This window comes from Belliella calami, assembly GCF_022549695.1.
GTDB classification, from domain to species: domain Bacteria; phylum Bacteroidota; class Bacteroidia; order Cytophagales; family Cyclobacteriaceae; genus Belliella; species Belliella calami.
The window spans coordinates 57,672-115,342 of sequence record NZ_JAKZGS010000008.1 but is presented as its reverse complement, the minus strand read 5'-3'; the positions used below and the strand labels follow the sequence as shown (position 1 = coordinate 115,342).

The 57,671-nt window shown below is 37.7% G+C and carries 52 protein-coding genes and 1 riboswitch (2 of these 53 cut by a window edge); of the genes, 24 read left to right on the top strand and 28 right to left on the bottom strand.

Annotation, left to right across the window (positions count from 1 at the left end):
• On the bottom strand, positions 1 to 1,222 hold the 5' portion of the coding sequence (locus MM236_RS11280) for a SusD/RagB family nutrient-binding outer membrane lipoprotein (RefSeq protein ID WP_241275089.1). Its footprint begins 422 nt before the window's first position; the window shows 1,222 of its 1,644 coding nt (coding positions 1–1,222); the start codon lies at positions 1,220 to 1,222; the stop codon falls past the left edge of the window.
• Positions 1,223 to 1,241: 19 nt separating this feature from the next.
• Positions 1,242 to 4,463, bottom strand: coding sequence for a SusC/RagA family TonB-linked outer membrane protein (locus MM236_RS11275; RefSeq protein WP_241275088.1), 3,222 nt, complete (start codon positions 4,461 to 4,463; stop codon positions 1,242 to 1,244).
• Between the two features lie 542 nt (positions 4,464 to 5,005).
• On the opposite strand from MM236_RS11275, the gene MM236_RS11270 reads away from it, so the two are divergent.
• Positions 5,006 to 5,431: a DUF4372 domain-containing protein gene (locus MM236_RS11270; RefSeq protein WP_241275087.1), complete on the top strand. Its 426-nt coding sequence runs from the start codon at positions 5,006 to 5,008 to the stop codon at positions 5,429 to 5,431.
• 101 nt (positions 5,432 to 5,532) lie between these two features.
• Here the strand turns inward: MM236_RS11270 and MM236_RS11265 are convergent, their stop codons facing one another.
• The 8 genes from MM236_RS11265 to MM236_RS11230 form a co-directional block, all read right to left on the bottom strand.
• Positions 5,533 to 6,984: a RagB/SusD family nutrient uptake outer membrane protein gene (locus tag MM236_RS11265; protein ID WP_241275086.1), complete on the bottom strand. Its 1,452-nt coding sequence runs from the start codon at positions 6,982 to 6,984 to the stop codon at positions 5,533 to 5,535.
• Positions 6,985 to 6,997: 13 nt separating this feature from the next.
• On the bottom strand, positions 6,998 to 9,937 hold the full coding sequence (locus MM236_RS11260; RefSeq protein ID WP_241275085.1) for a SusC/RagA family TonB-linked outer membrane protein: 2,940 nt from the start codon (positions 9,935 to 9,937) through the stop codon (positions 6,998 to 7,000).
• Positions 9,938 to 10,184: 247 nt separating this feature from the next.
• Positions 10,185 to 10,658, bottom strand: a complete 474-nt coding sequence (locus tag MM236_RS11255; RefSeq protein ID WP_241275084.1) for a hypothetical protein — start codon at positions 10,656 to 10,658, stop codon at positions 10,185 to 10,187.
• A 36-nt stretch (positions 10,659 to 10,694) separates the two neighbouring features.
• Positions 10,695 to 11,261: a 5-formyltetrahydrofolate cyclo-ligase gene (locus tag MM236_RS11250; RefSeq protein WP_241275083.1), complete on the bottom strand. Its 567-nt coding sequence runs from the start codon at positions 11,259 to 11,261 to the stop codon at positions 10,695 to 10,697.
• Positions 11,230 to 12,822, bottom strand: a complete 1,593-nt coding sequence (gene bshC, locus MM236_RS11245; protein ID WP_241275082.1) for a bacillithiol biosynthesis cysteine-adding enzyme BshC — start codon at positions 12,820 to 12,822, stop codon at positions 11,230 to 11,232. Before bshC ends, MM236_RS11250 begins: the two co-directional genes overlap by 32 nt.
• Positions 12,823 to 13,194: 372 nt before the next feature.
• A complete protein-coding gene (locus MM236_RS11240; protein ID WP_241275081.1) occupies positions 13,195 to 13,755 on the bottom strand; it encodes an anthranilate synthase component II in 561 nt (186 codons plus the stop codon).
• Positions 13,739 to 14,284, bottom strand: a complete 546-nt coding sequence (locus MM236_RS11235) for a CvpA family protein (RefSeq protein WP_241275080.1) — start codon at positions 14,282 to 14,284, stop codon at positions 13,739 to 13,741. The genes MM236_RS11240 and MM236_RS11235 overlap by 17 nt, the downstream gene beginning before the upstream one ends.
• Positions 14,285 to 14,289: 5 nt before the next feature.
• Complete coding sequence (locus tag MM236_RS11230) at positions 14,290 to 14,739, bottom strand: GatB/YqeY domain-containing protein (RefSeq protein WP_241275079.1); 450 nt, start codon at positions 14,737 to 14,739, stop codon at positions 14,290 to 14,292.
• Between the two features lie 61 nt (positions 14,740 to 14,800).
• Between MM236_RS11230 and MM236_RS11225 the strand changes: the two genes are divergently transcribed.
• The 6 genes from MM236_RS11225 to MM236_RS11200 all read left to right on the top strand — a co-directional run bounded on the left by MM236_RS11225 (position 14,801) and on the right by MM236_RS11200 (position 18,909).
• On the top strand, positions 14,801 to 15,517 hold the full coding sequence (locus MM236_RS11225) for a pyridoxine 5'-phosphate synthase (protein ID WP_241275078.1): 717 nt from the start codon (positions 14,801 to 14,803) through the stop codon (positions 15,515 to 15,517).
• Positions 15,518 to 15,617: 100 nt separating this feature from the next.
• Complete coding sequence (locus tag MM236_RS11220; RefSeq protein ID WP_241275077.1) at positions 15,618 to 16,379, top strand: alpha/beta fold hydrolase; 762 nt, start codon at positions 15,618 to 15,620, stop codon at positions 16,377 to 16,379.
• A gap of 185 nt (positions 16,380 to 16,564) precedes the next feature.
• Positions 16,565 to 16,957: a hypothetical protein gene (locus tag MM236_RS11215; protein ID WP_241275076.1), complete on the top strand. Its 393-nt coding sequence runs from the start codon at positions 16,565 to 16,567 to the stop codon at positions 16,955 to 16,957.
• 59 nt (positions 16,958 to 17,016) lie between these two features.
• A complete protein-coding gene (locus MM236_RS11210) occupies positions 17,017 to 17,775 on the top strand; it encodes an SDR family NAD(P)-dependent oxidoreductase (RefSeq protein WP_241275075.1) in 759 nt (252 codons plus the stop codon).
• 81 nt (positions 17,776 to 17,856) lie between these two features.
• Positions 17,857 to 18,441 carry a hypothetical protein gene (locus MM236_RS11205; protein ID WP_241275074.1) on the top strand — a complete coding sequence of 195 codons (585 nt, stop codon included), beginning with the start codon at positions 17,857 to 17,859 and terminating at the stop codon, positions 18,439 to 18,441.
• Between the two features lie 3 nt (positions 18,442 to 18,444).
• On the top strand, positions 18,445 to 18,909 hold the full coding sequence (locus tag MM236_RS11200; RefSeq protein WP_241275073.1) for a hypothetical protein: 465 nt from the start codon (positions 18,445 to 18,447) through the stop codon (positions 18,907 to 18,909).
• A gap of 656 nt (positions 18,910 to 19,565) precedes the next feature.
• On the opposite strand, the gene MM236_RS11195 is transcribed toward MM236_RS11200, so the two are convergent.
• The 7 genes from MM236_RS11195 to ileS all read right to left on the bottom strand — a co-directional run bounded on the left by MM236_RS11195 (position 19,566) and on the right by ileS (position 30,562).
• Positions 19,566 to 21,965, bottom strand: coding sequence for a TonB-dependent receptor (locus tag MM236_RS11195; protein ID WP_241275151.1), 2,400 nt, complete (start codon positions 21,963 to 21,965; stop codon positions 19,566 to 19,568).
• A gap of 181 nt (positions 21,966 to 22,146) precedes the next feature.
• Positions 22,147 to 22,243, bottom strand: a riboswitch (TPP riboswitch).
• A gap of 95 nt (positions 22,244 to 22,338) precedes the next feature.
• The gene (locus MM236_RS11190; protein WP_241275072.1) at positions 22,339 to 23,403 is read right to left on the bottom strand and encodes a fatty acid desaturase family protein; all 1,065 of its coding nucleotides are present in this window, start codon (positions 23,401 to 23,403) and stop codon (positions 22,339 to 22,341) included.
• Between the two features lie 170 nt (positions 23,404 to 23,573).
• Positions 23,574 to 24,101, bottom strand: coding sequence for an AAA family ATPase (locus MM236_RS11185; RefSeq protein WP_241275071.1), 528 nt, complete (start codon positions 24,099 to 24,101; stop codon positions 23,574 to 23,576).
• On the bottom strand, positions 24,091 to 24,711 hold the full coding sequence (pnuC, locus tag MM236_RS11180; protein WP_241275070.1) for a nicotinamide riboside transporter PnuC: 621 nt from the start codon (positions 24,709 to 24,711) through the stop codon (positions 24,091 to 24,093). The genes MM236_RS11185 and pnuC overlap by 11 nt, the downstream gene beginning before the upstream one ends.
• A gap of 211 nt (positions 24,712 to 24,922) precedes the next feature.
• The gene (locus MM236_RS11175; RefSeq protein WP_241275069.1) at positions 24,923 to 26,227 is read right to left on the bottom strand and encodes an ATP-binding protein; all 1,305 of its coding nucleotides are present in this window, start codon (positions 26,225 to 26,227) and stop codon (positions 24,923 to 24,925) included.
• Between the two features lie 245 nt (positions 26,228 to 26,472).
• Entirely contained in the window at positions 26,473 to 27,108 is a 636-nt protein-coding gene (locus tag MM236_RS11170; RefSeq protein ID WP_241275068.1) for a lipoprotein signal peptidase, read from the bottom strand.
• A 70-nt stretch (positions 27,109 to 27,178) separates the two neighbouring features.
• Positions 27,179 to 30,562, bottom strand: coding sequence for an isoleucine--tRNA ligase (gene ileS / locus MM236_RS11165; RefSeq protein ID WP_241275067.1), 3,384 nt, complete (start codon positions 30,560 to 30,562; stop codon positions 27,179 to 27,181).
• A 478-nt stretch (positions 30,563 to 31,040) separates the two neighbouring features.
• Here ileS and MM236_RS11160 point away from each other — a divergent pair, with 478 nt between their 5' ends.
• The gene (locus MM236_RS11160) at positions 31,041 to 31,493 is read left to right on the top strand and encodes a DUF1569 domain-containing protein (protein ID WP_241275066.1); all 453 of its coding nucleotides are present in this window, start codon (positions 31,041 to 31,043) and stop codon (positions 31,491 to 31,493) included.
• A gap of 154 nt (positions 31,494 to 31,647) precedes the next feature.
• Here the strand turns inward: MM236_RS11160 and MM236_RS11155 are convergent, their stop codons facing one another.
• From MM236_RS11155 to dgt, 3 genes are all read right to left on the bottom strand, one after another.
• Positions 31,648 to 31,875, bottom strand: coding sequence for a UPF0175 family protein (locus MM236_RS11155; RefSeq protein ID WP_241275065.1), 228 nt, complete (start codon positions 31,873 to 31,875; stop codon positions 31,648 to 31,650).
• A gap of 178 nt (positions 31,876 to 32,053) precedes the next feature.
• A complete protein-coding gene (locus tag MM236_RS11150) occupies positions 32,054 to 33,187 on the bottom strand; it encodes a DUF4221 family protein (protein ID WP_241275064.1) in 1,134 nt (377 codons plus the stop codon).
• 415 nt (positions 33,188 to 33,602) lie between these two features.
• Positions 33,603 to 34,955, bottom strand: coding sequence for a dGTP triphosphohydrolase (gene dgt / locus MM236_RS11145; protein WP_241275063.1), 1,353 nt, complete (start codon positions 34,953 to 34,955; stop codon positions 33,603 to 33,605).
• A gap of 64 nt (positions 34,956 to 35,019) precedes the next feature.
• Between dgt and MM236_RS11140 the strand changes: the two genes are divergently transcribed.
• The 3 genes from MM236_RS11140 to MM236_RS11130 are packed head-to-tail and all read left to right on the top strand — an operon-like array spanning position 35,020 to position 37,347.
• Entirely contained in the window at positions 35,020 to 35,817 is a 798-nt protein-coding gene (locus MM236_RS11140) for a DUF4382 domain-containing protein (protein ID WP_241275062.1), read from the top strand.
• Between the two features lie 12 nt (positions 35,818 to 35,829).
• Entirely contained in the window at positions 35,830 to 36,858 is a 1,029-nt protein-coding gene (gene ribD, locus MM236_RS11135) for a bifunctional diaminohydroxyphosphoribosylaminopyrimidine deaminase/5-amino-6-(5-phosphoribosylamino)uracil reductase RibD (RefSeq protein ID WP_241275061.1), read from the top strand.
• A gap of 6 nt (positions 36,859 to 36,864) precedes the next feature.
• Positions 36,865 to 37,347, top strand: coding sequence for a free L-methionine (R)-S-oxide reductase MsrC (locus tag MM236_RS11130; protein ID WP_241275060.1), 483 nt, complete (start codon positions 36,865 to 36,867; stop codon positions 37,345 to 37,347).
• 58 nt (positions 37,348 to 37,405) lie between these two features.
• Here MM236_RS11130 and MM236_RS11125 read toward each other — a convergent pair whose 3' ends face one another.
• Positions 37,406 to 38,533 carry an ATP-binding protein gene (locus MM236_RS11125; RefSeq protein ID WP_241275059.1) on the bottom strand — a complete coding sequence of 376 codons (1,128 nt, stop codon included), beginning with the start codon at positions 38,531 to 38,533 and terminating at the stop codon, positions 37,406 to 37,408.
• 65 nt (positions 38,534 to 38,598) lie between these two features.
• Entirely contained in the window at positions 38,599 to 39,171 is a 573-nt protein-coding gene (locus tag MM236_RS11120; RefSeq protein ID WP_241275058.1) for an LOG family protein, read from the bottom strand.
• A gap of 335 nt (positions 39,172 to 39,506) precedes the next feature.
• On the opposite strand from MM236_RS11120, the gene MM236_RS11115 reads away from it, so the two are divergent.
• The 4 genes from MM236_RS11115 (at position 39,507) to secDF (ending at position 44,246) form a co-directional block, all read left to right on the top strand.
• Entirely contained in the window at positions 39,507 to 40,076 is a 570-nt protein-coding gene (locus tag MM236_RS11115; protein ID WP_241275057.1) for a non-canonical purine NTP diphosphatase, read from the top strand.
• Between the two features lie 18 nt (positions 40,077 to 40,094).
• Positions 40,095 to 40,709: a uridine kinase gene (gene udk, locus MM236_RS11110; RefSeq protein WP_241275056.1), complete on the top strand. Its 615-nt coding sequence runs from the start codon at positions 40,095 to 40,097 to the stop codon at positions 40,707 to 40,709.
• A 104-nt stretch (positions 40,710 to 40,813) separates the two neighbouring features.
• Positions 40,814 to 41,179 (top strand): hypothetical protein, encoded by a 366-nt coding sequence (locus MM236_RS11105; protein ID WP_241275055.1) that lies wholly within the window; start codon positions 40,814 to 40,816, stop codon positions 41,177 to 41,179.
• A gap of 88 nt (positions 41,180 to 41,267) precedes the next feature.
• Positions 41,268 to 44,246 carry a protein translocase subunit SecDF gene (gene secDF / locus MM236_RS11100; RefSeq protein ID WP_241275054.1) on the top strand — a complete coding sequence of 993 codons (2,979 nt, stop codon included), beginning with the start codon at positions 41,268 to 41,270 and terminating at the stop codon, positions 44,244 to 44,246.
• A 240-nt stretch (positions 44,247 to 44,486) separates the two neighbouring features.
• On the opposite strand, the gene tnpA is transcribed toward secDF, so the two are convergent.
• Complete coding sequence (tnpA, locus tag MM236_RS11095; protein WP_241275053.1) at positions 44,487 to 44,933, bottom strand: IS200/IS605 family transposase; 447 nt, start codon at positions 44,931 to 44,933, stop codon at positions 44,487 to 44,489.
• A gap of 1,891 nt (positions 44,934 to 46,824) precedes the next feature.
• Here tnpA and MM236_RS11090 point away from each other — a divergent pair.
• The 6 genes from MM236_RS11090 (at position 46,825) to MM236_RS11065 (ending at position 51,753) form a co-directional block, all read left to right on the top strand.
• Entirely contained in the window at positions 46,825 to 47,502 is a 678-nt protein-coding gene (locus MM236_RS11090) for a hypothetical protein (RefSeq protein ID WP_241275052.1), read from the top strand.
• Positions 47,503 to 47,521: 19 nt separating this feature from the next.
• Positions 47,522 to 47,938, top strand: a complete 417-nt coding sequence (locus tag MM236_RS11085; protein ID WP_241275051.1) for a hypothetical protein — start codon at positions 47,522 to 47,524, stop codon at positions 47,936 to 47,938.
• Between the two features lie 695 nt (positions 47,939 to 48,633).
• A complete protein-coding gene (locus tag MM236_RS11080; protein WP_241275050.1) occupies positions 48,634 to 49,398 on the top strand; it encodes a sensor histidine kinase in 765 nt (254 codons plus the stop codon).
• A gap of 186 nt (positions 49,399 to 49,584) precedes the next feature.
• Positions 49,585 to 50,211 (top strand): response regulator, encoded by a 627-nt coding sequence (locus MM236_RS11075; protein ID WP_241275049.1) that lies wholly within the window; start codon positions 49,585 to 49,587, stop codon positions 50,209 to 50,211.
• Between the two features lie 17 nt (positions 50,212 to 50,228).
• Complete coding sequence (locus MM236_RS11070; protein WP_241275048.1) at positions 50,229 to 51,257, top strand: oxidoreductase; 1,029 nt, start codon at positions 50,229 to 50,231, stop codon at positions 51,255 to 51,257.
• Between the two features lie 76 nt (positions 51,258 to 51,333).
• On the top strand, positions 51,334 to 51,753 hold the full coding sequence (locus MM236_RS11065) for an outer membrane insertion C- signal (protein ID WP_241275047.1): 420 nt from the start codon (positions 51,334 to 51,336) through the stop codon (positions 51,751 to 51,753).
• Positions 51,754 to 51,877: 124 nt separating this feature from the next.
• Here the strand turns inward: MM236_RS11065 and MM236_RS11060 are convergent, their stop codons facing one another.
• Entirely contained in the window at positions 51,878 to 52,165 is a 288-nt protein-coding gene (locus MM236_RS11060; RefSeq protein WP_241275046.1) for a helix-turn-helix domain-containing protein, read from the bottom strand.
• Positions 52,162 to 52,503 carry a type II toxin-antitoxin system RelE/ParE family toxin gene (locus MM236_RS11055; protein WP_241275045.1) on the bottom strand — a complete coding sequence of 114 codons (342 nt, stop codon included), beginning with the start codon at positions 52,501 to 52,503 and terminating at the stop codon, positions 52,162 to 52,164. The genes MM236_RS11060 and MM236_RS11055 overlap by 4 nt, the downstream gene beginning before the upstream one ends.
• Positions 52,504 to 52,630: 127 nt before the next feature.
• Here MM236_RS11055 and MM236_RS11050 point away from each other — a divergent pair, with 127 nt between their 5' ends.
• Positions 52,631 to 53,341, top strand: coding sequence for an SAM-dependent methyltransferase (locus MM236_RS11050; RefSeq protein ID WP_241275044.1), 711 nt, complete (start codon positions 52,631 to 52,633; stop codon positions 53,339 to 53,341).
• Positions 53,342 to 53,477: 136 nt separating this feature from the next.
• On the opposite strand, the gene MM236_RS11045 is transcribed toward MM236_RS11050, so the two are convergent.
• The 3 genes from MM236_RS11045 to MM236_RS11035 form a co-directional block, all read right to left on the bottom strand.
• On the bottom strand, positions 53,478 to 54,620 hold the full coding sequence (locus MM236_RS11045; RefSeq protein ID WP_241275043.1) for a cysteine desulfurase family protein: 1,143 nt from the start codon (positions 54,618 to 54,620) through the stop codon (positions 53,478 to 53,480).
• 78 nt (positions 54,621 to 54,698) lie between these two features.
• Complete coding sequence (gene glmM, locus MM236_RS11040) at positions 54,699 to 56,087, bottom strand: phosphoglucosamine mutase (RefSeq protein ID WP_241275042.1); 1,389 nt, start codon at positions 56,085 to 56,087, stop codon at positions 54,699 to 54,701.
• A 61-nt stretch (positions 56,088 to 56,148) separates the two neighbouring features.
• The gene (locus tag MM236_RS11035) at positions 56,149 to 56,379 is read right to left on the bottom strand and encodes a hypothetical protein (protein ID WP_241275041.1); all 231 of its coding nucleotides are present in this window, start codon (positions 56,377 to 56,379) and stop codon (positions 56,149 to 56,151) included.
• 70 nt (positions 56,380 to 56,449) lie between these two features.
• Between MM236_RS11035 and mazG the strand changes: the two genes are divergently transcribed.
• The gene (mazG, locus tag MM236_RS11030; RefSeq protein WP_241275040.1) at positions 56,450 to 57,250 is read left to right on the top strand and encodes a nucleoside triphosphate pyrophosphohydrolase; all 801 of its coding nucleotides are present in this window, start codon (positions 56,450 to 56,452) and stop codon (positions 57,248 to 57,250) included.
• Positions 57,251 to 57,370: 120 nt separating this feature from the next.
• Positions 57,371 to 57,671: the 5' portion of a YceI family protein gene (locus tag MM236_RS11025; protein ID WP_241275039.1), read on the top strand. Its footprint extends 293 nt past the window's final position; 301 of the gene's 594 nt are visible here — the first part of the coding sequence; its start codon is at positions 57,371 to 57,373; the stop codon falls past the right edge of the window.

The window sequence follows — 57,671 nt, the reverse complement described above, 5'->3', positions numbered from 1 at the left end:
TACCATTTGCATCACCTTCCTGAACGGCTTCTGCAAGCATAAAATCGACAAATGAAGACAAAAGGATTGGTTGAATCCCGGCTCCTTGATTACCCAAACTAGGGTTATTTACAGGAGTTCCAGAATCATTATCATATCTGCCTCCAGCTGGATAAAGCCCCCAAACGGTTCTTTCCAAGCCATCAGGCGGAATACCCTCATTGTTCAAGTGGTCTCTTCCCCAATATCCCCTACTTCCAGGCAAACAAAAAGGATATCCTCCTGCCAAATAATGTCCTGGGGCAATCTCTCCCAGACATCTTAGCTTATCGGGATCAGTAGGATTAGCTGTTACTTGTCTATATAAGTAATACCTAACCCTAGGATCATCAAATGGCTTAGGTCCTTCTTCGATCAAATTATACATATACCAAGTGGACTGATAGTCACCACCCCCAGCTGTATAAGTAGCAGCGAACCTTGGATGTCTCGAATCCGGGTCATTTAGACTTGTTCCATATCTGAAAACAAAATCTTCTCCTTCTCCAATAAAGTTATCAGCCCCAATCAAGGAATTGATAGCAATTCTGCTTCCAGAAGGGTCTATTAACCTTCTATTCAAGTAATATTTCAATTCCAAAGTGCTGATTAATTTAAGCCATTTCTCCTCATCATTACCATAAAAAAGGTCAACAGGCCGTACAATAGGTCTTTCACCACTAAAACTTTCCTTTGCCTGCTGTAATGAAACCATAGCTGCTTGGTAAACATCTTCACCTGAATCCACTCTAGGACTTCTTGTTGTCAGAGGATCCAAAGCTTCTGACCAAGGGACTTCACCAAAAACATCTGTCAAGGTCATCAATACATATGCTCGTAATGTCCTCGCAATGCCTAAATGATAATCATAATTAATATCACTATCCTGTGCTAACTGCTCAAGCAACTTGATGTCATTTAAGATATCCTGATAGGCTCTTGCCCAAATAGGATCGAACGTCACTGCTACATAAGCTGACTGATAGTTGTTTTGGTTTTGATTGATCATCCTAGTCAATCTCATGCCATGAAAACCAGTAGATTCAAAGAATCTTGCAAAATCTACTTGAACTCTTGTAGTGATAAAGGTAGGATTTGCTGTATTTATCGAAGGCACATTTGGATCTTCCAACAAATCAAGATCACATGAACTTACTATGATAAGCATCATTGCAAGCAAAAGGCTATATATTTTAATTTTCATAATCTTCAAATTTTGAGGTTTAGAATGTTAGGGTTATTGTACCACCAAATCTTCGGGAACTTGGTCCCGTTACAAAATCAAAACCAAGTCCATTACCCACACCAAGACCCAAAACATCAGGATCAAAATTCATGTTTGGAGGAAAATTCAAGGCTCTAAACCATAGGTTTGTCCCGCTTATTGCGACTGAAGCTCTTTTGAAAGGAGTTCTAGACACAAGTGTCTGCGGAACTTCATATCCAAGTGACAATTCTCTCAATCTGATTGTACTTCCATCAAATACATTTGGTTCCCTTGGGTCTCCATGGTAGTTGTTGAAGAAATAATTTGAAGCAGTCACCTGAATATCATTTGGTGTTCCATCTTGCTTTACCCCTGGAAGAATAAAAGTCATTTCTCTATCAGCTACTGGATCTTTTGTCACCCCCCTAGCAAGTGTAGCTGTCACAGTATTACTGTAGATATCCCCACCATGTCTATATTCCAACATGACATTCAAGCTAAACCCTTTGTATCTAAAAGTATTGATCCATGAACCAACCCAATCTGGGTTTGGATCACCAACGATAACTGGACCTGGAGTAGTGGCATAATCACCAGTTGGCAATACAATTGGCTGTCCAGACTGCTCATCCCTGAGCAAACCTGTCATCTTCATAACATTAAAGGGTTCGCCAGGTATGGCGAAATTTCCCAAATCATTAAATCCGGCAACCAATACTTCTTCTAAACCCTCTCCTAACTCCATGGTAATTGATCTATAAAGACCCCAGTTCACAGTAGATTCCCATGTAAAACCATTTGATGATTTTAACGGCGAGCCAGTTGCTTGAAACTCCACCCCTCTAGTCCTTATTCTACCGATATTCAAAGCTGTTCTACTAAAGCCAGATGCAGGGTCTATTGGAGCAAATGTAATTAGGTCATTTGTGTTTTTTTCATAAAGTGAGAGATCAAACCTCAACCTATTGTTAAACATTACAGCCTCTGTACCGAATTCAACTTCCTGAATCAACTCAGGTTTCAAGTCAGGATTACCCAAAAACACGCCACCACCAGCTACACCTCCTAATGATTGTGTAGGATAAATCGTGCCTCCTCTTTCGAATCCTCTCGCGTTTTGGTTTATTAATGTTCTTGTTCTGTATGGATCTGGAAAACCAGCTGATGTACCATATCCCAATCTTAGCTTCAAGTCATTCAAAGTAGAAGAGTTCATATTGAATGCTTCTGTTGGTATAAAAGACACTGATGCACCTGGATATAAAATTCTTCTGTTTTGAGGCTCAACGGTGGATGTCCAATCATTTCTAGCAGAAAGGTTCAAAAACAAATAATCATCATAATCTAGAGTTATTTGCGAGTAAATCCCCATTCTTCTTTGCTCCTCAGTCTCATTTAAAGGTAGTCCACTAAATGCATCTCGAGAAGAAGAAGCTTCAAAATTAGTATGTCTGAATAATCCAAAAGCCAATTGGCCCGAAGAAGCTATACCTGTCTGCTGATAGCTATCATATCTATAATTTCCTCCGACCAGGGCTGTTAAACTAAGTTTTTCAGACAGCTGCTCATTAAAACTTAACACTAAATCTTGATTCCAGATTGTGTTTCTAATATCCACAGACCTAAAATAACCATTTTGAACATTGACATTTGAACTTGGTCCGCCTTTATTCAATCTTTGCTCCTGTGTCTCAGTATAAGTATCCAAACCAAGTCTGTAAGTCAAAGCAAACTTATCTGAAAAATCATAATTCAATGAAGTAGAATTAAAGAACCTGTTTACCTTACTCACATTGGAATAATACTTAACCGCCCAAAGTGGATTAACGATGTCATTTCCTGACCTGAAGTACACAGAACTGTTATCTATAGGGTTTTCATAAGGTAAACCACCCAAATCTACAGACCTTGGAGTGTAAAGAACGTGTGCAAGTACAGAAGGAATTCCTCCGTCAGGCCCTGATCCAAATGCTGCATTGATAGGAGGTGCAGAAAGATCTGTAATTGCAAAAGTGAAATTCGATTTTGCTGTCAACTTATCTGATACCGCGGCGGTAATTCCCAAGCCAAAATTGAATTTCTCCATGTCATTGTTTGGGATGAAGCCTTGTTCATTGGTATATCCAAAACTCGCATTATAAGAAACAGTCTCAGCTCCTCCAGAAACTTGTAAGGAAGTATTATGGATATTACCTGTTCTAAAAAACACTTTGCTAGGGTCATCATAGGCTCTGTAATCATATCTTATCGGATTTCCATCAGGATCAAAAAATTGAGGAAAGGCATCCCTGATATTTGCTACAGAAGAGCTTGCTATTGGATGTGCTACAGTTCTCCCTTCATCCATTCTTGGCCCAAAGTTAGAAAAGAAGAATCCAGGCTCTTGTTGAAAACCATTCCCATACTCTTGTCCATAAGTCGGTAACGAAGCCGCCTGATTTGCAAAATAAGACTGGTTCAATGTAACTTCAGCAGCTTTTCTTTTTCCACCAGTTTTGGTAGTTATCAACATTACACCGTTTCTTCCTTGATCCCCATACAAAACCGTTGCAGAAAGCCCCTTCAAGACATTGACACTTTCAATGTTGTTTGGATCAATATCCAAAAATCTACTAGAAGTAGCAGCACCACCTTGATTAAAGGCGTTTTGTGCATTGGTTCCTGAGTTGAAGGGCACGCCATCTACTATGAACAAAGGCTGATTGGAACCTGTAGCAGAGGAATAACCCCTGATGACAATGTTCGTTCCTGCACCAGTTGTACCATTGGTAGCTGTAATATTTACACCAGCTACTTTTCCTTGAAGAACACGTGATACATCGGCCTCAGGTCGATTGGAGATCAGCTCTTCCCCAACAGAAGTCACTGCATATCCAAGTGCCTTTTTTTCTCTTTCAATACCGATAGCTGTCACAACAACTTCTGATAATTGTTCCGCATCAGTCATCAATGTAACATTTATGTTTGACTGATTACCAATGACTATCTCTTGAGTAGCCAAACCTACAAAGGAAAAAACCAGTACATTGCCCCCCTCCGGTACTGAAATAGAATAATTTCCATCCAAGTCAGTTGTAGTCCCAATGGTGGTACCTTTTACAAGAACAGTTGCTCCTGGCAAACCAAGACCATCTTCCTCCGAAATCACCTTTCCGGTGACTGTTTTTTGCTGAGCCATTACCTCGGAATTTATTCCAAAAGCAAAGACAGCAAACAATAAAAGTAACGCTTTTCTCATAAGGTATTAGTTTTGTTAATTAGTAAATATTGCTCTAATCAATCAAATCACAAAACCATACTCTTAAATAGGAATTTCTTGGTTTTTTAAAATTTTATAAATTTATAATCACATATTAAAAAATAATTAATAACCATTCGTTATTTAAAAATCAAAAAAGATTATTTTATTTTATGAAGTAAAACATACAAACACAGACACTTCATTTAGGTTATCCATATATTATTTGGAATAAAACAAAATATTAATATATTTTCAATCAGATAATTGGTTATTTTTTTGTTTCAATTGTTATTATTTTAAATCATGAAGTTATAAAATATATTTTCACTCACATATACGCATCTTTACCCTAAGTGGGTATGATTTTATTTTTCATAAAAAATTCACACAAAATTTAATGTTGAAATCTACTTTCATTCGAGAACTACTATAAGATAAAAACCAAAATTCTAGAATATACAAAAATCAAAGATGGGAAGCCCTTTTGGAGCTTACCAATCTTTTTTATACTGTTGTTTCGACCAAGAAACAACAACATAATGCAAGTTCTTAACAAATTATTGTTTGAGCATCAGATAATCCCACTACTCCTATCTCTTATTCTCAAAGAGCTATTTACTTTTATTGTTAAGCAGGAATGCGCGGATAGGTATTACAAGAAACTCAAAAAAGATGATCACTTTATCTGTATGTTTTATAACGTAATGACCAAGAACAGCAGTCTTAGAAAGGTATTCAAAAACATCGGCGTGATCATAACCAAGCTTATTCCCTTTGGGATGAAGCTACTACCTGCCAGAAGCCCCCTTTCTGATGCAAACCGTAAGCGCATCTATCGTCTTTTTGAGCAACTATACAAAGAATTGTATTCATACTACAAGACATCTTTGGTAGGAAATTGGCTCGATATCAGTGGAGAGGTAGACCCCAACCGTGTTGACGTTTTTGATTCCATATTAAAATAGGAAGGTGGGTTTCCAAAAAGCTTTTGAAACACTCTCCTAGACAACCAAAAAGGCTGATAGTTTCCTATCAGCCTTTCCAAAATCCTTAAATCTTATTTGAATCAATTGTACCCAGGGTTCTGATCACTTTCGCTTATCAGGTCATTGGCGATAATTTCTCCGATTGGAATTGGCCAAGCCCAAGCCCTATTATCTGGAGCAAGCGTACATGTCGTGAAGTTAGTACCACAATCTGACCTTACCAAGTTTCTTGTAGTCCTCTTTATATCGAAGAATCTGTGCCCTTCGACAAATAATTCTTTTCTTCGCTCAAGCTCGATCGCGTCAACAAGTGCCTCTCCAGCCAATACTGCAGGCACATAACCTTCAATTCTAGAAGCTCGAAGGGTATTCAAATCTGTCAAAGCATTCAATTCGTTGCCTGGAATATTGGTGTAAGCCTCTGCTCTTATTAGATACATCTCACTAACTCTTATAACTTTCCAGTTTACTATTCCATCATTCAAACTTCCTTTTCCAAGAAACTTGCTTACAACTGTCCTATTTCCTATAGTTCTAAAGTAGGCGTTGTATCTGATATCATTCTGCTGATCAAATTGACCAATCACTTCTTCTGAAGGCCTAAAAGAGGATCTATTTCCACTTGGGAAGTACACATTTGTAGCAGGAGTTCCTTCTCCTGAATTAAAGGGTAAGCTCCAAATCACCTCTGTACTACCAACATTCTCATCTCTCCAAATTGCAGCAAAACTAGTTCTTGAAACCAATGGAACTTGGTCGATTACATCAGTAGCTGCATCTGCAGCCTGCTGATACTGCCCTGAGTACAGATAAGCTCTTGCCATGATGGCATCTACTGTGATTTCGTCAATATTGGCTCTCAAAGTGAAGTTTCCAGAAGAATTGATAGCTCTATCAGTGTCAGAAAGCAATGTTTTTGCTTCAGCCAAATCAGCAAAAATGTTTTGCCAAGACTCAGCGACTGTTGGTCTAGCAATATTATCTTGATTGAATTCTGTCTTGTAAGGCACTCCCAAAGAAGTTGAATTTACTGAAAGATCATCACCAAAATACCTCAAAAGATCGAAATGAACATATGCTCTGATCGCCAAAGCTTGTCCTTTCACTCTATTATATTGACCAGGATTTTCTGAAGCAAATTCATCTATTCCCCTAAGTGTAATGTTGGCTTGAGCAATGATTCTATAAGCGGCCGTCCATAGACCTTCTATTGCTGTATTGTCTGCAGCATAATCAAAATTCACAAGCTGTCTAAAGTTGGCTAAAGACTCACCAGTTTCTGTAAGGTTGTCAGACATCATGTCTGGCATGGTCGAAAAACCACCCGCAGGACCAGATGCATTGCCATAATAAGCTGTAGATCTGAATTGTGCATAAGTACCTATCAGTGCAAATTCATAATCATCAAGATTGTTGAATCTTTGACTCCCATCAAGCACAAATTCAGGTTCGATGTCGATGACGCTGTTACAGGCTGCAAACATTGAAGCACCCGTAATAGCCATTCCAAATATTATATATTTCAATTTCATAAATTCCAATTATTTAAAACCCAACATTAACTCCCAAAGTAACTGTTCTTAGTGCCGGATACTGAGATCCGATAAGATTTCCGGAAAGCTCAGGGTCAAAACCTCTAAAATCCGTGAAAGTCAACAGGTTCTGACCTTGTACAAATACTCTAAGCGATGCTATCTTCAGTGACTCTGTCAAAGTGGATGGCAGAGAATAAGACAAGTTTACATTTCGAAGCCTTACAAAATTCCCTGATTCAACAAATCTACTTGTACCAGAGAAGAACGGATTGTCTGCAGATGGAATATTTGTAATTTGTCCAGGTGTCCTCCATTCATTGATCATCACTTTTGATAAGTTATCGAACAAATAAGCAGGGTTTTCGATATTATTTCTGTCGTTATTATAAAGATTATTACCAGATACGTAACTAAACAACGCATCAAATCTAAAGCCTTTGATTGTCAAAGAAGTACCAAACCCACCAAAAACAGGAGCGTCCGTTGTACCCAGCACAACTCTGTCTGCTGGATTATACACATTCGTCACTTCATTATTTGCATTAAGGTAAAGTGCATCACCATTTGCGGGATCTACTCCTGCAAATCTAACCAAATATAAGCTATTGATTGGCTCTCCTATCCTTGTGATAAAATCCCCATCTATAAACTCATTCTGATCTCCAACCAATGAAAGAACCTCGTTTTGGTTATATGTCAAATTTGCATTCAATTCCCATTTGAAATCTGGCTTGTCGATTACAGTACCGATGAAGGACACTTCGTAACCCCTATTTCTCATACTACCGATATTGGTGTTTTGTGAATTAAAGCCTGAAGTTCTTGAAAGCTGTCTATTTAGGAATAAGTCATCAGTCTGATTATTGTAATATTCGAAAATACCATTAATCCTGCCATTTGCCAATGCAAACTCCAGCCCAATGTTGAACATTTTTTGCTTTTCCCATCTCAAAGCTGGGTTTGGAAGTCCTGTTAAGCCGATACCACCAATACCATTGTAAATTGATCTTCCAAATAGCTCTCTTGAATCAAAGTTACCAATACCCTCTTGGTTACCTACAGTACCATAACTCGCCTTCAATTTCATTTCGTTGAAGAAATTGCCCTGTAAGCTTTGCATAAACTCCTCATCACTGATGATCCAGCTAGCACCAATAGAACCAAAAGTCGCATATTTATTGTCTGCACCGAATCGAGAAGAACCATCCCTTCTAATACCTGCATTCAGGAAGTATCTTCCTTTATAACCATAAGTACCATCAGCAAAGTAAGAAATCAATGCATTTTGACCGCCATTTCCTCTTACAACAGGGATATAGCCATTCAACGGGTTTCCTGGTGTGATACCTGCCTCATTGGAAAAGGGACCAACAAGACCAAAACCTGTGAAACCAAACTGAGTAGAGTCATTTTCGATTATTTCATTGTAAAGTGAAATACTGAACTCATTGTCTTCATTAATTTGCTTTCTGTAGGAAATTGATGTAGTACCTGTATATCTGAAATTTCTTGCTAACCCTCTTTCCAAACTACCATTATTTCCTTGAGCAATAGAGCCTCTGTAGGTTGATCTATCAAGAAATTGCTGAATCTCATTTTGGGTATAATCAATCCCCCAGTTTGTACGAACAGAAAGTCCTTCCAAGAAAGGTGCGTCATATTGAACAAAGCCAATAGCTACACCTTTTATTTGACTTCTCAAAGTCTGATTTTCTAGCAGTTCTTGAAGAGCGTTTGGTTGTCCCGAAACCAATTGTGTATATCCACCATCTTGTTGATAAGGTGTTTCATATGGGTTTGACCATCTGATTGCATTCAATGGCGACCCAATAAAAGAGTCACCTTCCAATGTATTGTTGAACTTAGAGTATCCTCCAGAAATATTCATCCCAAAAGTAAAATTGCTAACTTTTGTTTCTACATTCATCCTTGCGGTATATCTTCTCAAATCAGTGTTTGGAACGGTACCTGTCTGATCAAAAACAGATCCTGATAAGAAGAATGTGGTATTTTCACTTCCTCCAGCTGCTGAGATTTGATGGTTTTGGGTATAACCAGTCCTTAACAATACATCTTCCCAATTCGTATTGGTCTGTCTCAATTCCGCCAACTCTGCATCAGTCCAACCATATGGATTCCCATTTGCCAACTCGTAATCCAATTTTTCATCGGTGTTCATCACACCTTCAGGATGAGTTGGTGCTTGTGAAACTCCAAACTGAAAATCATAATTAACTCTTGTCTTTCCACTTTTACCTTTCTTTGTTGTAATTACGATAACACCATTTGCCCCTCTAGAACCATATATTGAAGTAGATGCTGCATCTTTCAATATTGAAAATGATTCAAAATCATTTGGGTTCAGTGTAGCAAAATCTGCTGCAGAAATCTGGATACCATCCAAGATATACAAGGGGTTATTGGAGCCATTGATGGTTCCTCTACCTCTGATCGTTACATTTGCGGCAGCTCCTGGTTGACCGGAATTCGCCTGAATCAAAACACCTGGTGCACGACCTTGTAGGGCTTGATCAAAAGATGCAATTGGAACTTCTCTAATCTGCTCTCCTGACACGACATTGATAGAACCAGATATCTCTCTGGCATTCTGCGTCTTGTACCCAGTCACTACCACCTCACCTAGGATTTTGTCATCCATTTCCAATGTGACATTTACAATATTATTGTTCCCTAGCGCTCTTTCAATTGTAGTAAAACCTACAAAAGAAAAAACCAAAACTTCATTTGCAGAAGCTTGAATTGAATATTGTCCATCTATATCAGATATCGCTCCCCGTGATGTTCCTTTCACACGGACATTGACTCCCGGGAGCGGCAAATTGTCATCAGCTGACAAGATTGTCCCTGTAACTTGTTGCTGTTGCGCTATAACATTCCCATTAAAAGTGAATGCAAAAAGCGTAAAAACAATGAGTAAAACTTTTTTCATAAATAATTAATTTTTGATTTTGTTCGTAATTTATGTTAAAAAATGCTAACTACAATATAATTCATGTTTTAAAAACTGAGATGTAAATTGTATGTAACTTTAAATTATAGAAAAAAAGTAATTTTAAATATAAATAGTTAAAAAAACACCTAATTGAAATCATAACAAAACACTATATTCTGTTAAGAAAAATAAAAAAATCCATAGAAATGATTCTATGGATTCTATAAATCAAAAGAAAGTTAGCTTAGAATGTAAATCTAATCGACAAAGCCACTTCATCTCCCCAAAAGCCGGTATGACCAACGATATTAAATGCAGGTTTATAATCCAATGACAAATTGATCGGGGCTCCATCAAACTTGTAATCAAGCCCTATAATACCTAGTATACCCAGAACTGTATTTGACTCTCCCCAAAGGTTATTGTTGCTAGTAGAATTCCTAGTCCCTAGCTGCGCTCCACCACCATAAAACCATTGTAAGCCTTTTGCTTCCCTAATATCATTGTGGACTTCATAAAGTCCAGCAATCAACAAGCCGTTTCTCCTTGTATAAAGAATACCTTCCAAGGCAGCCTTATCACTGATAAAGTGCTTTACTGTAAGTCCATTCCCTACACCAGCTCTCAAACCTATGCCAGTGTTATAGCCTTGAGCTAAGGTTTCATTTCCGATTGCCATGAAGGCAAATAGCACCAAAGTGTAAAGTATCTTTTTCATTTTTAATAATTTTAATTGTTTTAGTAAATAAAATAGTCAGAATAAAAACACCTCTCTAGGCGTGATACAAATATCCAAGGGAATATCGTGCCATTCTGTTGGAATCAGGTCTTCTGGAGGAAAAAAACTTACTCCAATTTTCAAAACTTCTGAGTTCAAACCCTTTAAAAATCGATCATAATAGCCTTTCCCATATCCAAGACGATTGCCATTTTTGTCATAAGCCAATAAGGGAATCAAAACTGCTTGAATATTCTCTTCTGAAACTTTTTCCCTAATTAGAGGAACAGGAATAGCATATCTATCAATTTCAAACTTACTTGAATCTCGCAATATTACTGTTTCCATCAATTCCGTAGAGCTGTTGAGTACTGATGTATATAGTATATAACCACTTTTATCCAACTTTTCAAGAAACGGAAAAGTATTGACTTCTTTCAGGTGCTTAATGGGGAGAAAGATATGAATGTGTTGGATTTCTTCCCGACTATTTAGATAATGGATGAAATTTTCCCCAATCTTAAAAGAAAGCAATTCCAATTCATCTTCTGAAAGCTGTTGCCTCTTGGATTTATGAAGTTTTCTGATTTCCTCTTTTGTCATCTTTGGGCTTTAAGATCATAAATGAAAAATCCAATGGATCAAATGCCTCTATCAGCATCTCAATAAAGCTTTCATCTTCAAGGTAAAATTTCATGAAATTTTCCACGCGCTCTTGTGGACTCCCTCCAGGCAAGATAAAATCCCTGATCGTGTCCATTCTCTTGATTTGGATTTCAAGCCTTTTTTCCTCAGCTTTTCTAACTTTCCCCGAAAGGTGATCCATGATTTTCGAAATCCTGACTTTGGCAGACGCATAAGCACTTTCTAATGTATCATCAACTTCTTTGGCTTTCAAAGCCGATCTGTCTATTACTTCTTCAAGCTTCTCCTTTTCTTGATTTAAGAAAATATCCAAACTGGAATGCTTCGCTACAAACTCTTTCTTCCATGCGATGTAATCCACAAAAAGCTCTGAATCTTTCAATTCCAATTGATCTTGCTTTTGGGCTGTCAAACTATCCAGAATCAAGGCGAAATTTCTAGGCATCACCGCTGGAAACTGAACCCCAAAATAATCAAAGACTCCTTTGAGTTGCAGCCAATACACCACTTCTGCAGGACCACCGATATATGCAATATTTGGCAATATCATCTCTTGATACAACGGCCTCAACACCACATTGGGACTAAAACGCTCTGGATTTGACTGAATCAAAGCTTTGATTTCCGATGTTTCGAACTTCAGCTCAGACTCTAAAACATGGTAAAAGTCTCCAGATTTTTCGATTCTTTCCCTAAGACCATTTTCCATATAGAAAAAATTAATCTCACGGGGAAAAATCTGACTTTTGTAACCTAATGCTTCCAACTTATCAGTCTGCTCTTGAGCTTTTTTATTTGGAATATTGTCAAGTATATCCTTTTCAATCACTGGAATAAAAATCTTCTTGAACGCAGGATCATTCGCATCCACTACGACTAAGCCCTTTTCTCCAAACAAATGATGAACATATTTCCTTACAGCCTCAGAAAGTGTCTTGGATTTGGAATAAGCCTCCACAAAAAATTCTGGCGCAAACTCAACTGATTTCAGGAATTCTTTAAAAGAATCATCCAAGAAAAAATCACCAACCGCTCCTTCTTGATTTGTATTCCATTGGTATTTTTTTCCTTCAAGCTTAAAGTAATTGATCTCTTCAAAATCATGATCCTCAGTTGCCATCCAGTACACAGGCACAAAGTTGTTTTCAGGATATTGTTTTGCCAGTTTTTTGGCCAAATTGATCGTAGAGACGATTTTATAGATAAAATAAAGTGGGCCAGTGAATAAATTCAACTGATGACCGGTGGTAACTGTAAAGGTATTTTTCTCTCCCAAGAGCTTAAGTTGTTGCTCAAAATCTTCGCTAAGAGAAAAATCAGCGTATTGTTTTTGAAGTGTAGTGACCAAAACATCCCTGTTTTCTTGGGGGATTTTTTTTTCTTCAATGAGCCTTCCAAAATTTTCCAATCTTGGGAAATGACTGTAAAATTCAGCCAGAGCTGGTTTTTCGTCAAGGTAATCTAAAAATAACTGAGAAAATTGGCCTGTACAGGCGGGGTCCACTTTTGACTTGATCATGGAAATATCGGGTTCAATAAGATGATTACGGATACAAGATCAATAAACTTGTTAACAAAGTATAAAGTTCGCATTTTTTTTTCTATTACAAGAACGGCGCAATGATGTTGTAGAAAAGGGAGTTTGTAAATAGTGTTTAATTCTGAAAAGAATGGCAGCACATTCAGCAATTTAAATTAAAGATTAGAATTTAGATATTTAGGGTTTCGGAATTTAATTGATATCGATAGTAAACAATTCTAAGTTCTTCCTAAAAAATACCATTGCGACATCTTCCTCAACACCAAGGAACAGGCACCATTAGTAAAAGTAACAAGGCAGCGTAAGTCTAACCTCTAACTCAATTGGTCCACTTACAAACTAATTCACTATCTAAAGACTCTCCGTCCAATTTTTGATGATTTCTAAGCCAAATTCCGTGAGGTGTGCTTCTGGATGATATTGAATCCCTATGATTGGTAATTCTCTATGGCTCAATGCCATTATTTCACCTTGGAAAGTTGCGAGGAGAATTTGAAAACTTGGTGGAAGATCTTCCAAAACCAAAGAATGGTATCTCGTGACATCAAACTCATCAGGCAAATTATTCAAAACCGAATGGTTGGCTACCTTTTTCACTTTATGAACTTTGCCATGAACCGGGAATTTGCCTTTTACTAGCTTTGCTCCAAAAAACTGTCCTATCGCTTGATGCCCCAAACAAACACCCAAAACTGGCAGCTTATCATGGTAGTATTCCAAAATTCCCATCAAATTTCCTGCACGGGAAGGAGTTTCAGGCCCAGGGGAAAGGATTACTCCTTCAAAAACCTCAGACTTCAAGCTTTCGATATCCACATCATTTCTGACGATTTTCAATTCTTTGCCTGTTTGACGAAGATAGTCAGCCAAAATATGTGAAAAAGAATCGAAGTTATCAATCAATAGCAGCATCCCTAGCGGTATTTACCAGTGTCTGAATCGATTCTACTGCTTGGTTGATGATAGGCGTATAAGCGTCCACCAAATTGATCATAAATGGAGCTATTGGTTGCAAATAGGGATACATGCTTGATTCATTGATCATCGTCTGTGAAACTTCAAACTCAAAGGAATTGGCAACCCAAAGTAAAAGGCTCAAAAGAAATCCCGTCTTCAAAATTCCCAAAACAGATCCTGCCACATTATCCATAGACCCCAAAATTGTAAGATCCATTGTTTTTTTCACTAAAAACGCCAAACTCCTGATTCCAATAATAACAATCAAAAAAATTATCAAGAATGAAACGAAAGGCAACATAAAAGTCAAATTCTCAACTCTGCTCGCCAATATCTCAGCACCCCAATCCATCAGGTGAAATGCCATAACGATGGCTACAAAAAAAGCCACTATAGATATCACACCGATAAACAATCCCTGCCTGTACCCACTGTAGGCACCTATGGCTAAGATTATAAAAATGATAACATCTAAAGTGGCCAAATTATTTAAGCTAATAATGATTTGACTTTCATAGAAATAGCCTTACCGTCAGCTTTTCCTGCCAAAGCCTTGGAAGCCAATCCCATTACTTTTCCCATGTCTTTCGGACCTTCGGCACCAGCTTCTGCTATTAATTTTTTGAGCTCAACCTCAAGTTCCTCTTCTGTGAGTTGCTTTGGAAGAAACTCAGAGATGATTTCCAATTCGGCCAATTCTACTGCCAAAAGGTCTTCTCTTCCTTGCTCTTTGTAAATATCGGCCGAATCCCTACGCTGCTTTGCTGCTTTGGTCAACAACTTCATTTCGTCGTCTTCAGAGAGGCTCTCTGCTGCCCCACCTTTGGTTTCTTCTAACATGATCAAGGATTTGATCGCCCTCAAAGCGCGTAATCTGTCCTTGTCTTTAGCCAACATGGCTTTTTTTATTTCACTTTCTACACTTAGCTTTAAACTCATTCCCTTGTTGTTTGTGTTATACGTGTAAATTTGTCACAAAATTATCTTTTAATTTAGGAAAATGACCAAGTTAAGCGTAAATATTAATAAAATCGCCACTTTGAGAAATGCAAGAGGGGCAAATAATCCGAATGTGGTTCAAGTTGCCCTCGATGCAGAAAGATTTGGAGCACAAGGGATAACAGTCCATCCTAGACCCGATGAAAGGCATATTCGGTATCAAGATGTCTTGGATCTAAGCGAAGTGGTCACCACTGAGTTCAATATTGAAGGTTATCCTGATAACCGATTTATGGAACTGATCAAAATGGTAAAACCTGCCCAAGCGACTTTGGTTCCTGATCCACCTAACGCTATCACTTCCAATTCTGGTTGGGATACAATCACTCATCTTGAGTATTTAAAAGACATTGTAGCAGAGCTTCATGCTTCAGGCACTAGGGTTTCCATTTTTATCAATCCAGAAAGTAAATTTTTCGAACCTGCAAAAGAAACAGGTACTGATCGGGTAGAATTATATACAGAACCCTTTGCTGTAAATTTCTCTAAGGACAAACATGCCGCAGTAAAACCGTATATTGAGGTATCCGAACTTGCCCGCCAACTTGGACTAGGTCTGAATGCAGGACACGATTTGGATTTGCACAACCTGAAGTTTCTGAAAGAAAGCATTCCTTACCTTGACGAAGTCTCTATTGGACATGCTTTGGTTTGTGATGCTTTGTATTATGGCTTGGAAAATACCATTCAAATGTATAGAAGGCAATTGGAGGTTTAAATGATATCAGTAGCTATTTGGTATTGGGACATTATAAAAGTTGATTAAAAAAAATTACCTTTTAGCCTAAAAATCTTTAAGAAAAAAACATAAAATTTATATGAAACTCAATTTTAAAAAAAGTGGTTCGGGAGAGCCTTTGATTATACTACATGGACTTTTTGGTTCAGCTGATAACTGGTTTAGCATTGCCAAAGAGTTGGAAAAATACTATACGCTCTACCTTGTAGATCAGCGAAACCACGGCGAATCTCCTCATAGCGATGAATGGAATTACAAAGTCATGGCTAAAGACCTAAACGAGCTGATGGAAAATGAAAAAATCGAATCGGCCAACTTGATGGGGCATTCCATGGGAGGGAAGACCGTGATGAACTTTGCGCTTCAATATCCAGAAAAAGTCAAAAAATTGATCGTGGCAGATATTGCCCCTCGGCACTACCCGGTTCACCATCAGAGTATTTTGGAGGGATTGACATCAGTGAAACTGCAAGAAATCAAATCTAGGAAAGAAGCAGATGATCAACTTGCAAAGCATATATCAGAGGCCGGCATCAGACAGTTTTTGCTGAAGAGTCTTGGGAGAGATAAGGATGGCAATTTTATTTGGAAAATAAACCTTCCGGTAATCAATGATCAAATTGAGAATGTAGGTGAGGCTTTGGATTATGACGCCAATTTTGAAAATCCCACATTATTTATGGGAGGTGCTAATTCTAAATACATCCAAGAGAAAGACAAGGAGGACATTGACAAGTATTTCCCTAACAACCATTTGATCTACATCAAAAATGCTGGACACTGGCTCCATGCAGAGCAACCTCAGGCTGTGGTAGAAACGGTCAAAGCTTTCCTGAAATAATCCAAAGAGTATTTGATCAAAAGAAGCGCATATTTACTTTGAGTTTTAAAAACTAAACCTGGTTGTTTACAGAAAGAGACAAAGTTCCTTTTGTAAGACAGCTGGATATTTTAAACATTTAATTTGTCTTAATCTTTTCAAAAAAGACATCTCACTGTTTTTTGTATAACCTTATCTTTTAATATATGTCTAAATTTACACTATTGATGTTATTATTCATGTTCTTAATTTTTGATTTAGCAAAAGCTCAAAATGAAAAATTGAACATGTCACTTGCTGAAGGAGTTTTGATCGTTGGTTATGTTGATGAAGGGGCTTATCTTAATTTCACTGGCCCAAATGTCAGTTATGAAATAAATCAATCAAGATTGGCATTGGGAATGTTGCCATCTCTCAGGTTCAAAAAAGACACTTCAACACCAAGAAATTCTTTTGTGACGCCAAACTTAGGAGTAGGTTTGACCTATTCATACAAAAATCTAGCAATGCAAATCCCATTCTATTACAATTCAAAAACCAGTACCCAAAATGGCAAATGGAATATTGGCTTCGGAATAGGTTTGAAATTAGATAAATAATCAATCGTCAAAATGGTGCATTTATAGAGACATCACTAAATTCACGTCAAAAGAAAATTATGAATATCAATCTAAGCAATCAAAGAATTCTTGTAACAGGAGCTTCCAGAGGTATTGGAAGAGCTATTGCAGAGCAACTGTCAGCCTCGGGAGCAGAAGTGTTGATCCATTTCAACAAAAACCTTGAGGAGGCAAAATCTCTACAGGTTAGTTTGGCGAACACATCACACCTTGTACCCTGCGACCTTTCAGACCTAAATTCAGTCAAAGGCTGGGTTCCTGATTTGATAAAAGCTTATGGACCAATAGACGCTATAGTCAACAATGCAGGCATAGCCATTTCTATAGCTGATGATAAAGAAATCGATGAATGGACGAATGCTTGGCTTAAAACTATGGATGTAAACATCAATGCACTTGCAATCATCAGCAAGGAGTTTTTAGAACACGCCCGACGAAGAAAAAATGGCAGGTTAATAAACATTTCTTCTCGTGCAGCTTTTAGAGGTGACACACCCGATTACTTGGCTTATGCAGCTTCGAAGGCGGCAATCGTCAGCTACACAAAATCCATCGCAAGGTATTATGGTAAAGAAGGAATCAAAGCCTTTGTGATCGCTCCAGGGTTTACAAGAACAGATATGGCTCAGGACTTTATGGATCAATATGGAGAATCATATGCGCTCGATGACATCGCCCTTACAGAGCTTACAGAACCAAAAGATATCGCACCTATGGTCACTTTGCTTTGCTCCGGCTTAGCAGACCACGCCACAGGCTGCACCATTGACATCAATGCAGCCTCTTATGTACACTGACAGAAAATTTCGGGAAAACACACGAATACCTTAACTATACTTCGCCTCAGTGGTTAATTAGTCTAGAAGCAATCCATTGATATGTCCAAAAGTGATTCTCTTTCTCCAGAAATGATCAAAATCCTGAAAATTTTCGGATTGGGATCTATTCTGTTCGTATTGATTCTTTCATTTTTCAATGAAAAGAGAGCAAATAACTCTGGTAAAGAAGATTCCATTCTAAGTATTACGGATGCAGAAAGAATATATTTTAAGAATGTCAGGGGATTATATTATGATATCGAAGGTAGGGAAGATGCAAAAATGACTGTTTACAGATATGGAAAAAGGCTAACCGAAGCTGCTTCTCCGCTGATTAACCTAGCTATCCTTATCAACCGGGTCAAAGACGAAGCCTACATATACGTAGAGCCATCTTGGGATACAAGTCATTTTAAATTGAGAGTCACCCATGAAAAAGTAGTAAACACTTTTGATTTTGAAAGTGGTGATAAGCTTACACATTTTGAGTTTGTAAACAAAATCTATCCATTTTTGAATGAAAATGTATATTTTGAAGTCTTGAAAGACGACAAATGGATTCCTATTCTTGAAAACGAAAAAGAAATAGATGCACTAAAAATCCCCATATCGGACTTCTACAGATTAATCAACAACCCAAAATAATCAATGGATCTTAAAAAAACCGATAATTTATGGAGGTTTTTGGTTATCAAAAACAACCTGAAATTAGAACAACAAGTCTCCCAAAATGTAAGCTATCGCATTCAAAAAGGAGAACAAGCACTGACGCATACATTCAATCCTAAATTAGTGCTAAATTCTTCCTTGTCTATTCGAGACAAAGGTTATCAAGAAAACCTCCTCCACAAACATCACCAAACAGCAAAAAAAAGATTTGGGATCAATCAAAAGGTTATTTCACCAGTCTCTTCAAATGTGTTTTTTCCCAGGGAACTCCTCAAGCTAAGTTTGAAATATGACCTAGAAATACTACAAGATCGACTTGGACATTACAATGTCACTATCAGCCCCTTCTATCCAAAAAACATTTACGACATCCTCAATACCGTCAACTTGATAAGTAGAACACTTTGGGTGAAAAACTTTTTTGCTGAGGGGATTAGGAATTGAGGGGATGGAGTTGGAAAGGTTGGAAAGTTGTAAGGTTGGGGAGCTGAGCTTCTTTAATTTCTAAACAGTTTTGGGATTAGGTGATTAAGTGGTTAGAAGGTTAGAAAGTTGGAAGGTTGGAAGGTTGTAAGGTTAGGGTGTTGAGTTTCTTTAACTTCTAAACAGTTTTGGGATTAGGTTATTGGTGGATTAGGTGATTAAGTGGTTAGAAAGTTAGAAAGTTGGAATGTTGTAAGGTATTCTATCGGTACTCGGACAGGCTTTTCTAACCGTCCTCGGGACATTTCAGAGCATATTCTCATTTCTTGTGATGTCTTGTTCCTTAAGTCTTGTGTCTCTTGGTTCTCGCCCCTGTCGCGTCCTAAAATCACTTGACACTTTTTTATTTGATTTTTCTTTATTTTCGATTGCTATTCAATTGCCTCCCAATAAGGATGCGGGACAGGCTTTTCAGGGCAGAGATGAATATATCTTTTTATCCAAGCATAGTGTTACAACCCTATGTTAATGTCAAAAGCCCTTTCAGGGCTGTTCTTGGTTCTTAGTTCTTAAATCCCTGACTCTTTCCTGACTTCTCGCTTCTAAAATCTTCTGTCAAAAAAAAAACACCCCTGATGCCAAGGGTGCCTTTATGCTCAACTAAACTTAAACTTTATTTAAAATCTTATCTTTACTCCTGCTAAGAAATTGGTTCCTGCCATTGGGTAATAAAAATTCTCTGTGGCAAGTACTCTCCCTGCACCTCCTTCTCCTGGAAGGAAATAAGAAAAAGTATAACCATTTGGCTCGTAGAGCCTATTGAAAACATTGTACACCATCAATGTGAAATCTATATTTTTGACAAACCTAGGCTCCAAAGCATAATTCAGCCTTAAATCTGTAGTCCAAAAAGCATCGAGTTTTCTGTTATCATTCATGGTATTGTCCATGTACTGACTGCCTACATATTTATTGAGTAAACTAATCTCAAAATTCTTGAATAGCTTATAATCTAATATTGCTGAACCTACTATATTGGGAGAAAATGCAATGTCAGTATTCGTATAATTGATTTCTTCTTGGAAGAACTCATCTGTTGAATAATCATCTATAAATTCTGTAAATTCAGCGATTTTGTTCCTGCTGATTGCCAGATTGCCTCCCAGTGTAAATTTTGGGGTGATTTTATAAGCTCCATCTATTTCTATTCCTGCACGATAAGAATCGGCTACATTATCTCTTACATATGCACCTACATCATTCAGCTGGCCCGTAAGAACCAGTTGATTGTTGTAATTCATGAAGTAAAAATTCACATTGTATGAATATTTACCATGGTTTGCTTTGATCCCTGCTTCTATATTTTGGAGATTTTCTGCTTGTGGCGCTCGGTCGATAATAGGAGAATCCGTAAAATCCCTTCTTACTGGTTCTCTGTTGGCTACGGCATAAGATGCGTACCAAGATTTTCCTGTGCGAGTCTGATAAGTGAGTCCAAATTTGGGGTTGAAGAAATTGTAGCTTACTTGACCAGAGATATCTCTTAAATCATTATTGATTCCATCAAACCTGTAATCCACACCTCTATATTGCAAGTCACCGTAAAGAAAGAGACCTTCGGTGGCTTCAAAAGTACCTTTTAAGTAAATATTTCTATCATCTTTGACAGCTACATTATCATAATATCTATCTCGTATGTTCACGTCAGCTGCATACTGCATCCAGATGATTTCACCAAAATGATCTCCGTCATATCTATTTGCTCCTCCACCAAGTACGACATCCCATTTTGCATCATCAGAGACATAATTAAACGAGAAAACTCCTCCATAGAAATCATTATCCAACCATCTTCTTCGGATAATATCCATCCCATCAAACGTCGCACCGCCGATCACAACATTTGGAAGATTATAATCTTCTAAACTATCATTCTCTCGAAACTGCTCATAATAACCCCGTCCATATGTATAATGCAAAGCAGCATTCGCCTTCCAATTTCGATTGATTTTACCTGTGTAGATAAACTGATAATGATCTTGTTGATAATTGTCAGTTTGGTTGTCATAAGTGTAAAGGTTAAATGTCCTATTCGTCTCCAACAATGCCTCAGGTACACCTTCCCAAGCTTGGTAAGTTTTTTCAGCACCTGAGAATACATTCAATTTGAAAACATGGTTTTCACCGTGATAACCTCCCGTAAGAAAATAAGACCTCAAATTTGAAGAAGCCCTATCCATATAACCATCGGAGGTTATTTGTGACAATCTTGCGTCTATTGTCCATCGGTTATTCAACAATCCAGAACCAGCCTTGACAGTATGTCTTCTTGTATTGAAAGACCCAAAAGAATTATCTACTTCACCATAAGCTTCTTCTTTCCTAGTATCTGTTTGGATATTGATACTTGCCCCAAAAGTAGCTGCACCATTTGTAGAAGTGCCTACTCCTCTTTGGATCTGCATATTATCCACTGAAGATGCAAAATCAGGCATGTTTACCCAAAATACCCCATGAGATTCAGCATCATTCATCGGAATTCCATTTACGGTGACGTTGATTCTTGATTGATCTGATCCACGGATTCTCAACCCTGTATAGCCCACACCTGCACCTGCATCAGAAAAACTGACTACAGATGGTGTATAATTCAAAAGCATAGGAACATCCTGACCAAGGTTAAGCTTGGCTATATCTTCTTTTTTGATATTTTGAAAAGTAGTTGGAGTGACGTCAGTAGCTCTAGTTGCATAAACCACGAATTCTTCCGTGAACAAACTGCTTTCCTCCAAGGAAATCATGAGTTTAGTCCTTAGAGGAACTTGAACTTGTACTCTTTGGGTTTCAAATCCTAGAAATGAAATTATCAAATCATATGCTCCAGAACGGATATTGTTAAACTCAAAATTCCCCTCAAAGTCTGTGATAGTACCTCGACCTGTCCCTTCCAGAATGAGGTTCGCCCCTACCAAAAGTTCTCCTGAAGCAGCATCTTTTACTTGCCCGTTGATTTTATTTTGAGCTTGAGCCGCAAAACACATCAGTAAAAACACCAATGCAAATCCTAAGTATTTCATTTTAATTGTTGACATACTGCCAAGGCAGTTTGGTTGAATATCCGAAAATCAAGGGGATGATTTTCTTTCATTTATTCACCCTTTCACCTACTTCATAGACACAAACTGAAATGCATACAAAAAAGCAACAGCTTTTAATGAATTGATTGAAGTCAAAATTTTGACTTCTGATTGCATCTATTTCGTTGGTTACTCATTTCCCTTCGCCGGCACTACCCGGATCAGGTATTGTGGGTATGATCTCAGCCCGAAATTTTAAGGCACCCCTAATGATCTTTGATACAAATGTACGTGGAAAAGCCCAATATCCAAAAAAGGCATAAAAAAACCCGCTGCTCAAGTGAACAGCGGGAAAAATAAAAATCTTGTTCGGCTATGGACGGCCTAAAGATCGCAGATGATTCACATGTGAAGCAAAAGCCAATCTCAATTTTGGATGCTCAAGGTAAGGGATGCCATATTCTTGACAAGTTTCTTTGATTATTTTGCTGATAGCAGGATAATGTACATGGGAAATATTCGGGAACAAATGATGTTCTACCTGAAAATTCAACCCTCCAACTATCCAAGAAAGCAGCTTATTGTTTGTAGCAAAATTCGCCGTAGTTTTCAATTGGTGAATTGCCCAATCATCCTCCAATTTATTTGTATCAACATTTGGCATTGGGAATGAAGTCTCCTCAATGGAATGCGCCAACTGAAACACTACACTAAGCAAAATACCTGTGGCAACCCCATAAAGCAAGAAACCTACCAACCAAGGCAATACTCCGACAAAATAGATTGGAATGACAACAAATAAGGCTATATGCATTAATTTAAATCCCCAGAAAGAAAGGTGATCTGCTGCAGTCATTTTCTGAATAGGAATTACACCTACTTTTCCAGTAACATATTTTTTGTAATCTGTTACAAAAACCCAGTACAAATAGAGCAATGAATATACAAATAAGAAATACTTGTGTTGGTATTTATGAATGCTGTAGAATTTCTGATTTGGGCAAAGTCTCAAGAATGGCCTTGCATTCATATCATCATCTACTTCATCTACATTTGTAAAAGAATGGTGAACTACATTGTGTTTCGTCTTCCACATGAATACGTTGGCTCCAAGAAAATTGATGGAAACACCTGCAAGTTCGTTGACCCAAGATTTTTTGCTAAAACTCCCGTGGGCGCCATCATGCATGACATTGAAACCTATGGTGGCAGCAAAAGCTCCCAAAAGCACACAACCAAGGAGTGCTAGAGTCCAATGGGGTGTAAAAAATACTAATGTTACATAAGTAGCAATGTAACCGGCTACCAAAATGATGGCTTTTAAGTAAAGAGAGAAATTTCCTGTTTGTTTAAGATTTTTTTCTGTGAAGTAATTTTTGATCCTCAATTTCAAATCTGAATGAAATGAAGATGCGGCACTGAATCTAGGGGGACGCATGATAATTTATTTAATGATACTGATTACTAAGGAAGAAAAAATAAATTGGGTGTAAAGTATTTCAAATTCCTCTATAAAGATACGTTAAATAAATTTAGAAAATCAAAAACTGACAAAGATCATCTATTTGACTCTGTTTGATTTAAGTAATTTTAACAATTTGAAAAAGTCTAATAAACATCATTCCTTTTCAATGCTTTCATAGCGGAAATAAATCTTTCACCATATCCTCCACGAACAATTTCAAATGGTACTCCCGAATTTTCAATCAACTTTTTATAAATCCCAAAAAAATAGTTCCTCATTTCAGGGTTTGGATGTTCTCTCTGGGGGTCATCCTCCCAAGGAATATCTACATCTGTCAAAAGGTACAAATCATATTTCCTTTTTTCTATTTGGTCTAAAATCCAAGGATCAGTTTTACCAAACTTGTGATCACTCCATACTTTGATGACATGTAGATCTGTATCGATAAAAAGTATGTTTTTGGATTTTTTCAACTTCTTTTCTTCCAATTCGACCTGTTTCTTGGCTATCTGAAGTAAATCATCATACTGATATGGCCTACCCAAATCATTAATGTATTGTCTTGCATATTCATAAACCCACAATTCCCCAAATGTAGCCGCCAAGGCTTTTGAAAGTGTACTTTTCCCAGTGGACTCCGGTCCGATTATTACTACTTTTTTAATATCCATTCGATACTTTTTTAGATGATTTCATCCAAGAGACCAGGCCAATTACGGCTAATACTGTGAAGAAAATAAACTGAAAAGAAGTCAACATCAAACCTTTGTAGAAGTACAAGGGAATTGATACCAAATCAGTAATGATCCAAGCAATCCAGTTTTCAACTTTCTTTTTGGCCATCAGCCACATTCCTACAAATGCTGAAGAAGTGGTGAAAGAATCCCAATAAGGAACGTCGCTGTCAGTGAATTTGGATAAAACAAGAAACAATACTCCGTAAGACAGCAAAAACAAAATGACTGATTTATAAATCCCCACCTTTGACAACCAAGTAACTGGCAATTCCTCCTTTCCAGTAGCTGGCCTACTCCAGAGATACCAACCGTAGATTGACATTCCAAAATAATAAGCATTGATGCCCATGTCTGCATAAAGCTTGTATTTCAGACAGATGTAAACATAAATCAAAGTACTGACCATGCCCGTAGGAAATACCAGGATATTTTTTTTGATAGAATAATAAACGCTTGCTATGCCAAAAAATACAGCTATTGCCTCTAGCCAAGTCATTTCAGCGATGCCTTGACGTAAGCTTTCCATAATCCATTCAAAATCCATGGGGCGAATTAAGGGAATATTTCTCTTTGGAACAAAAGAAATTATAGGTGCTCGATATCTTGCACGCTGGGAAAGAAGAGACGCTACTGCATGTGGCAACTCGACAACTGACTAAAGGCTACTTTCTAAACTGCTCAGATCATTCATCCAAAAAATTATCAATAAGGAATAAACAAGTGAAAGCACACGAAAGAATTATTTATAAATTTTGCTAGAAGCTATTTTCAAAATCCACTAATCCTATTGCAAAAAGAGGGATATTGACTAACCAATCTTCCCTTCGATATCCTGACATGGAAGTTCTTATAGCGATTGGGATCTTATATTTTTCGGCAAAAACTTTTAGGCTTTTTGCTTTAAGATTTTCTTCAGCCTTGACTTCTATTGGATAAATTTGGCCATTAACTTGAACCAGAAAATCAATCTCTCCTGCAGATTTCTCAGCTGACCAATAATAAGGAACCATATTTTTGGCCAATAGCTGCTGGAGTACATATTGCTCGGTAAGTGCACCCTTGAATTCTTCAAAAAGAAAATTCCCTTCAAGGATTGTTTTTGCGTCCAAATCAGTTAATGCTCCCAATAAACCAACATCTAAAATGAATAACTTAAATGAATTAAAATCTTCGTAAGCTTTCAATGGTATTCCTGACTTAGACACCCTATTTACCCGATGTATAAGCCCAGAATCATAAAGCCAAGCAAGTGCCAATTCAAAATCTTTTGCCCTAGCCCCCTGCTTGACTTGACCATAAATAAATTTCCTGTTCTCCTTTGCCAGCTGTGAGGGAATTGCATTCCATAAGGTCCTAATCCTAGGCACAATACTAATTGGCGCATGTTTTGAAAAATCTTGTTGATAAGCCTCCAATATTCTTTTTTGAATATTTCGGACTTCTGATAAGTCTTCATTTTGTACATAAAGAGCGACGGCTTCTGGCATACCTCCAACAAAATAGTATTCTTTCAACAAACCAATGTACTTACTTTTGAAAGTATTGATTAACTCCCAATCATTTTTTTGAATTAATGAAATCAGTGCTCCTTCCCCTTTTGCAACCAAAAACTCCTCAAAATCTAATGGATAAAGATTCAAAAAATCCACTTTACCTACCGGAAATGATACCTGCTGATGTAGAACAACCCCTAACAAAGAACCTGCCGCCATTACAAAATACCCGGGAGCATTTTCCTGAAAGTACTTCAATGATGTAATAGCAAAGGGAGATTCTTGAATTTCATCTATAATAAGCAAAGTTTTTCCTTTCTCTACTTTTACTCCAGAGGTGATCTGAATTGCCAATAATAACCTTTCAATATCAAAATTCTGTTCAAAGGCTTCCTTCAACTCTTTATTTGTCTCAAGGTTTACATAAGCGACAGACTTAAAATATTCATTTCCAAAAGTCTTCATCAACCAAGTTTTCCCAACCTGTCTTGCTCCCTGAATTAAAAGAGGCTTTCTATTTTCATTGTTTTTCCAAGACAACAACCTCATTTCCAAATTTCTTTTCATTCCTCAACCAATTTAAAATTGATCAAATATACATTTTTTCGACCGAAAAGGTGTATTCACACCACACTTTTTCGAGGGAAAAAATGTAATTATCGGCTTTTTACCGATGAAAAATGATAATCTGCTTCGAAATTAAAATACCATGGATTGTGTCCCTGCGCTCAAATCCATTCAAAAAGCCAAACACTAAACATTAAAAAAGCCCTTTCAGGTTTCTGAAAGGGCACTTTATCCTTGTCGTCAATCTATTCCTTACCTTCTTCTATAAACTGCTTTTGGATTTCATCTTCTTCCTCTTCCTTTTTTTCTTCTTGGAAAAAACGGCTTTGAAATACGAGGATGATGGCCACACCTACAAAAATCGAAGCATCAGCAATATTGAATATCGGCCATAGCGCTGTATATCCTCCACCCCACAATGGAACCCAGTCAGGAATGTAACCTTCCCAAATATCAATATAAAACATATCCACTACTTGCCCATGAAACCATGGCGTAGTGGCATCATAGGGTGCGTTGTTCAAAAACACACCATAGAAAATACTATCTATCAAATTTCCAATCGCTCCTCCCAAGATCATGGCAATGCAAATGATGTATCCAACATGCATCTTTTTCTCAATGATATAGTATAGGTAATAACCAATACCAAACATGGCAACAAGCCTGAAAGATGTCAAAATTATTTTACCATATTCAAATGGTAATTTCATTCCAAAAGCCATCCCAGGATTGGTCGTGTAGTGCAGTTTGAACCAATCGCCGAAAATTTTGATCTGTCCGGGAGTTCCGAAATCCATCTGATAATGGACCAGTAATTTGACAACCTGATCCAGTATAATCACGGCCAAGGCAATTCCAAAATATTTTAGATACTTCATGTATTCATATTAAAGCCACAGATTTAAGGATTTTTTCGCATAAGCCCCTAATCTGTGACAATTATTTTTCCTAATTAGCTTTCAAAACTTTAACAGACAACTCAAATTCATCCATGTCCAAGGCAATAGCATCAGAGACTGTTTCTAACGTTTCCAAACTCAAAGCTTGGGTTTCTGTCTTGATATATGAACCGAAATTTTCAAAAGAAGCATTGACCAAATCATCGTGCTTGGCAATCTGAATATGAATCTTATCCTGAACTTCAAGCCCCATGTCTTTTCTTAGATTCTGTATCCTATTAACCAAATCCCTTGCGATCCCTTCTTGCTTCAACTCCTCTGTCAAAGTAACATCCAATGCCACAGTCAACTCCTGATCTGTCGCTACGGACCAGCCTGGAATATCTTGCGAACTGATCAACACCTCTTCCAAAAGCAACTCCAATGACTCTCCATCTACATCAACGTAGATTTTGCCGTTTCTCTCTATCTCAGAAATCTGCTCTTTACCCCAAGTATTGATAGCGGCAACAACAAACCTCATTTTTGGACCCAATTTCTTACCCAAAACAGGTAAGTTAGGCTTCACGCTCTTTACCAAAACGTCTGAAGCGTCATCAATGTATTCTATAGCCTTGATATTTACTTCAGATTTGATCAGGTCTTCTACATGCTGGATTTGAACTTTAGACTTTTCGCTCAAAACAGGGATCAAAATACGTTGCAATGGCTGACGGACTTTGATTCCAATTTTTGGATTTTTTCTCAAGGAATGAACCAAAGAAGATATTCTTTGTGCCAAATCCATGCTTTCTTCCAAGTCCTTATTGATCAAGGAAGCATCTACACCAACCCAGTCTGTCAAGTGGATGGACTCCATTTGATTTTCCGAAGAATCTGTGAGGTTTTTGTACAGCCAATCTGAATAGAACGGTGCGAATGAAGACATCAATTGACTCAATGACATCAGACATTCATACAAAGTTTCGTAAGCGGCCTGCTTATCAGCATTCATATCCCCTCTCCAGAATCTCTTTCTCGCCAATCTCACATACCAGTTTGACAACTGATCCACTGTGAAATTCATGATCGCCCGAGTAGCTTTGGTCGCATCATAGTTATCCATCGAAGACTCTACATCTGTGATTAGAGACTGCAGCTTGGAAATGATCCATTGATCCAATTCCGTCCTTTGTGCTACTGGGATACTTTTTGATTTGTCATAAACAAACTCATCCAAGTTTGCATAGAGTGCAAAGAAATTATAAGTATTTTGGAGTGTACCAAAGAACCTTCTTTGTACTTCAGCTACTCCATCTAGGCTGAATTTCAGGTTGTCCCAAGGATTGGCATTGCTCAGCATATACCAACGCAAGGCATCCGGTCCATATTCTTTCAAAGTCTTGAAAGGATCCACGGCATTGCCTAATCTCTTAGACATCTTATTGCCATTCTTATCCAACACCAAACCATTGGCGATGACATTTTTGAATGAAACAGTGTCAAACAACATCACAGCAATTGCATGAAGGGTAAAGAACCAACCTCTAGTCTGATCCACACCTTCTGCTATGTAATCTGCAGGATAATTGGCCTTGAAGATATCTTCATTCTCAAATGGGTAATGCCACTGTGCGTACGGCATCGCTCCCGAATCAAACCAAACATCGATCAAATCCGGCTCTCGATACATGGCTACACCTTTTGGCGAAACCAATATCACATCATCCACATAAGGTCTGTGCAAATCTATTTCTTCTTCATTGATCGGTGAAGATTCCATCAATCCAGCTTCGATAGACTTTTTGATTTCTGATTTCAGTTCATCAATAGATCCGATACAGATTTCTTCCGAACCATCTTTTGTTCTCCAGATAGGCAATGGTGTTCCCCAAAATCTGGATCTACTCAAGTTCCAATCCACCAAATTCTCCAACCAGTTTCCAAATCGACCAGTCCCAGTCGCCTCAGGCTTCCAGTTGATCGTCTTGTTCAATTCCACCATTCTATCCTTGTATGCGGTGGTTTTGATAAACCAGCTTTCTAATGGATAATATAGGATTGGCTTGTCAGTTCTCCAACAATGAGGATAGCTGTGTTCGTATTTTTCGACCTTGAAGGCCTTGCTTTCATTTTTTAAGATGATAGAGATAATGACATCAGTATTCTTGTATTCTTTGTCATCTTCATTATCATCGGTATAATTTTTCACATAGAAATCATTCACCCCGTAGTCTTTATGGGCAGTGATTCCATGCTCTTTCATTTTGGCAGCCAAATATTCTCCGATGATCGGCAGGAATTTTCCTTGCTTATCCACAACTGGGATATCATTCCCTTTCTCATCCTGTACAAATACTCCAGGCACATTGTTTTGAACCAAGGTCCTAAAATCGTCTGCACCAAATGCCTTTGCCAAATGGACGATTCCTGTACCATCTTCTGTAGTCACGTAGTCTCCAGAGACCACCGTGAAAGCAGGGTGTGGAAGAGAAATCGCTTCGATTGGGAACAATTGTTCATATTCCAAACCAAGCAAATCAGCACCTTTCATTTCCCCAACTACTTCATAAGGGATCAATTTATCTCCTGCTTTGTATTCAGCCAAAGACAATTCTTTGGCTTTTGGATTGAAATAGGCGGAAAGTCTAGATTTTGCCAATATTACCGTTTGTGCGTCGTAAGTATATGGATTGAAAGTCTTCACCTTCACATAATCCAACTTTTCTCCAATCGCCAAAGCTGAATTGGAAGGCAAGGTCCATGGCGTGGTAGTCCATGCGAGAATGTAGGTACTTTCTTCTCCCTTTAGCTTAAACTGCGCTGTGATAGAAGTATCCTTTACATCTCTATAACAACCCGGCTGATTGAGTTCATGGGAGCTCAGACCTGTACCTGCAGCTGGTGAATATGGCTGGATAGTATAGCCCTTGTAGAGAAGATCTTTGTCATAAAGTCTCTTAAGCAAATGCCAAAGTGTCTCTATATATTTCGCATCGAAAGTGATATAAGGATCATCTAAATCCACCCAATAGCCGATTTTCTCGGTCAAATCATCCCATTCATCCTTGAATCGCATTACCGTCTCACGGCATTTGCGATTGTATTCCTCTACGGTGATTTTCTTTCCGATATCCTCTTTGGTGATTCCAAGTTCCTTCTCCACTTGAAGTTCTACCGGAAGTCCATGAGTGTCCCAGCCACCTTTTCTTTTTACCTGAAATCCTTTGAGGGTCTTGTACCTACAGAAAATATCTTTGAGGGTACGGGCCATCACGTGGTGGATTCCCGGTGTGCCGTTGGCCGAAGGCGGTCCTTCGAAAAAGGTAAAAGTCTCTGCCCCCTCTCGATTGGCCACAGATTTATTAAAAATATTGTTCTCTTTCCAGTACTGAAGAACACTTTCCCCTATGTTGGGATAATCAACTTGTTTAAACTCCTGATATTTTTTCACAGTATTCCTTAATGTTTGAATTGAAAATCATGCTGATCTTTGGGATCAAGGTGATTTTTGGAAATTTAAAAAGGACACCAAAATATTCTTCTAAAAGAATAATTCGTGCTTTTCAAATTAATACCCCTTCATATAATATGAGCTTCCGCTTAAATGCCCGTAGCCAAACAATACACTGTTGATTGAACGATTTCAATGCTGTTGACTACGCCGCGGTGCACAAGTATTGGCTGTCTTCGGTTTACGAGTATCTGCAAATCATAATGCCTTTTCTTACCCGAGACGCAACATTGTGGATTCTCTTATTATATAAATAGGAAAGCATATCTCTTTGGATATGCCGCGACAAAGTTAAGAGTTTTTACAGGATTAGGGATAAATAATCCTATAATTCGATTCTCCACTTGATTAATCTCTTTAAATTGGGCAATTGAAATGGTAAAAGCTTAATTTTAAACTAACAAGCGATCCTCTGAATATGGGTAAATCAATCTACGACAATGGCGCAATTGAAGACATTTCGATTAGGATAAAAGGACTCCAAGAAGGGCAAATGCCTCTTTGGGGCTCTATGAATGCCACAGAAATGCTCTTTCACTGTAATATTGGGAATCAAGCAATTCTAAATGCCCCAAAAAGCAATCAAAAACCTACTCTAAAACAACGTATATCTAAATTCATATTTTTCCACATCAAAAAAGACATCCCAAAAGGTGCTCGTGGAGCTAAGAGATTCGATGTGAAAGGTAAAATAGATGGAAAAAAATTTGAAGAAGAAAAATCCAAGTATTTGAACCTTCTAAATCAATTCAAAAATTTAGAACATAAGTTAGAGGCGCAACATCCGGTTTTCGGTGCACTAGATCATGATTATTGGGGTAAGTTTGTTTGGAAGCATATGGATCATCATTTGAAGCAGTTTGGATTGTAATTCAGATTAACTATAAAACCATATCTTTGACAACACTTTCTATTGTTCATTCGCTTCTATAAGAGCAATTTGTTCCAATTCCTTTGAAACTCTAAAATTTGTTTCTCTTATTTTCGTAAAAACTATAAGGCAGCTGGTATCTGAAATGATAACCCTAGGCATTTTTTATATCATTTAATAAATCATTCGATGGGAAATTGAAAATTGAGACCTCATATTTCCCAAGAAGCTCAGCAAATGCCACTTTAGTCAGTCCTGCCAATTCAGCCGCTTGTCCTAATGAAAGCTTACCTTTTTCATAAAGAGTAGCTGCAACTATCATCGTTATATCTTTATCATCAAGATCAACTGTATCTGGTATTTTAAAATTAACTATTCTCATATTAACAAAAATAACGAATATTTGTCAAATCAAGTTTTTATGAAGAATTTTCCGTTATAAAGAATGTGCTTCTTTCATTTTTGATGGAACAAATTGATGGGAAAATCTAGTGTCGAAAATTTAATTACATTATTTTATTATACAGATAAACCTTATGAAAATCACTTGAAATTCATCATCAACCAACCCCAGCAATCTTCAACCTCACAAAGCCCAAATCATCATCAACATTTTCATGGATCCAGACACTTCCATCTTTGGCGAAGTAGGTCCCAGGCCTTTTTTTGTAACTATCCAATTCCGTTTCGGCTAGCATCTTTAGGTCTTTGTCAAATACAGTGAGAAAAACCCGGGTTTTGTTTGCTTCCTGATCTTCTGCATCAGAGGTTGTGAAATAAGATAATCGATAGAATTTTTGGTTGCTGCTATCCCAAACCCAACGTCCAAAATCGATTTGTTTGCTGATTATCTTCTGCTGCTCGCTAAACTCCTCCCTAGATCCCACTTTTTGCTTTTGACCACCTTCTTTTTGGTTTGGGGTTAAGGAGCTTTGAAATTCTATATGTTCGAAGCTGCCATTATTTTGATCGAATACCATGCAGTCATTGTAACAGTTTGAGGTAAAGACAACTTTCTCATCGATGACATGCATAAAAACACTCCCCAAATAGGCGATTTTCATTTCTCCATCCATGACAATTGAATATTTTTCAAGTCGCTCTGGATAAGGGAAATCTATCAGGTCCATTTTCTTTTTACCCAAGTGAAGTTTGGCAAGGTGGGGAATATTTTCAAACATTCTTATCAAACCAATCAATACAGTGGTATCATTGAGAAAAACGAACTCCCCCTTAAAGTTAAAATCGCCTTCTGAATCCTTATCGATGTAATCTGTTGGATGAAGGCTATATTTTTGGATCAATTTACCTTCAGTATCATAAACTCCACTTATATCAAATCCTTGCAAAAACAAGTTTCCATTTTTCCAATTCTTCATACTCATGACAAAAGCAGACACGGCATTGGGACCATCGTTGTCAAACTTTACTTTTTCCACCAATTTCAATTGATCCAGGTCAAATACTTCCAAATTGCTGGATTTCCTGTCATAGTTGAAAAGCTTTCCTTGGTCCTCGCTCAAGACCGAAAGCCATAAATTCGCTCCAGCCATCACCACTTCATCTCCCGAATCTACCAAAAGTGTGTCTTGTATTATTTGAAGCGAAATCGATGCTCCTTGATTTGATTTTGAGCTTTCAGAACTGCATGAACAAATGAGGATTACAAGCAAAAAGAGTATAGGATTTTTCATAAAATTGAATTTAAAACAAATTAAGTGATTAGTTTTAAAAATCCTAGTTTCTATCAAACCTTTCATCTGACAAATCCAAACAGCCAAAGAGGAATCCTATTGTAGGAACCAATAGGTACATCAGCAACAGCAAAAAATGAATCGGGCTGGTTTTTAATTTGAAAAACTGTCTTGTTTTTTCCGCTTGGATTTATTTACAAGATTTTCCATTTTGCTATTTTACTTAGCAAATACAATCATTTTTTGCCAAGTAAAATAGCATTTTATCAAACCCACTATTTGATTTGATGATGTCTAATAAAAAAAAACGAGTTTACCGATGGTTAACCTAAAATATGAAAGCGAAGTTACAGTCTCTGTTTAGGGAAATAAAACTCTTTTCGTTTCTTCGTGAAAATAATCGCAGTATAAATCCTCAAGCCCCTGGAAGCGCAATTCCCTTCACTCTTCTATAGAGATTGAGAGCATATTTGTCTGTCATTCCGGAGATAAAGTCCATCAAAATCCTGAGCATTTGATAAGGATTCACACCCGAATCCCAGCCTTCCAATGGAAACTCTTCTGGTAATAACCTTAGAATGCTTCTGTCTTGTCCCGAATAAAGATCCGTCTGGTAAAATTTATGGTTCAATGCTTTGGAAAACACTTCCAATAGCCCTTCCAAAACCTGAAAACCAGCAGCTTCTTTTTCCAAAACAGGTTTAGACCTGTAGATTTTCTTAACAGATAATTCAGAAATATCAGCCAATGCTTGGGCAGATGGAATGATGTCTGTCAATGCTTGGTCAAATTCTCCTGAAAGCATCTTTTCCTCTTGCTCCTCAAATGCAGCCACTGTTTCCTGAATTAGTTGATTGATTGCCATGGCTCTCAATATTGCCAATTTTTGAGTTTGTGTTTGATAAGTCTCCAATTTCGCTGGATCAAATCTATCTTTCAATATCATTGCCAAAAGCCCAATGGTCTCCTCCAAAGTCACCAAACCAAGTGTACAACCATCCTCCAAATCAATGATGCTATAACAAATATCATCAGCTGCCTCCACCAAAAATGCTAGTGGATGCCTTAGGTAACAGCCATTCTCAGATTTTTCTAAGCCCAATATTTCGCCCAAATGCCTAAAGTCTTCGGCCTGATCTGAATAGTAACCAAATTTCTTCTGACTTCTCCTTCTCTGATCTCGTTCAAAAACTTGGGAGGCTCTAGGGTATTTGGTAAATGCAGCAAGTGTGGCAAATGATAATTTTAGTCCATTATTTTTGGACACCAACATTCTAAATCCTTGAGCATTTCCTTCAAAATTACAGAGGTCTGCCCATTCTTCTGGTGTCACTTCTCTCTGCCAAATCTGACCATAGGGATGAAATTTGAAAAAATCTGATATCGCCGTTTCTCCAGCATGGCCAAAAGGTGGATTTCCAATATCATGTGTCAATGCTGCCGCTGCAACGATGGCACCAATATCGGAAGAACTTACTTGTGCTTTCTCCAAATTTGGATATTTGTTGAGTAAAAACTCTCCTGCTGTCTTTCCAAGTGTCCTACCAACTGACGAAACTTCAAGACTATGCGTCAATCTGGTATGTACAAAGTCATTGTCAGGTAAGGGAAAAACCTGAGTTTTGTCTTGTAGGTTTCTAAACGGAGCCGAAAAAACTATCCTATCATAATCCCTTTCAGGCTCGCTTCTAAATTGATTTTCAACAGGTTGTTGTTTCACTTTCGGATCAAATCTTCCAGGCGTCAGTAATTTTTCCCAATTCATCATGCCCAAAAATACAATCTATTCAACAAAATCAGGACAATCCGCAATCTTTTCCTAATTTTAAGTCGTGAAAAATTTCAACATATTCTACTTAATATTATTCTCTCTCTTTTCTTGTGCCGGAACTGAAGAAAGGTCAGATTCTTTGCTCAATGTTTTTATGGTCGATGCCCCTGCTGATATTGATGCTTTATGGGTGGAGTTGCTCGGTGTAGAGGTGTATGTATCGGCATCAGAAGGAGGGGAAAGTTCAGAGCCTATTTTCTTTCCTTATCAGGCGGGAAATCAAATGGTGGACATCAAGCAATTGATCGCAGGACAAGAAGTTTTGATAGGCAGAGGGGAAGTGAGAACGGGTAGCTTGACCAAATTAAAACTCCGCTTAGGTGATGAAAACTATTTGATAAAAGATGCCCGTAGAATCAATCTTGATCTTACAGAATCCGCTCGTGAGGGGCTAGAAGTTGATTTCCTGTTCAATTTACGCCCTGGAATTTCGCATGATGTCTATATAGATTTCGACTTGTTGAAATCTGTGAAAGCTCCAAATGACCCTTTGGATAGTTATGAACTACTACCAAGTCTGAGTGCATTTTCCAAAGCAAATACAGGGGAAATATCAGGCGCTATCCTCCCTGCACGTGAAGATGCTTTCCTATATGCCATACAACAAAATGACACAACCACAACAGGTGTAAACATAAGAGGAACTGGTCAGTTTCTTTTCCGTGGACTTGAGGGTACTTACACGATTTTTGTCATCCCAAAAAATGAAGACTACATCGCAGATACAATCCTTTCAGTGATCGTACAACCTCAAACCGTCACCCAACTAGGAAACATCACTCTCAGAGAAAGGGACTAAACATTACGAGCTTTGGAAAACCACATCAAATTCATGCGCAGGGCAATCGAACTTGCTGAATTGGGAAAAGGGAATGTTAGCCCAAATCCAATGGTAGGATGTGTAATCGTAGTGGATGATAAAATCATAGCAGAAGGATATCATGAACATTATGGTGAACCCCATGCCGAACCAAATGCTATTCGGCAGGTGAATGGGAATGTTGACCTTCGGGAAGCTACTGTTTATGTAACTTTAGAACCTTGTGCACATTTTGGGAAAACACCTCCATGTGCCAATTTACTTGTAGATAAAAAGGTGAGGCAAGTTGTAATTGGTGCAATTGATACGAATCCACTTGTAGGAGGAAAAGGAATTGAAATCTTGAGAAAAGCTGGGGTGATGGTGATTTCTGGCATTTTGGAAGAGGAAATCAGATATCAAAACAGAAGGTTTTTTACATATATAGAAAAACAAAGACCTTACATTGTCCTCAAATGGGCTCAGACCCAAGATGGATTTGTCGCTAGAGAAAACTTTGACTCCAAATGGATCAGCAACCAATATAGCCGTCAACTTGTACATCGATGGAGAACTGAGGAAGCAGGAATCATGGTCGGCACGAATACTGCACGCTATGACAATCCCAAGCTCAATGTAAGGGATTGGACAGGCAAAAACCCAATAAGAATCGTCATAGACAGAATGCTTCAGTTAAGCTCTGATCTTTCAATTTTTGACCAAAGCCAAGATACAATCTGTTTTAATTTGGTGAAAAATGAAAAACTAGAAAATTTGGAGTACATCAAATTAGAACCTGATTTTCCACTCTCAGCAATATTTTCAGAACTCTACAAGAGAAAAATCCAGAGTATCTTGGTAGAAGGTGGGACATTTTTAATACAAAAACTGATTGAAGCCGAACTTTGGGATGAAGCAAGGGTGTTTACAGGTCAAGTCAATTTTGGCAATGGAATCTCTGCTCCAAAAATCCAAGGAAAAATGATCCATAAATCAGACATTCTTGGCGATGAACTTAAGATATTGGAAAACACTAAATAAAAAGAAATGGCAGAATCACTATATATACCCGCAACTGATTCAAAAACTGAAAAATACGAATCAATCCTTCCTCAAATTGAGGCACTAATCGGCGGCGAAAAAGATCTTATAGCCAACTTGGCAAATATCTCCGCAGTCTTGAAAGCATCTTTTGGTTTTTTATGGGTAGGATTCTATCTGGTAAAAGACGATCAGTTAGTTTTGGGTCCATTTCAAGGGCCAATTGCATGTACTAGGATCAATCTTGGTAAAGGCGTCTGTGGTACAGCTTGGAAAGAAAACAAAACACAACTAGTTCCAGATGTAGATGCATTTCCCGGACACATTGCTTGCAGTTCTGATTCAAAATCCGAGATTGTTCTTCCATTTTCTACTGCTGGCAAAGTGGTAGGTGTTTTGGATATTGATTCGGACAAGCTTGGAGATTTTGATGAAACAGATCAAGTTTATCTGGAAAAACTAATTGCCATCCTTGAAAAAACAATCTAATCGCAAATTTCATATTAATTTTGCGATTATGATCGCTGATTTTATATGAAATTTGCGATTAGAGAATAAAATCTTCCAAGTTATCAGGATTTACCACCTGTACTTTGGCCTCTGGATAAGCATTTAAGAAAGTTACAGGGATCTTTACTTTGGCTTTGGGATTCCACTTGAACTCCCAAGCAGAAAGACTGCCATTCATTTCCTCAACATAATCAATCTCTTGCTGTGCATGGGTTCTCCAGAAGTAGCCAATATTATAATTGCCATTGAGAGCATTCATTTTCAAACGCTCTGCCATCAAAAAATTTTCCCACAGAGCCCCAACATCTGTTCTGCTTTCCAATGGAAGGAAATTGTTGATTATACTATTTCGAATACCATTATCCACAAAATAAATTTTCCTCGATTTTTTGAGTTCATTCCTAAGGTTTCGACTAAATGAACCTACCCTAAAAACAATAAAGGTTTGCTCAAGCAAGGTGATGTACTTTTCCACAGTCTCATTATCCAGTCCGGCAAGCATCCCAAGTTCATTGTAAGAAACTTCATTCCCTACTTGATAAGCCAAAGCTTGCAGCAACTTCTGAATCTGATCAGGTTTTCTCAAATTTCCCAAAGCAAACACATCTTTGAATAAATAGCTATCTGCTATCATCCTCAATCTCTCTTCTGCATCAGTTGGGTTTTGGACGATTTCAGGATAGTAACCAAAGACCATCCTTTGATTGAGCATTCTTTTTTCTTCCAAAAAATTGGTATGGGATACCATTTCCGAAAAAGAAAAGGGGAAAAGAAAATATTCCCATTTCCTCCCAGTCAATGGTTCCTTGATTTTATTTGATAGCTCAAAAGCAGAGGATCCAGTTGCAAACACTTTCACTTCCGAAAAGTTATCCACAATAATCTTTATGCAAACTCCTATATTCTCTATTCTTTGAGCTTCATCAATGACAATTGTCTTTGACTTTCCAATTAATGTCCTCAATTTGGTAGAACTTGTATTGGAAAGCATTTCCCTAACGTCAGCATCATCTCCATTCCACCACAATACAGGCACTTCAAACTGACTATTCAGATTTTTCAACAAAGTACTCTTTCCCACTTGTCTTGGGCCAAATACAATGATAGCCTTGCCATCAGCAATCCTCTTATTTAGTTTGATCTGAATTTCTCTATTGATATACATAATCGCAAATTTAATATAAATCTTGCGATTATGATCGCTGATTTTATATAAAATTTGCGATTAGATTATTTTACTTCCCACTTTTCTATGTATCTGGGTTCAAATTTCTCCATTTTATCAAGTAACTCTACTGGATCGTCAGACACAATCAACAAGTCCAATTGAGCTTGGTGCAGAAAACCTTCCTGACAACTGAATGACAAAAAATCAATCAATTTGTCATAATATCCATTGACATTATACAATGCCAATGGCTTTTTGATATAAGCGAGCTGATTGAGGGTCATGATTTCAAAAAGCTCTTCAAAAGTCCCAATGCCTCCTGCCATGGCAATAAAACCATCACCTCGCTCGGCCATTAGCCATTTCCTGTCCCGCATCGTCTCCACGATCGTCAATTCTGTACATCCCCTGTGCGCCACTTCTATATCAACCAACTTCTGAGGAATGATCCCATATACTTTTTTGTCAGCTTCCAACATTCTATCAGCTATGACTCCCATCAACCCAACATTCCCAGCACCATACACAAGAGCCATATCTCTCCGAATCATTTCATCTGCCAATAAATGTGCTGCACTTACATACACTGGGTTTTTCCCTTTATTCGAACCACAGTAGACAGTTATTTTTTTCATCCTTTTTTTTCAAAGTTAGGAAAAAGGAGTTGGAAGGTTGGGAAAGTTGTAAAGTTAAAATGTTTCTTGATGACGATTTTTGCACTTAAATAGTTATAAAAGGGTTAGGGAATGGAAAGTTAAAAAAGTTTGAAAATTGAAAGGTTTTGGGATAGTATCTAGTTCTCGCTAAGCTTCAACTTTGTAACATTCAAACCCGAAGATATCGGGGATAAGTAACTTGTAAAAACAATATTTCTCGATATACGCCAACTTTTTAACTTTCCAACCTTGAAACCTTACAACTTTATAAGCTTCAAACACACTCGCATTAATAAAAACCCTAATTTTACAACATGAAAATTTGCTTTGCTACTAACAACAAAAAGAAAATAGAGGAGGTAAAAGCTGCTCTTGGGGATTCTTTTATTATTGTTTCTTTGGAGGAAATAGGTTGTCATGAAGAACTTCCCGAAACTGGCGACACTCTTGACCACAATGCTTTTCAAAAAGCCCGATATGTAAAAGACAACTATGGGGTAGATTGCTTTGCAGATGACACAGGATTAGAAGTCGATGCCCTGAATGGTGCACCAGGCGTGTATTCGGGGAGATATGCTGGAGAGCCGAGAAGTGACGAAAGAAATATTGACCTACTTCTGAAAAACTTAAATGGAGTATCAGTCCGCAGTGCAAAATTCAAGACAGTAATAGCATTGCTCTTAAACGATGAAGAACATTCTTTTGAAGGCATTGCAAAAGGAGAAATCTTGAAAGAAAAAACTGGGACAGGGGGATTTGGCTATGACCCAGTGTTCAAGCCTGAGGGATTTGACAAAACATTTGCGGAATTAAGCATGGAGGAGAAAAACGAAATCAGCCATAGAGGCAAAGCTGTAAAGTCTCTTGTTCAATTTTTGAAATAAATCCCTAATTTTGCCCTTATGAGCAAACCTTATATTGTAGGAATTACCGGCGGTAGTGCATCTGGAAAAACTCTTTTTCTTGACAAATTACTCAACACTTTTGAGGAAGATCAAGTTTGTCTTATTTCTCAGGACAACTATTACAAACCTCGACACCAACAACCTATAGACGACAAAGGTGTCCATAACTTTGACACACCAAACTCTATCGACTTTGAACAGTACGCCTTGGATATCAAAAAAATCCAAGCTGGAGAGACTGTTTACAGGCAAGAATATACTTTCAACAATCCCAACAAAAAACCAAAGACATTGGAATTTGTACCTTCTCCCGTAGTAGTAGTGGAAGGGATTTTTGTTCTTTATTATCCAGAATTGGCAAACCTTTTGGATCTGAAAGTATTCATAGATGCAAAGGAATACATCAAGCTGAAAAGGAGAATCGTCAGAGACAAAGTAGAAAGGGGATATGACCTAGACGATGTCCTTTATAGATACGAAAGCCATGTGATGCCTACTTATGAAAAGTACATAGAGCCATTTAAGCACGATGCTGATATCATTGTTCCCAACAATAGAAACTTTGACAAAGCACTTGATGTAATCAAAACATATTTGAGGGCAAAATTCTAAAAAACCTAATTCACTGAATTTTAACAGTTTAATTTTGTTCAGATCTGATAAATTTTAGAAGAATAGACTATGTAAGTTTTCAATTTTTTATATATTTGCAGCCCGTGAGAAGAGAAGAACGAAATATAAGCCTCCTAAAACAGCGCATCACATTGTTGATGGTGATGTTTTTTTGTATGCTTGTATCCAGTATGGAATACTTTCCGAATCAGGATTCTGAAAGCTCTCATATCAAAAAAGAGACAAAAACTGAAAAAGAAAATTCCAGGCAAAACCAAACTTTTTTGGATGTAGCGGTAGATGCTGTAGTCCCTTTTGTAACAAGCCTAAGTCAGATTGCTTTATATATTATATATGAGATTATCGACTTTGAGTCAGTTTCTATCTCCACTACGGTCAGCCAAACCTTATTAAATTTAGAATTCAGGGAAATACTTTTTGAAAGAATAATTTCTACCAACGCACCCTGATTCCAAAGAGCTTCTCCATCTATTGAATACCCTAAGTATTCGAACCAATCTTTCATTTTAAAAATCAATCTATAATTATACAATTACTATGCGTAACCAAGGTGTTATTGTGTTTTTGACAGTAATCATTACAGCACTATGTCTGTATTATCTGTCATTCACATTTGTGTCGAGCAATATTCAGCAGAAGGCTGTAGAATATGCTACTGACGAAGTCGGAAATGTAGACTTCGGTAAAAAACAATCATACTTAGATTCTATATACAGGGAGCCAGTTTACAAATTTTTGGGAGCTGACTTTACATACAAAGAAATCAAAGAAACAGAATTAGGATTAGGCCTTGATTTGCAAGGTGGAATGCATGTGACTTTGGAAGTATCTCCAGTCGAGATCGTAAAAGGACTTACAGGAAACAGCAAAGACCCAATGTTCAATGCTGCTTTGGAAGAAGCCACAGAAGCAGCAAAAACCACCAACGAAAAGTTTGTAGATACTTTCTACAGATCTTGGCAATCTAAAGCTGGGGACAAAAAGCTGAATACAGTATTTGCTACAGCGGCCAACAGAGGTAGAATTTCCCTTGAGTCATCTGATGCTGACATATTGGGAATCATCGATGCTGAAGTTGAAAATGCAATCGAAAGATCTTTCAATATCTTAAGAACCCGTGTTGACCGTTTTGGTACTTCACAGCCAAACATCCAGAGAATACAAGGTTCTGGAAGAATTCAAATCGAATTGCCTGGAGTTGATAACCAAGAGCGAGTAAGGAACTTGCTTCAGGGAGTTGCCAAGTTGCAGTTTTGGGAAGTAGCGGAGATCAACGATTATGCTGGTGAGTTAGAGGCTGCAAATGCCCTTTTGGTAGCAGAAGCCAAAGCACAAAAAGCTGGAACAAGTGTTGAAGAAGTCCTTGCTTCGGAAGAAGAAGGAGAGACGCAAGAAGAAGGGGAAACTTCCTCACTAGAGCAGCAACTTGCAGATGGTGATAGCACTTCGGATTTTTCTTCTGAAATCTCACCAATATTTGCATTGACAAAAGCGAATTTTGGTTTGATCTATGAAATCAGAGATACAGTAACTATCAATAGAATCTTTGCAAGAGAAGATGTGAAATCTGTCTTACCTAGAGACGTGAAATTCTTGTGGGCAGTGAAGCCACAAAAAGCGGATGGCATGGAGTTATTGGAACTTTATGGAATCAAATTGAATAGAAACTCTGACATGGCACTTTTAGAAGGTGATGTGATCACTGATGCTAGACAAGTACTTGACCAATCTTCTCGTCCTGCCGTAAGCATGCAAATGAATGCTGATGGAGCTAGAAAATGGAGAAAAGTAACTGCAGAAAACATCGGAAAAAGTATCGCTGTAGTACTTGATGACTATGTATATACTGCTCCAACTGTTCAAGGCGAGATTCCTTCTGGACAATCAGAGATTACAGGAAACTTCTCCTTGGAAGAAGCAAAAGATTTAGCAAACATCTTGAAGTCTGGTAGCTTACCAGCGCCAACCAAGATCGTTGAAGAAGCATTCGTAGGGCCTACATTAGGTAAAGAGGCTAGTAATCAAGGTGTAGTTTCAATGATTGCGGGTTTGGTGCTAGTTGTACTTTTCATGGTAGCTTATTATGCTAAAGGTGGATTTGTAGCTATCGCTGCATTGGTTTTCAACATCTTCTTCATTTTAGGTATTCTTGCCCAACTAGGAGCGGCATTGACTTTACCGGGTATCGCAGGTATTGTGTTGACCATCGGTATGTCGATAGATGCGAATGTCTTGATCTTTGAAAGGATCAAAGAAGAGCTTCGAAATGGCTCAGGACTATTGGTTGCGATCAATGAAGGTTATAGCAAGGCATTCTCAGCTATTTTGGATTCGAATGTGACAACATTCCTTACTGGTGCTATCCTTTATGCATTGGGCCAAGGTCCTGTTAAAGGATTTGCAATCGTATTGATGATTGGTATCGCTTCCTCTTTCTTCTCTTCTGTATTTATTACAAGAGTAATTGTTTACTGGATGAGCAAAAAAGGAGGAGATAAGAGTTCAATTTCTTTCGCTACTCCGTTTGCCAAAAATGTCTTGAGTGATTTGAATATAGATTTCCTAAGCAAGCGTAAAGTGGCTTACCTTTTCTCTACTGGTTTTATAGTAGTTGGATTGGCAGTGGCTTTGATCAGTGGCTTGAAGTTTGGCGTTGATTTTACAGGAGGTAGATCTTATATCGTAGAATTCAATCAACCAATAGCAACTTCAGACTTGAAAGTTGGATTGGACAGTGAGTTTGACGGCTCTGTTGAGGTAAAAACCTTTGGTGGCAACAATATCTTGAAAGTTACAACTTCATATCTTATCAATGAAGACGACGATGCTTCTAATACTGAAGTAGAACAGAAAGTGAAAGAAGGAATAGAAGCTGTAACTGGCTTGACCTACACAAAAGATGCTACAAACCTCCAAGAAAACCAATTCTCGATTACTGGTTCATCTAAAGTAGGAGCGACTGTAGCAGATGACATCAAAGCATCTTCTGGTGAAGCAATGTTCTTTGCCTTGATCGCAATCTTCTTGTACATCTTATTGAGATTCCGCAAATGGCAATTTTCGCTTGGATCTATCATTGCATTGGTTCACGATGTATTCTTTGTAATTGCAGCATTTGCGATTGCAAGTGCATTGGGAGCTACATTTGAGATTGACCAAGTGTTCATTGCAGCGATGCTAACTGTAGTAGGTTACTCCATCAATGATACCGTGATTGTATTTGATAGAATCAGGGAAAATATTGAAAATAGAGGTACATCCAAATTGGTAAAAATGTTCAATGACGCTATCAACCAAACTATGGGTAGAACACTTATCACTTCATTCACAACTTTGATTGTAGTACTTGTATTGTTGATATTTGGTGGTGAGGTATTGAGAGGTTTCTCCTTTGCATTGTTTATTGGTGTATTGGTAGGTACATATTCATCGATATACATCGCGACTCCAATCGTGGTGGATTTGATGAAGCGTGAGATTGAAAATGAAGTAGAGCCAGTTAAGAAGCCTGCTTAATTTATTGAAATTATAGTCTAAATATCTATATATCTAATGAAAAGGGAGTTGAGAAATCGACTCCCTTTTTTATTTTTAAACATAGGCACAAATAGCCATAAAAACCACCTCCCTATATGGTACCCGTTCCCTATACGAAACCTGTTCCCTGAAGGGAACAAATTTGATTAACCCCGCATGCAAATGCGGTGGAAATAAGAACCCAACCATACCTCTTTCTCAACTCCAGCGGAGTTGAATTTAAAGAAGGTACTTTTCATCAAAGATGACCCCATGATCATTTAACAATTTTTTGTACTCATCCAAAAATGAAATATTCTTATGATGTTCTTCTTGGTTAATAATATAATCAATTAACTTTTCTTTGGCATGAGCATTTACGGTAAACGCCCCGTACCCTTCTTGCCAACCTTTCCAATTCTCAAAAAGACCTTTTTCTTTAATTAAGGCTGTGGTAGAAAGTTTGATGTCCTTTACCAAGCTTGCCAATGAAATGGATTGATGGATATGTGTAAAAATATGAATATGGTCTTCTACTCCATTTAATCGGTATAGATGGCAATTCTTGTTTCTCAAGTATCCATATATATAAGCAAATAGCTCTTTCTTGTTGTTCTTGGTAATGGTTTTTTCTCTTTTGTAAGTCGAAAAGACAATATGATAAAGTAGGGAAGTGTAAGTACTCATGATAAAATAGTTAAGGTTAAAAGTCTTAACTAAGATAGAGAGATTAAGAAAATAAATCAATTCTTTATTTAATGAACTATGTACAGTAGATGAATTTTATACCCTAACTTGTTTCTCTAATGATTCAACCCCTTTGGGGTTGGGAGATATCTATTTATACTACATCTTTCCTCTCCTCCGCATTTCAATGCGGGGTTAATTATATTCATTCCCGCTGGGAATGTGAGGGGTTCAAAAGACCAAAATCCACTTAAGAAGCCATGTGTTAAATCATGATATTTTCAGAAAACACCTTAAAATCGGCATGAAGCACCGTTCCCGAAAGGGAACAAATTTGATTAACCCCGCATGCAAATGCGGTGGAAAAAAAGACTCAACAATACCTGTTTCCCAACTCCAGCGGAGTTGAATTTGATATAGTGAAATAAAATAGGATGATTCAACCTCCCAAAAACATCGGAATAGGCACATCGGGGTTGGGAGATATCCACCGATATTACATTTTTCCTCTCCTCCGCATTTCAATGCGGGGTTAATTAGATTCATTCCCGCTGGGAATGTGAGGGGTTCAAAAGACCAAAATCCACTTAAGAAGCCATGTGTTAAATCATGATATTTTCAGAAAACACCTTAATATCGGCATGAAGCGCCGTTCCCGAAAGGGAACAAATTTCATTAACCCCGCATGATAATGCGGTGGAAATAAGGACCCAACAATACCTCTTTCCCAACTCCAGCGGAGTTGAATTTGATATAGTGAAATAAAATAGGATGATTCAACCTCCCAAAAATATCGGAACAGGTACATCGGGGTTGGGAGATATCTAGTTATATTACATTTTTCCTCTCCTCCGCATTTCAATGCGGGGTTAATTATATTCATTCCCGCTGGGAATGTGAGGGGTTCAAAAGACCAAAATCCACTTAAGAAGCCATGTGTTAAATCATGATATTTTCAGAAAACACCTTAAAATCGGCATGAGGCACCGTTCCCGAAAGGGAACAAATTTGATTAGCCCCGCATGATAATGCGGTGGAAATAAGGACCCAACAATACCTCTTCCCCAACTCCAGCGGAGTTGAATTTTGATATAGTGAAATAAAATAAGATGATTCAACCTCCCGAAAACATCGGAACAGGCACATCGGGGTTGGGAGATATCTAGTTATATTACATTTTTCCTCTCCTCCGCATGGCAATGCGGGGTTAATTAGATTCATTCCCGCTGGGAATGTGAGGGGTTCAAAAGACCAAAATCCACTTAAGAAGCCATGTGTTAAATCATGATATTTTCAGAAAACACCTCAAAATCGGCATGAAGCGCCGTTCCCGAAAGGGAACAAATTTCATTAACCCCGCATGCAAATGCGGTGGAAATAAGGACCCAACAATACCTCTTTCCCAACTCCAGCGGAGTTGAATTTTGATATATTGAAATAAAATAGGATGTTTCAACCTCCCGAAAATATCGAGACAGGCACATCGGGGTTGGGAGATTGTCTCGTCCTGAAAAATAGTTGACACTTTTTCTTACAATTAGTAGAGTTCAACCCGCTTCGGGGTTGTTGTTTCGCTCATCTACTTTGATCCCCGGATAGCAATCCGGGGCTATTCAAAGTTTAACCCTGCCTGCAGCAGGCAGGCACTTCGTGGTTGATCTCATCCCTGCTTCTGTCTCGCTTCTCCACCGATATTACATTTTTCCTTTCCTCCGCATGGCAATGCGGGGTTAATAGATTCATTCCCGCTGGGAATGTGAGGGGTTCAAAAGACCAACACTAACCGGTTCTATTAAACATCAAGGCAAAAAAGCCCCAAAAAATACCAACAAGTTGGTATTTTTTGGGGCTTTCAAACATCGTAGCTTTGTAGGAAATAAAACTACTTTTGATGAATGCTAATTTTTATTTGATTGCTATAGGAATAAGTTTGATTGCTTCACTTGTATTTTGGGGAATAAAGAAGAAACCCCAAATAAAAAATCAATGGGTAATCTTAGCTATTCTTGCACTGGTTTTCGTAATGGAATCAGCTGGGGAATATACTGCTTCAAGGTTCATCAATAATTCCCTGCTCTATAACTTAGGTTGGGTTTACATTGAGTCTATTTTGCTGATTTTCTATTTTTATAGTTTAGAATCTAGCCCCATCATTAAAAGTAGGGTTCGATTGTTTACTGTTTTCATAGTTATTTTAGGATTAGCCAACACCCTTTTCTTTCAAGACATCTTTTATGAATTCCAGTATTTTACGTTTTTGCCATTTGCACTAATCATCATCGTACTAAGCATTCATTTTCTCAAAAAAATTCTTAGACTTGAAATCTATTCAGACAAAAACATCCTTTGTGTTCCGAATTTTTGGATAGCTTGCTCAATTGTATTCTTCTACGGAGAAGCCATTTTGCTCTTTAGTACTTTCCAGTTTTATCCAGCAACCATCATTGAAAATGTAAAAGTAGTCTTCACATTTAATAGACTCTTAGCAGGCATTATGTACCTGACTTTTGGTCTTTCATTTTTTCTTCCTTTATTTATCAACAGCAAAGCTCAGAATCTAGCTGAATAATCACCTAATTTAATAACCTATGAACAGAAAAGAACTAAAAAAATTCAGAGAATATTACCGTACGCATGGTAAAATCAACAAACCAGGAGAAGATCTTCGAGGTGAACAAATCAAAGAACAAACAGATTGGGTCTGGTTTGACAGAGAGACAATCGAAAATGCATTGAAAGATGCAGATAAAGACGGTAAAGTCGGCGGCCTAAAAATGTATTTTGGTCAATATGACGAAGAAACTATAGAAATGATTCCTGAAGATCGCCCAAAAAGAGAAGCATATATTGGGAGAATTTCACTAGTTTTGAAACCATGTAATTTGACTGAAGATGGTCTAATTGATGTAAAACTCAAAACCGACTCACCACTCTCCGAAAATGATGAGGATGAAGAGGATGAAGACGGTTGGAATGGAGGGAGGATTTGTCCACCAGATTGCTGAAAAACTATGGAGCATATAGATTGGTATGTTGTTTTTATATTGGTGGGGTTGCTCGTTAGCATACCTCACTTTTTTTTACTTAAACAATACAAAAAACAACACCTAATAACTTTTATAATTCTACTTTTGGCCACCGCCCTTGAATCTTACGGTTCATATACAGTATCAAGAAAAATAAACAATGTCCTATCATATAATTTGTTTTTTGTATATGTGGAAACCCTCCTGATACTAATCTTTCTTTCAAGTCTAATCAGTTCAGATAAAGTCAAAAGCGTCATCAAAGCTTATATAATAATCTTTATATCTTTTGGATTAATTTATACAATATTCATAGAAAATTTACTGACATTTCACAATTATTCATTCTCTTTAGGTAGTGCTTTTATTATTACCACTTGTATCTACTTTTTCATTTCAATATTAAATAAAGAAATGAATTCTAAATCTAAATTAGTTCTAAACCCAATTTTTTGGATAGTAACGTTGATATTATTATTCTACACGTCTACTTTTTTTTACTTTTCTTCACTAAAACTTTTGCTTGAAATTGAAAGGGATTTAGTTAAAATTTTATCGAGTCTGAATAGAGTTGTAGCAATATCAATGTACCTTGTAATGGGAGGTTCTTTTTATCTCTCATATTTTCATAAAAAAATAATTTAGTAAATTTCAGACTAAATAAAGATAAAACTATGGAAGTTAACACACCTGATATTTTCTTTGTGATCCTTTCCGGATTCTTTTTGATGGTTGTGATGGTGGGTTTTATCGTAACCTTGGTGTTAATTCATAGAAACAGACAAATACAAAACAAGCAAAAGCTGGAAAGCATCAAAGCTGACTTTGAAAAGACAATATTGAATGTGGAGAAAGAGATTCAAGAAGAGACCCTCCAACATGTAGGAAGGGAGCTCCATGACAATATTGGACAATTGCTTTCTCTTGCAAAACTCACCCTCAGCAGCCCTAATCCAGAAAAAGTCCACGAAGGCAAACAACTCATCAACCAAATCATCAAAGAAGTCCGAACGCTTTCCAAATCACTGAATTTGGACTGGGTTGAATCCATTGATTTAGCGAGCTTTATCCAAAAGGAACTTTCCAAGCTGGAGCAGCTGGAGTTTTGTAAGGTAGCGTTTACCGCTTCCGGCGAGTCTAACAACCTTGATAATTCCAAAAAACTAGTACTTATCAGAGTCATCCAAGAATGTCTCAACAATGCCATAAAGCATGCAAAACCAAGTTTGATATCCATAAATCTATCATCTAAATCAGACGTCACTGAAATATCAATATCAGACAACGGAATCGGATTCGATACCTCCACTCAAAAGAATGGATCTGGCCTGCACAACTTAAAATCAAGGATGAAAACTATAGAAGGAGAAATAAATATTATTTCTTCGGAAAGAAATGGAACACAAATCAAACTTTTATTGCCTAATTCGAATGCATAGGCTATCTTTTGGAATATTACCCAATCTGATTATTCGCAATGACACCAGAAAGTGAATTTTCACATGAAACCATCCGGATAATCGTCGACGGTTGCCTGTCGGGTATCGACGGCAGCTGAATTCAAATTTTGTACCTAATTAAATGTGGATACTTGTGTGAAAGCGGATATGCATATTACCCAAAAAATGATAAGAATAGCAATAGCAGACGACCATAAATTATTCGCAAAAGGAATTCAAAGCTTACTGGAAGAGGAAGAGGATTTTTTGGTTTGTGGAACATTTACCAATGGAGAAGAACTCATGAACTATTTGACATTCAATAAAGTAAATGTCGTCCTTACCGACATGAACATGCCAAATATGGATGGCTTAGCCGTTATTAGTGCCATGAAAAAAAAACATCCGAGAACACGCGTAATCGTGATATCAATGTATGATGATGAATCGATTTTTAAAAAATGTCAAAAATTAGGTGCCAGCGCCTACATTTTGAAAGATGCAGATCCAGATGAATTAATTTACACTATCAAAGAAGTATTGGATGGTAGTCATGTGATGAGTTTCCAGAAAGTTTTGCAACAAAACAAGGATGACTATGTCGATGATGCATTCAAGGTAAAATTCAAACTTTCAAAAAGGGAATTGCAGATTTTGATTATGATCAAAAACGGAAAGATTAATAGAGAAATTGCGGAAGAATTACACCTAAGCCAATTGACAGTAGAATCTCATCGCAAAAAAATCAATTCAAAACTTGGTGTCAGCTCTGCACTTGAACTAGTGAAGAAAGCTATGGAAATGAATTTTTGAATATTGAAATAGACCAAATGGATAAGATAAAAACTGCCTTGGTGGGCTATGGAGCCGTAGGTGAGAAAACACACGCTCCTTTGATCACAGTCTGCGAAGAGCTTGAACTAGTCGCTGTAGTCGAAAGAAATAAGGAAAAATCCAAAGAGAAATATCCAAAAATCAAAATATTCAGAAGCATTGAGGAACTGCTGGAAGCGGATGCTGCGGATTTGATTGTGATCGTCACACCAAATCATCTGCATTTCGAGCAGGCTAAATTATGTTTGGAAAAAGGCAAACATGTATTGGTAGACAAACCTGTGACGCTAACTTCCAAAGAAGCCGAGGAACTCAACACCCTTGCCAAATCCAAAGGGCTGGTACTTTCGGTTTTTCAAAACAGAAGATTGGACGGGGATTTCAAGACGGTTCAGCAACTTATCAAAGAGGGAATTCTTGGAAGGCTCGTACATTTTGAATCCCATTTTGACCGATTCAGACCTAGATTGGTAGACAATTGGCGGGAAAAAGATATTCCCGGAAATGGAATCACTTTTGATTTGGGCACCCATTTAATAGATCAAGCATATCTCTTATTTGGCAATCCCCAATGGGTCTATGCAGATATCCGATCCCAAAGAACAGACGCAGTCGCTGACGATTACTTTGATATCACATTAGGCTATGACTCCATCAAAGTCAAACTCACAGCATCTGTACTTTCCAACGCGCCTATGCCCAAGTTTTTACTTATGGGAGAATTGGGTTCATATATAAAGTATGGATTGGATGTCCAAGAGAAAGCACTCAAAGCTGGAGAATTGCCACAAGGTGATGATTGGGGAATAGAATCAGAAGAAGGATGGGGAACGGTGTATTTGGAAAATAAAACTTATAAATACGAAACACTGAGAGGAGATTACAGGAAATTTTATCCAAATATAGCCAAGGCGATCGCAGGAATTGAAGAATTAGATGTTAAAATGTCAGAAGCAATAGCTGTTCTGAAAATCATCGAATCAGCTTTTGAAAGCAATGAAGTAGGGAAAAGAATTTACCTTTGAGTGATGATTGATTTTGGCAGAGTCTTTGTAAAAAAGTCGTTTGTTAAAAAATGCTAAAACCAATTATTTAAAAACTATGAAAAAATTAATGTTATTTTCCATGCTGTTGTTTTTTGCAGCAATTTTAGAATCCCAAGCCCAAATCAGTGCAGGTGTTTATAGATTAAGTTCTGCTACATTTGCATCAATCGGTACTGATCCAGACAACAAAATCTTCGGTGAAGCAAGAGTCTCTACAGGAGGTAACGTAGGTATAGAGGGCACTTTCGGTTATAATTTTGTGCAAAAAGAAGATGTAAATTTCTACAGTGGTTTTCATCTTGGGACTGAAGGCAACAGAGATGGCATCTATTTGGGGATTCCACTGGGTGTGTTAGTTAAGCCATTTGCCAATTCAAGAAACTTTGGTTTTTTGCTTGAAGCCTCTCCTGTTTTCCCAACAGAATATGGAAATTACTTCAGGGCAGGTATTGGATTGAAATATACTTTTAGGTAAAAATCAGAAAAGACCATAGTTCGAAAAAACTATGGTCTTTTCTGATTTTTCTTTCTCTTAGAAAATAAAAATATGCATAAGTTTTTCTTTTCCGACAAGAAAAACTATTGACAAAATTGATTTTTTACATCTGAAGATTTACGTTCATTTTTGCTCCCAAAGCATTAAAAATCCGAACTACAGTCTCAAATGTCACATTGCCAGTGCTATTCTCTAGTCTTGATATTTGTGCTTTTTTCACTCCTACCAATTCTCCTAATTGTTCCTGAGTCAGTTTTCGTTTTTTGCGAGCGATTTTAATCATATCACCAATTATTTCAAGTTTTAATTCAAATTCATACTCATCCCTCTCTTGTGTTCCAATCTTACCGATCAACAAGTCTTCCGCTTCTTCTAATTTGTAGCTCTTCATTTCTTTTTGTTTTTTAGATATTCTATTCTGATCTTGGCTGCTTTCTCGATTTCTTTTTTATCTACCTTACTGGTTTTTTTGATAATTCCATGTGTCGCAAAAACAAAAGTTTCAATTTTATCTTCTTTATCCCAAAATGCCAAAAGCCGATATTGAATTCCTGAATATAAAGTCCTAAATTCCCAAATTTCGCTGGTTAGTTTTTTGAAAAATTTAGAGTCAGAGTGTTGTTCAGCTCGCCTAATATTCTGAAGTATTTTTTTCCTTGCTTTTATATCTTGCTTTTGGATAAACTCAAAAGCTTCTTCTAAGAGCTTTGTTTCAAATCGCTTTACCATTCATTTTCTTATCATACAAACAAACGAAACAAAGATAGTATTTGTTTCGTTAAATGTAAACTTTTCTGAAGAAACCTACAAACAATAAACTGTTGACCGTTGACATTTTTATAGCCATCTTTGCAGCATGAAAGGAAAAATCTATTTAATCCCATCTAGCCTAGCTGAGAATACTTCACAATCAGTCATGTCTCCGCAGATAAAAGAGGTAGTCAAAAACACCAAACATTATCTTGTAGAAGAACTGAGAACAGCAAGAAGATATATCAGCAGCCTTAAATTGGGCATTGTGATAGAGGATTTACATTTGGAAATACTGAATAAAAAAACGCGAACCCCACAACTTGCAGAACTGATGCAGCCAATCCTCAATGGTCAAGATATGGGGATTATTTCTGAGGCAGGTTGCCCAGGGATCGCTGACCCCGGAGCTATTGCTGTATCATGGGCACATGAGAAAGGTGTTCAGGTAGTACCACTTTCTGGGCCGAGCTCTATGTTTTTGGCATTGATGGGATCAGGATTCAATGGACAGTCTTTTGCTTTCCACGGCTATCTTCCAATTGACAAAAAAGATAGGATAGCTGCGATCAAAAACCTGGAAGCAGAATCTATCAAGAGTAACCGAACCCAAATTTTTATGGAGACACCATTTCGAAACAATCCACTTTTTGAGGATTTGAAAAATACACTTCATCCTAATACGAGACTTTGTATCGGTAAAAACCTGACTGGTGCTGATGAATTTATACAAACAAAGACAGTACAGAATTGGAAAAAGACCAAAATCGATCTTCACAAAATCCCTACTGTCTTTATTATTTATGCTGGATATTAGTCCTGCTTCTTGTGATTAATACTTGAGGATGCAAACCTGACCATTTTATATGGTTCAGAATGCATTTAATGATTTACTGATCATTAAACCTGTCAGGTATTGGTAATTGACCGTTTTTACACTTGACAAAGTAGCCTTAGGCAATAACGCCGTATAGCTCTTTCAATTTTCCAACGGTGTAATCTACTTCTTCCGCAGTATTGAATCTACTGAAGGAGAACCTTACGGCATCCCTTTGTGCACTTGCCCCCAAAGCCCTCAAGACGTGGGAGCCTACAGTAGCACCACTACTGCATGCTGAGCCACCTGAAGCAGATATGCCGTGAAGGTCAAGGTTGAATAAAAGCATGCCGCTATTTTCCTCAGAAGGAGGCAAACTCACATTCAAAACTGTGTATAGACTCCTATCCATATCGGCAGACAAACCATTGAAAGACACTCCTGCTATATTTTCCTGCAACTGCTCAATAAATCTGCTTTTTAACTTTTCTATATGCTTGCGATGGCTATCCATATCTTCATAAGCAAGCTCCAATGCTTTGGCAATCCCAACGATACCGATCACATTTTCCGTTCCACCTCGCATATTTCTCTCTTGGGCACCACCGTAAATAAAAGGTGTGATTTTCTTTGCCTTATTCACATACAAGAATCCAGCACCTTTTGGCCCATGAAACTTATGTCCTCCAGCGACAACAGCGTCAATGGGAAGATTCTTCAAATCATGTGGGTAGTGCCCCATTGTTTGAACTGTATCAGAATGAAAAAACGCATCATATTCCTTTGCGAGATTTCCAATAGCACTCAAATCATTGATGTTGCCAATTTCATTGTTTGCATGCATGATGGAGACCAAGCTCTTAGGATTCGCTTTCAAAAGTTCCTGAAGATGATCAAGGTTAATCGATCCAAACTCATCGACTTCCACTTTGCTCAGTTTTATATGACCCTTTTTTTCACATTCTTCCAAAGTATGAAGTACCGCATGATGCTCTATAGGAGAAGTAATGGCATGTTTAATTCCATGTGTATGAATGCCACAAACGATCGCAGTATTGTCAGCTTCTGTGCCACCAGAAGTGAAAAATATCTCAGAAGGAGAAGCATTCAGCAATTCAGCTACCTTTTTTCTTGATTTTTCGATCGCAGATCTTACTTCTCTTCCATGACTGTGCACAGAAGAAGGATTACCATAGTGCTCCTTCATATAAGGAATCATTGCATCAATGACACGGTCATCCATTGCAGTAGTTGCTGCATTGTCAAAATAAACTTTCATTCTTCTTCAATATTTGGGCTGTAATTATAAAACTCAACCACCTTGATCACTTTTGCATAATCAAGGTGATCTTTATATTCAAGAAGCTGTCACCACTTCTTTGATATCTTGCATGATTTTCTTTGCCAAATGCTCTGCTGTAGCTTGGCTTTCTGATTCAGAGTAAATTCTGATAATCGGTTCAGTATTTGATTTCCTCAAATGAACCCATTCTTTATCGAATTCTATCTTTACGCCATCGATGTCATTGATAGGTTGCTTGGAATACTTCTTTTTGATTGCTTCCAATACAGCATCAACATCAATCTCAGGGGTCAGTTCTATTTTATTTTTGGAAATATGATAACCCGGATAGGTCGCTCTTAGCCTTGATATGGATTTTCCAAATTTTGCCAAATGGGTCAAAAACAAACCAATACCAACCAAAGCATCTCGACCATAATGAGACTCAGGATAAATCACCCCTCCATTTCCTTCTCCACCGATCACTGCATTAGTCTCTTTCATTTTGTTCACCACATTCACCTCTCCTACAGCAGCGGCTTGATAGACACCACCTCGTTTCTCTGTCACGTCTCTCAATGCTCTTGTGGAGCTCAAGTTTGAAACTGTATTGCCTGGAGTTTGTGAAAGCACATAGTCTGCTACCGCTACCAAAGTATATTCTTCACCAAATGGAGAACCGTCTTCATTCATGAAACACAATCTATCTACATCTGGATCTACTACGATTCCAAGATCAAATTTCCCTTTCTTCAATTTCTCTGAAATATCCCTAAGGTTTTCAGGCAATGGCTCTGGATTGTGTGGAAAATGCCCGTCAGGAGTACAGAACATTTCTTCGATATGCTCTACTCCCAATGCACGTAACAATTTCGGCAATGCAATACCACCTGTAGAATTAACACAATCAATTACTACCTTGAAATTTCTTGCTTTGATAGCTTCAACGTCCACAAGGTTCAATCCTAGGACATGCTCTACATGTCTATCAATATAGTCATTGATGGTTGAGTAAGAACCAAGTTTTTTTACTTCGGCAAAATGATAATCATCTTGATCTGCTTTGACCAGAATATCTTTACCTTCTGCATCTGAGATAAACTCCCCCTTGTCATTCAATAGCTTAAGCGCATTCCATTGCATAGGATTGTGACTTGCTGTGAGGATTATCCCTCCTCCTGCTTTTTCCAATGGGACTGCAAGCTCCACCGTCGGAGTAGTACTCAATCCCAAATCAATCACGTCTATACCTAATCCTTGTAGTGTAGCTGAAACCAGTTTTGATACCATCTCACCAGAAATTCTAGCATCCCTACCGATTACAATTTTTGGATTATTGGTTTTTTGGACTACCCAAGAACCATATGCCGCTGCAAATTTTACTACATCTAGGGGGGTCAACCCCTCGCCAGGTTTGCCACCAATGGTGCCACGAATGCCTGAAATCGATTTAATTAAAGCCAATTGAAAATGTTTTAGGTGATAATGTGAAAAAACCCAGCAAACTGGATGGGTGAAATACTTACTATTTGAATTTTGCCAAGACTTTGTCAACTTCGTTATCTGGATTCCCGCAGCTACTGTCAGCATCTACTGTCTTACCACAATAACTACAGGTTCCACCATCTTTATTAAGGTAAGGGTTTTGAGAGGCACATGTACCTTTGAATTCCCCGTTTTTTAAGAAAATTAGCCTGACTGACATCATGATGAAAAACAGTGCCACAAATGCCAATGTCAAATATAGAGTTGCCATATAGAATTAATTTTTACAAATTTACGCAATACTTTCAAAACCCCCATACTTTCCAATTAGTTTCCCTCATATGTCTGAATTATCTAATAGAAAACAACAGCTTGAAGCTTTCGATCGCTTATTGACCATCATGGATGAACTGCGTGAGCAATGCCCTTGGGACAAAAAGCAAACTATTGAAAGTCTAAGACATCTGACCATAGAGGAAACTTTTGAGCTTTCTGATGCGATTCTTGAGAATGATATGGATGAAATCAAAAAAGAACTTGGTGACATTCTTCTACATATTGTTTTTTATGCAAAAATAGGCTCTGAAAAAAAATCCTTCGATATCAGCACAGTCATAGATAGTCTTTGTGAAAAACTGATCAGAAGGCATCCCCATATCTATAGTGATACGATTGCCGATGATGAAGAGGCTGTAAAACAGAATTGGGAAAAAATCAAATTGAAGGAGAAAGGCAATACCTCTGTTTTGGGAGGAGTGCCAAAATCCCTACCAGCGCTGATCAAAGCCATGCGGATTCAGGAAAAAGCTAGGGGAGTTGGATTCGATTGGGAAGAGAAGAATCAGGTTTGGGAAAAAGTGGAAGAAGAAATGCAGGAATTCAAAGCTGAGTTCAATGTATCTGATGAGCAGGAGATAGATCGGGAAAAAGCTACAGGAGAGTTTGGCGATTTACTGTTTTCATTGATCAATTATGCGAGATTCATTGAAATCAATCCTGAAGAGGCTTTGGAAAAAACCAATATCAAATTCATCAAACGTTTTCAATATTTGGAAAATGCAGCGAAAAATTCTGGTAAAAAGATTGAGGACATGACTTTGGCAGAGATGGATGTCTATTGGGAAGAAGCAAAAAGGAGGTGATTGATTAAATTCAACACGCTAGTCCTTATTTGATAAATCTTCAAGTATTTTGAACCAACCAAATTAAACCAATTCCCTTTTCAAATGTCTAAGGAGAATATTTTAAACCAATCATAAAACATGAAATTAATCACATCATTAGCCCTTTCTTTGGGACTATTTTCCAGCATTCTATTTTCCAACACAGAAATTGAAAAAGTTGCAGTCAACAAAACAGAAAGTACGGTCAGCTGGAAGGCCAGCAAAGTTACTGGGGAGCATTTTGGGAAAGTAAATATTTCTGATGCTAACCTAGATTATGAGAGCGGCAAAATCTTAGGAGGCTCTTTTGAAATCGACATGACAAGTATTACCGTAGAGGACATTAAGGATGCCAACTCAAACCAAAGATTGGTAAACCATTTGAAATCCGATGATTTCT

What these genes read in the sequence shown, in the direction of transcription:
- MM236_RS11260 (WP_241275085.1), bottom strand. Translation starts at nt 9,937, where the DNA reads ATGAAAAAAGTTTTACTCATTGTTTTTACGCTTTTTGCATTCACTTTT.
- MM236_RS11210 (WP_241275075.1), top strand. Translation starts at nt 17,017, where the DNA reads ATGAATATCAATCTAAGCAATCAAAGAATTCTTGTAACAGGAGCTTCC.
- MM236_RS11150 (WP_241275064.1), bottom strand. Translation starts at nt 33,187, where the DNA reads ATGAAAAATCCTATACTCTTTTTGCTTGTAATCCTCATTTGTTCATGC.
- dgt (WP_241275063.1), bottom strand. Translation starts at nt 34,955, where the DNA reads ATGATGAATTGGGAAAAATTACTGACGCCTGGAAGATTTGATCCGAAA.
- MM236_RS11125 (WP_241275059.1), bottom strand. Translation starts at nt 38,533, where the DNA reads ATGTATATCAATAGAGAAATTCAGATCAAACTAAATAAGAGGATTGCT.
- bshC (WP_241275082.1), bottom strand. Translation starts at nt 12,822, where the DNA reads ATGATCAAGTCAAAAGTGGACCCCGCCTGTACAGGCCAATTTTCTCAG.
- MM236_RS11240 (WP_241275081.1), bottom strand. Translation starts at nt 13,755, where the DNA reads ATGCTGCTATTGATTGATAACTTCGATTCTTTTTCACATATTTTGGCT.
- MM236_RS11200 (WP_241275073.1), top strand. Translation starts at nt 18,445, where the DNA reads ATGGATCTTAAAAAAACCGATAATTTATGGAGGTTTTTGGTTATCAAA.
- MM236_RS11115 (WP_241275057.1), top strand. Translation starts at nt 39,507, where the DNA reads ATGAAAATTTGCTTTGCTACTAACAACAAAAAGAAAATAGAGGAGGTA.
- MM236_RS11190 (WP_241275072.1), bottom strand. Translation starts at nt 23,403, where the DNA reads ATGCGTCCCCCTAGATTCAGTGCCGCATCTTCATTTCATTCAGATTTG.
- MM236_RS11060 (WP_241275046.1), bottom strand. Translation starts at nt 52,165, where the DNA reads ATGAAGAGCTACAAATTAGAAGAAGCGGAAGACTTGTTGATCGGTAAG.
- MM236_RS11175 (WP_241275069.1), bottom strand. Translation starts at nt 26,227, where the DNA reads ATGAAAAGAAATTTGGAAATGAGGTTGTTGTCTTGGAAAAACAATGAA.
- MM236_RS11065 (WP_241275047.1), top strand. Translation starts at nt 51,334, where the DNA reads ATGAAAAAATTAATGTTATTTTCCATGCTGTTGTTTTTTGCAGCAATT.
- MM236_RS11265 (WP_241275086.1), bottom strand. Translation starts at nt 6,984, where the DNA reads ATGAAATTGAAATATATAATATTTGGAATGGCTATTACGGGTGCTTCA.
- MM236_RS11195 (WP_241275151.1), bottom strand. Translation starts at nt 21,965, where the DNA reads ATGAAATACTTAGGATTTGCATTGGTGTTTTTACTGATGTGTTTTGCG.
- MM236_RS11035 (WP_241275041.1), bottom strand. Translation starts at nt 56,379, where the DNA reads ATGGCAACTCTATATTTGACATTGGCATTTGTGGCACTGTTTTTCATC.
- MM236_RS11070 (WP_241275048.1), top strand. Translation starts at nt 50,229, where the DNA reads ATGGATAAGATAAAAACTGCCTTGGTGGGCTATGGAGCCGTAGGTGAG.
- MM236_RS11090 (WP_241275052.1), top strand. Translation starts at nt 46,825, where the DNA reads ATGAATGCTAATTTTTATTTGATTGCTATAGGAATAAGTTTGATTGCT.
- MM236_RS11055 (WP_241275045.1), bottom strand. Translation starts at nt 52,503, where the DNA reads ATGGTAAAGCGATTTGAAACAAAGCTCTTAGAAGAAGCTTTTGAGTTT.
- pnuC (WP_241275070.1), bottom strand. Translation starts at nt 24,711, where the DNA reads ATGGATTTTGAATGGATTATGGAAAGCTTACGTCAAGGCATCGCTGAA.
- secDF (WP_241275054.1), top strand. Translation starts at nt 41,268, where the DNA reads ATGCGTAACCAAGGTGTTATTGTGTTTTTGACAGTAATCATTACAGCA.
- MM236_RS11155 (WP_241275065.1), bottom strand. Translation starts at nt 31,875, where the DNA reads ATGAGAATAGTTAATTTTAAAATACCAGATACAGTTGATCTTGATGAT.
- MM236_RS11250 (WP_241275083.1), bottom strand. Translation starts at nt 11,261, where the DNA reads ATGACAAAAGAGGAAATCAGAAAACTTCATAAATCCAAGAGGCAACAG.
- mazG (WP_241275040.1), top strand. Translation starts at nt 56,450, where the DNA reads ATGTCTGAATTATCTAATAGAAAACAACAGCTTGAAGCTTTCGATCGC.
- MM236_RS11045 (WP_241275043.1), bottom strand. Translation starts at nt 54,620, where the DNA reads ATGAAAGTTTATTTTGACAATGCAGCAACTACTGCAATGGATGACCGT.
- MM236_RS11255 (WP_241275084.1), bottom strand. Translation starts at nt 10,658, where the DNA reads ATGAAAAAGATACTTTACACTTTGGTGCTATTTGCCTTCATGGCAATC.
- MM236_RS11170 (WP_241275068.1), bottom strand. Translation starts at nt 27,108, where the DNA reads ATGAAGTATCTAAAATATTTTGGAATTGCCTTGGCCGTGATTATACTG.
- MM236_RS11270 (WP_241275087.1), top strand. Translation starts at nt 5,006, where the DNA reads ATGCAAGTTCTTAACAAATTATTGTTTGAGCATCAGATAATCCCACTA.
- MM236_RS11120 (WP_241275058.1), bottom strand. Translation starts at nt 39,171, where the DNA reads ATGAAAAAAATAACTGTCTACTGTGGTTCGAATAAAGGGAAAAACCCA.
- udk (WP_241275056.1), top strand. Translation starts at nt 40,095, where the DNA reads ATGAGCAAACCTTATATTGTAGGAATTACCGGCGGTAGTGCATCTGGA.
- MM236_RS11085 (WP_241275051.1), top strand. Translation starts at nt 47,522, where the DNA reads ATGAACAGAAAAGAACTAAAAAAATTCAGAGAATATTACCGTACGCAT.
- MM236_RS11220 (WP_241275077.1), top strand. Translation starts at nt 15,618, where the DNA reads ATGAAACTCAATTTTAAAAAAAGTGGTTCGGGAGAGCCTTTGATTATA.
- MM236_RS11275 (WP_241275088.1), bottom strand. Translation starts at nt 4,463, where the DNA reads ATGAGAAAAGCGTTACTTTTATTGTTTGCTGTCTTTGCTTTTGGAATA.
- MM236_RS11130 (WP_241275060.1), top strand. Translation starts at nt 36,865, where the DNA reads ATGGCAGAATCACTATATATACCCGCAACTGATTCAAAAACTGAAAAA.
- MM236_RS11225 (WP_241275078.1), top strand. Translation starts at nt 14,801, where the DNA reads ATGACCAAGTTAAGCGTAAATATTAATAAAATCGCCACTTTGAGAAAT.
- MM236_RS11050 (WP_241275044.1), top strand. Translation starts at nt 52,631, where the DNA reads ATGAAAGGAAAAATCTATTTAATCCCATCTAGCCTAGCTGAGAATACT.
- MM236_RS11230 (WP_241275079.1), bottom strand. Translation starts at nt 14,739, where the DNA reads ATGAGTTTAAAGCTAAGTGTAGAAAGTGAAATAAAAAAAGCCATGTTG.
- MM236_RS11080 (WP_241275050.1), top strand. Translation starts at nt 48,634, where the DNA reads ATGGAAGTTAACACACCTGATATTTTCTTTGTGATCCTTTCCGGATTC.
- MM236_RS11075 (WP_241275049.1), top strand. Translation starts at nt 49,585, where the DNA reads ATGATAAGAATAGCAATAGCAGACGACCATAAATTATTCGCAAAAGGA.
- MM236_RS11215 (WP_241275076.1), top strand. Translation starts at nt 16,565, where the DNA reads ATGTCTAAATTTACACTATTGATGTTATTATTCATGTTCTTAATTTTT.
- tnpA (WP_241275053.1), bottom strand. Translation starts at nt 44,933, where the DNA reads ATGAGTACTTACACTTCCCTACTTTATCATATTGTCTTTTCGACTTAC.
- MM236_RS11205 (WP_241275074.1), top strand. Translation starts at nt 17,857, where the DNA reads ATGTCCAAAAGTGATTCTCTTTCTCCAGAAATGATCAAAATCCTGAAA.
- MM236_RS11185 (WP_241275071.1), bottom strand. Translation starts at nt 24,101, where the DNA reads ATGGATATTAAAAAAGTAGTAATAATCGGACCGGAGTCCACTGGGAAA.
- MM236_RS11160 (WP_241275066.1), top strand. Translation starts at nt 31,041, where the DNA reads ATGGGTAAATCAATCTACGACAATGGCGCAATTGAAGACATTTCGATT.